The organism is Pseudomonas sp. MF09150 (genome assembly GCF_059862355.1).
Map to the genome: position 1 here is coordinate 115,344 of NZ_JCBCUS010000009.1, position 57,671 is coordinate 173,014.

General features: G+C 64.9%; 32 protein-coding genes (2 of these 32 cut by a window edge). 16 read left to right on the plus strand and 16 right to left on the minus strand.

Going from position 1 to position 57,671, the window contains the following annotated elements:
- Positions 1-6,979, plus strand: partial view of an amino acid adenylation domain-containing protein gene (locus tag AC19YX_RS28470; protein ID WP_500607591.1) — the 3' portion only. The gene continues 1,682 nt to the left of window position 1, outside the view; 6,979 of the gene's 8,661 nt are visible here — the last part of the coding sequence; the start codon falls outside the window, past its left edge; the stop codon is at positions 6,977-6,979.
- Between the two features lie 68 nt (positions 6,980-7,047).
- Entirely contained in the window at positions 7,048-8,010 is a 963-nt protein-coding gene (locus AC19YX_RS28475) for an alpha/beta hydrolase (RefSeq protein ID WP_500603715.1), read from the plus strand.
- Between the two features lie 105 nt (positions 8,011-8,115).
- Here AC19YX_RS28475 and AC19YX_RS28480 read toward each other — a convergent pair whose 3' ends face one another.
- The 4 genes from AC19YX_RS28480 to AC19YX_RS28495 form a co-directional block, all read right to left on the minus strand.
- Entirely contained in the window at positions 8,116-10,683 is a 2,568-nt protein-coding gene (locus tag AC19YX_RS28480; RefSeq protein ID WP_500607592.1) for a TonB-dependent siderophore receptor, read from the minus strand.
- 320 nt (positions 10,684-11,003) lie between these two features.
- Entirely contained in the window at positions 11,004-14,252 is a 3,249-nt protein-coding gene (locus AC19YX_RS28485) for a non-ribosomal peptide synthetase (RefSeq protein WP_500607593.1), read from the minus strand.
- A complete protein-coding gene (locus AC19YX_RS28490; protein ID WP_500607594.1) occupies positions 14,249-24,589 on the minus strand; it encodes an amino acid adenylation domain-containing protein in 10,341 nt (3,446 codons plus the stop codon). The genes AC19YX_RS28485 and AC19YX_RS28490 overlap by 4 nt, the downstream gene beginning before the upstream one ends.
- A 14-nt stretch (positions 24,590-24,603) precedes the next feature.
- Positions 24,604-34,446: an amino acid adenylation domain-containing protein gene (locus AC19YX_RS28495; RefSeq protein ID WP_500607595.1), complete on the minus strand. Its 9,843-nt coding sequence runs from the start codon at positions 34,444-34,446 to the stop codon at positions 24,604-24,606.
- Between the two features lie 175 nt (positions 34,447-34,621).
- On the opposite strand from AC19YX_RS28495, the gene AC19YX_RS28500 reads away from it, so the two are divergent.
- Both AC19YX_RS28500 and AC19YX_RS28505 read left to right on the plus strand, forming a co-directional pair.
- Entirely contained in the window at positions 34,622-35,596 is a 975-nt protein-coding gene (locus AC19YX_RS28500; RefSeq protein ID WP_500607596.1) for a siderophore-interacting protein, read from the plus strand.
- 148 nt (positions 35,597-35,744) lie between these two features.
- Complete coding sequence (locus AC19YX_RS28505; protein WP_500607597.1) at positions 35,745-36,875, plus strand: cupin-like domain-containing protein; 1,131 nt, start codon at positions 35,745-35,747, stop codon at positions 36,873-36,875.
- A gap of 78 nt (positions 36,876-36,953) precedes the next feature.
- Here AC19YX_RS28505 and AC19YX_RS28510 read toward each other — a convergent pair whose 3' ends face one another.
- Both AC19YX_RS28510 and AC19YX_RS28515 read right to left on the minus strand, forming a co-directional pair.
- Entirely contained in the window at positions 36,954-37,694 is a 741-nt protein-coding gene (locus AC19YX_RS28510; protein WP_421549516.1) for a thioesterase II family protein, read from the minus strand.
- Positions 37,695-37,748: 54 nt separating this feature from the next.
- The gene (locus AC19YX_RS28515) at positions 37,749-38,942 is read right to left on the minus strand and encodes an MFS transporter (RefSeq protein WP_078473841.1); all 1,194 of its coding nucleotides are present in this window, start codon (positions 38,940-38,942) and stop codon (positions 37,749-37,751) included.
- Between the two features lie 137 nt (positions 38,943-39,079).
- Here AC19YX_RS28515 and AC19YX_RS28520 point away from each other — a divergent pair, with 137 nt between their 5' ends.
- The 8 genes from AC19YX_RS28520 to AC19YX_RS28555 all read left to right on the plus strand — a co-directional run bounded on the left by AC19YX_RS28520 (position 39,080) and on the right by AC19YX_RS28555 (position 45,478).
- Positions 39,080-39,697: a TetR/AcrR family transcriptional regulator gene (locus tag AC19YX_RS28520; RefSeq protein WP_201131818.1), complete on the plus strand. Its 618-nt coding sequence runs from the start codon at positions 39,080-39,082 to the stop codon at positions 39,695-39,697.
- A 109-nt stretch (positions 39,698-39,806) separates the two neighbouring features.
- Entirely contained in the window at positions 39,807-40,619 is an 813-nt protein-coding gene (locus AC19YX_RS28525; RefSeq protein WP_078473843.1) for a glucose 1-dehydrogenase, read from the plus strand.
- The gene (locus AC19YX_RS28530) at positions 40,612-42,453 is read left to right on the plus strand and encodes a glycoside hydrolase family 15 protein (RefSeq protein WP_201131819.1); all 1,842 of its coding nucleotides are present in this window, start codon (positions 40,612-40,614) and stop codon (positions 42,451-42,453) included. Before AC19YX_RS28525 ends, AC19YX_RS28530 begins: the two co-directional genes overlap by 8 nt.
- A 193-nt stretch (positions 42,454-42,646) precedes the next feature.
- Positions 42,647-43,096 (plus strand): hypothetical protein, encoded by a 450-nt coding sequence (locus AC19YX_RS28535; RefSeq protein ID WP_500607598.1) that lies wholly within the window; start codon positions 42,647-42,649, stop codon positions 43,094-43,096.
- A gap of 68 nt (positions 43,097-43,164) precedes the next feature.
- Positions 43,165-43,659 (plus strand): hypothetical protein, encoded by a 495-nt coding sequence (locus tag AC19YX_RS28540; RefSeq protein ID WP_421549611.1) that lies wholly within the window; start codon positions 43,165-43,167, stop codon positions 43,657-43,659.
- 123 nt (positions 43,660-43,782) lie between these two features.
- Positions 43,783-44,547, plus strand: coding sequence for a hypothetical protein (locus AC19YX_RS28545; protein WP_078473846.1), 765 nt, complete (start codon positions 43,783-43,785; stop codon positions 44,545-44,547).
- A 34-nt stretch (positions 44,548-44,581) separates the two neighbouring features.
- Entirely contained in the window at positions 44,582-45,058 is a 477-nt protein-coding gene (locus AC19YX_RS28550) for a cysteine hydrolase family protein (RefSeq protein ID WP_078473847.1), read from the plus strand.
- A gap of 33 nt (positions 45,059-45,091) precedes the next feature.
- On the plus strand, positions 45,092-45,478 hold the full coding sequence (locus tag AC19YX_RS28555; protein WP_500607599.1) for a hypothetical protein: 387 nt from the start codon (positions 45,092-45,094) through the stop codon (positions 45,476-45,478).
- Positions 45,479-45,487: 9 nt separating this feature from the next.
- Here the strand turns inward: AC19YX_RS28555 and AC19YX_RS28560 are convergent, their stop codons facing one another.
- A complete protein-coding gene (locus tag AC19YX_RS28560) occupies positions 45,488-46,075 on the minus strand; it encodes a hypothetical protein (protein ID WP_078473849.1) in 588 nt (195 codons plus the stop codon).
- A 187-nt stretch (positions 46,076-46,262) separates the two neighbouring features.
- Here AC19YX_RS28560 and AC19YX_RS28565 point away from each other — a divergent pair, with 187 nt between their 5' ends.
- Positions 46,263-46,742 carry a hypothetical protein gene (locus tag AC19YX_RS28565; RefSeq protein WP_500607600.1) on the plus strand — a complete coding sequence of 160 codons (480 nt, stop codon included), beginning with the start codon at positions 46,263-46,265 and terminating at the stop codon, positions 46,740-46,742.
- A gap of 10 nt (positions 46,743-46,752) precedes the next feature.
- Positions 46,753-49,191, plus strand: coding sequence for an alpha/beta fold hydrolase (locus AC19YX_RS28570; protein ID WP_500607601.1), 2,439 nt, complete (start codon positions 46,753-46,755; stop codon positions 49,189-49,191).
- Between the two features lie 2 nt (positions 49,192-49,193).
- On the opposite strand, the gene AC19YX_RS28575 is transcribed toward AC19YX_RS28570, so the two are convergent.
- Positions 49,194-49,622 carry a hypothetical protein gene (locus AC19YX_RS28575; RefSeq protein ID WP_201131823.1) on the minus strand — a complete coding sequence of 143 codons (429 nt, stop codon included), beginning with the start codon at positions 49,620-49,622 and terminating at the stop codon, positions 49,194-49,196.
- Positions 49,612-50,616, minus strand: coding sequence for a GlxA family transcriptional regulator (locus AC19YX_RS28580; RefSeq protein WP_500607602.1), 1,005 nt, complete (start codon positions 50,614-50,616; stop codon positions 49,612-49,614). Before AC19YX_RS28580 ends, AC19YX_RS28575 begins: the two co-directional genes overlap by 11 nt.
- A gap of 110 nt (positions 50,617-50,726) precedes the next feature.
- Here AC19YX_RS28580 and inhA point away from each other — a divergent pair, with 110 nt between their 5' ends.
- The gene (gene inhA / locus AC19YX_RS28585) at positions 50,727-51,410 is read left to right on the plus strand and encodes an isonitrile hydratase (RefSeq protein WP_500607603.1); all 684 of its coding nucleotides are present in this window, start codon (positions 50,727-50,729) and stop codon (positions 51,408-51,410) included.
- Positions 51,411-51,420: 10 nt separating this feature from the next.
- Here inhA and AC19YX_RS28590 read toward each other — a convergent pair whose 3' ends face one another.
- The 3 genes from AC19YX_RS28590 to AC19YX_RS28600 form a co-directional block, all read right to left on the minus strand.
- On the minus strand, positions 51,421-51,729 hold the full coding sequence (locus AC19YX_RS28590) for a hypothetical protein (protein WP_078473855.1): 309 nt from the start codon (positions 51,727-51,729) through the stop codon (positions 51,421-51,423).
- Between the two features lie 88 nt (positions 51,730-51,817).
- Positions 51,818-52,183, minus strand: a complete 366-nt coding sequence (locus tag AC19YX_RS28595; RefSeq protein WP_078473856.1) for an antibiotic biosynthesis monooxygenase family protein — start codon at positions 52,181-52,183, stop codon at positions 51,818-51,820.
- Positions 52,184-52,207: 24 nt separating this feature from the next.
- Entirely contained in the window at positions 52,208-52,837 is a 630-nt protein-coding gene (locus tag AC19YX_RS28600) for a LysE family translocator (RefSeq protein ID WP_500607604.1), read from the minus strand.
- 90 nt (positions 52,838-52,927) lie between these two features.
- On the opposite strand from AC19YX_RS28600, the gene AC19YX_RS28605 reads away from it, so the two are divergent.
- Positions 52,928-54,256 carry an aminotransferase-like domain-containing protein gene (locus AC19YX_RS28605; protein WP_421549605.1) on the plus strand — a complete coding sequence of 443 codons (1,329 nt, stop codon included), beginning with the start codon at positions 52,928-52,930 and terminating at the stop codon, positions 54,254-54,256.
- 252 nt (positions 54,257-54,508) lie between these two features.
- Here AC19YX_RS28605 and AC19YX_RS28610 read toward each other — a convergent pair whose 3' ends face one another.
- The 4 genes from AC19YX_RS28610 to AC19YX_RS28625 all read right to left on the minus strand — a co-directional run.
- Positions 54,509-55,312, minus strand: a complete 804-nt coding sequence (locus tag AC19YX_RS28610; protein WP_500607605.1) for an aminoglycoside phosphotransferase family protein — start codon at positions 55,310-55,312, stop codon at positions 54,509-54,511.
- Between the two features lie 10 nt (positions 55,313-55,322).
- A complete protein-coding gene (locus tag AC19YX_RS28615) occupies positions 55,323-55,670 on the minus strand; it encodes an ArsR/SmtB family transcription factor (protein WP_238596246.1) in 348 nt (115 codons plus the stop codon).
- Positions 55,660-56,118 carry an SRPBCC family protein gene (locus AC19YX_RS28620; RefSeq protein ID WP_500607606.1) on the minus strand — a complete coding sequence of 153 codons (459 nt, stop codon included), beginning with the start codon at positions 56,116-56,118 and terminating at the stop codon, positions 55,660-55,662. The genes AC19YX_RS28615 and AC19YX_RS28620 overlap by 11 nt, the downstream gene beginning before the upstream one ends.
- Positions 56,119-56,204: 86 nt before the next feature.
- On the minus strand, positions 56,205-57,671 hold the 3' portion of the coding sequence (locus tag AC19YX_RS28625) for a TonB-dependent siderophore receptor (protein ID WP_500607607.1). 1,023 nt of this gene lie beyond the right edge of the window; 1,467 of the gene's 2,490 nt are visible here — the last part of the coding sequence; the start codon falls outside the window, past its right edge — the gene reads right to left on this strand; its stop codon occupies positions 56,205-56,207.

Here is a 57,671-nt window from a genome sequence, read left to right on the forward strand (position 1 = left end):
CGGACCGGACGTCATGGTCGGGCTGGCGGTCGAGCGCAGCCTGGACATGATCATCGGCCTGCTGGCCATCCTCAAGGCCGGCGGTGCCTACGTGCCGCTGGACCCAGCCTACCCGCAGGAGCGCCTGGCCTACATGATGCAAGACAGCGGCCTGTCGCTGTTGCTGACCCAGGCCGAGGTCCGGGATCGCCTGCCGATCCCACCGCAGGTCAGGACCCTGCTGATCGATGCCCACGAAACGGATGGCTTCAGCAGCGCCAACCCGCAGGTCGCGCTGGACCCGGCCAACCTGGCCTATGTGATCTACACCTCCGGCTCCACCGGCAAACCCAAGGGCGCCCTGCTCGCCCATCACAACGTGCTGCGCCTGTTCAAGGCCACCGAGGGCTGGTTCCAGTTTGGCCCGCAGGACGTCTGGAGCCTGTTTCACTCCTATGCCTTCGACTTTTCGGTCTGGGAAATCTTTGGCGCGCTGCTTTACGGCGGCCGGCTGGCTATGGTGCCGCAGGAGGTCAGCCGCTCACCGGAAGACTTCTTCACGCTGTTGTGCGACGAGGGCGTCACGGTGCTGAACCAGACACCCTCCGCCTTCAAGCAACTGCTGCAAGTGGCCTGCTCCCCCGAGCAGGCCGGGGCCAGCCTCGCCCTGCGCTATGTGGTATTTGGCGGCGAAGCCCTGGAAGTGCAGAGCCTGCGCCCCTGGTTCCAGCGGTTTGGCGACCAGCAGCCGCAGTTGATCAATATGTACGGCATCACCGAAACCACGGTGCATGTGACCTACCGCCCCATCACCCTGGCCGACTTGCAGCAGGAAGCCTCCAGCCCGATCGGCGTACCGATTCCCGACCTGTCCTGGTACCTGCTCGACGCGCATTTGAACCCGGTGCCCAAAGGCTGCATCGGTGAGCTCTATGTCGGCCAGGCCGGCCTGGCCCGCGGCTATCTGAAACGTGCCGACCTGAGCGCCACGCGTTTTATTCCCGATCCGTTCGGCGCCCCGGGTGAACGCCTGTACCGTACCGGCGACCTGGCGCGCTATCGCGCCGACGGCGTGATCGAGTACGCCGGGCGCATCGACCATCAGGTCAAGATCCGCGGTTTCCGCATCGAACTGGGAGAGATCGAAGCCCGTTTGCTGCACCTGCCGCTGATCCGCGAAGCGGTGGTGCTGGCCCAAGCCGGGCCGAATGGCCAGCAACTGGTGGCGTATGTGGTGCCCAGCAGTGCCCCGGACGGGGCCGAGGCCAGCAGCGCACTGCGCGATGAGATCAAGGCCCGGCTCAAGGAAGAGCTGCCGGACTACATGGTTCCGGCGCACCTGCTGTTTATCCCGCAGCTGCCGCTGACGGCCAATGGCAAGCTGGACCGCAAGGCCCTGCCGCAGCCGGACGCCAGCCAACTGCAACGGGCCTATGTGGCGCCGCAAAGCGAGCTGGAACAACGGATCGCCGAACTCTGGCAGAGCGTGCTGAAACTGCCGCAAGTGGGGTTGAACGACAACTTCTTCGAACTCGGCGGCGACTCGATCATCTCCATCCAGCTGGTCAGCCGCGCGCGCCAGGCCGGCATCCGCTTCAGCCCCAAGGACCTGTTTCAGCACCAGACCGTCAGGAGCCTGGCCAACGTCGCCCAGACCACCCAGGACAGCGGGCAAATCGACCAGGGCGCGGTCACGGGCACCACGCCGTTGCTGGCCATCCAGCAGATGTTTTTCGACACCCCGATTCCCCAGCGTCAGCACTGGAACCAGTCGGTCATGCTCAAGCCCGCCAAGCCGTTGGATGGCGAACTGCTGGAGCAGACCCTGCAGCACCTGACCCGCCACCACGATGCCCTGCGCCTGAGTTTCAGCGAGGATCAGGGGCAATGGCGCGCGACGTTCCTGGCGCCCCAGCCGAGCACCCGACTGCTCTGGCAGGCAAGCGTCGCCAACACCGACGAACTGGAACACTGGGCGGAAAAAGCCCAGGCCAGCCTCGACCTGCACGCCGGCCCCTTGCTGCGCGGGCTGCTGGCCACGTTGCAGGACGGCAGTCAGCGCCTGTTGCTGGTGGTGCACCACCTGGCGGTCGACGGGGTGTCGTGGCGGATTCTGTTCGAAGACTTGCAACACGCCTACACCCAGTTGCTGGGCGGCCAGGCCGTGGCCCTGCAAGACAAGACCAGCGCCGTCAAGGACTGGGCCGAACAGTTGCAAGGTCACGCCCGCAGTGAAGCCTTGCAGAAAGAGCTGACCTATTGGCAGGAGCAATTGCAGGAAGTGCCGGCAACGCTGCCCTGCGATCGCCCCGACGGCGGCCTGCAGAACCATCATGGCCGCAGCCTGGAAACGCGCCTGGACCCGCACCTGACCCGACAACTGCTGCAAGACGCCCCCGCGGCCTACCGGACCCAGATCAACGACCTGCTGCTCACCGCCCTGGCACGGGTGCTCCAGCGCTGGACCGGTTATTCCAGCAACCTGATCCAGCTCGAAGGCCATGGCCGCGAAGAGCTGTTCGATCATCTGGACCTGACGCGCACCGTCGGCTGGTTCACCAGTGTCTTCCCGGTCAAGTTGAGCCTGGCCGCCGACCTCGGCGACTCGATCAAGCAGATCAAGGAACAACTGCGGGCAATCCCCAACAAAGGTATCGGCTTCGGTGCCCTGCGCTACCTCGGGGACCCGCAGACCCGGGACACCCTGAGCCGTTTGCCCGAACCGCGGATCACCTTCAACTACCTGGGCCAGTTCGATGGCAGCTTCGATCGCGACCAAGGTGCGCTGTTCGCCCCCGCCGAGGAAAGCACCGGCGCCAATCAAAGCCCGCAGGCGCCCCTGGGCAACTGGCTCAGCCTAAATGGCCAGGTCTACGGTGGCGAGCTGAAGATCGGCTGGGGCTACAGCAGCGACATGTTCGATGATTCGACCATCCAGCACCTGGCGGACGACTTTGCCCGTGAACTGGCGGTGGTCATCGAACACTGCTGCGACCCTCGCCATCAGGGGCTGACCCCGGCGGACTTCCCGGTCGCCCGCATCACCCAGCAGCAACTGGACCGCCTGCCGGTCCCGGCCAATCGGGTGGAAGACCTTTATCCACTGTCACCGATGCAGCAAGGCATGCTGTTCCACAGCCTGGAAGCGTCCGGCGACAGCCTGTACATCAACCAGATGAGCGTCGCGGTCGAAGGCCTGGATCCCGCGCGGTTCATTGCCGCGTGGAACAGCGCCATCGCCCGCCATGAAATCCTGCGCAGCGGGTTCTGGTCGGCCAGCGAACTCGCCGAGCCGCTGCAGGTTGTGTACAAGAGCGCCACCCTGCCGACCCGGATCCTCGACTGGCAGGATCGCCCCTTCGACCCGCAAGCGCTGGAGGCACTGCTCGCCGAGGACTGCGCCGAAGGTTTCGACCTGCTGCGCGCGCCGCTGACCCGGCTGACCCTGGTCAAGCTCGACGGGCAACGCTATCACCTGATCTGGACCAGCCACCACATCCTCATGGATGGCTGGTCCAGCTCGCGCCTGCTGGGTGAGGTCTTTGAGCTGTACAACGGCCGCCCCGCGCCGGCCATTCGCGGTCACTACCGTGACTATATCCAGTGGTTGCAGAATCAGTCCCAGGCCACCCTCGAGCAGTTCTGGAAAGACAAGCTGCAAGGCTTCGGCGGCTCGACCTCGCTGTCCAACAGCCTGAGCCCGCGCCCTGCCGCCGACCTGCAAGGCCATGCCGCGCTGTACCTGAATTGGGATGAAGGCCAGACCCGGCGCCTGCGCGAGCAGGCCCAACGCCTGCGAGTGACCCCCAACACGCTGATCCAGGCCACCTGGCTGCTCTTGCTGCAACGCTACACCGGCCAGGAAAGCGTGTGCTTCGGCGCCACGGTGGCCGGTCGTCCGGCCAGCCTGCCGGGCGCCGAAGATGTGCTCGGGCTGTTCATCAATACCCTGCCGATCATCCAGGCGCCGCAGCCGCAGGCGCTGCTGGGCCAGTGGCTGCAAGATCTGCAGAGCTACAACCTGGAAGTCCGTGATCACGAACATGCCTCCCTGGCCGACGTGCAGCGCTGGTCCGGTCAAGGCGGCCAGGCGCTGTTCGACAGCATCATCGTGTTCGAAAACTACCCGGTGGATGAGCGTCTGCAGGAAGCCGGGCAGAATCAGCTCAGCTTCGGCGAAGTCAGCAACCGCGACGTCACCAACTTTGCCATGGACCTGGCGATCAACCTCGGCACGACGCTGAAGATCGAGTTCCTGTATCTGCGCAACCGCTTTACCGAAGACGCCACCGAGCAGGTCCGACGCAGCTTCGAGACGCTGCTGCTGGCCATGCTCGATCAGCCGGACGCCACCCTGGGCAGCCTCGGCATGCTGGCCGCCGCCGAGCAGCACGCCCTGCTGCAAAGCAACCAACTGCCAGCCCCGGGCACTTCCCAGCCGCTGCTGGCCGAGGTCGTGCGCCACCACGCCAGCACCCGCCCGGATGCCCTGGCAGTGGTCTGTGGCGATAGCCGCCTGACCTATGGCGAGCTGGAAGCCCGCGCCAACCGCCTGGCCCATTACCTGATCAGCCAGGGCGTGGGGCCGGAAGTGTTCGTCGGCATCGCCCTGGAACGCTCGGTAGACGTGATCGTGGCCTTCTACGCAGTGATGAAGACCGGTGGTGCCTATGTGCCACTGGACATCGACTATCCGCCGGAGCGGATCCAGTGGATCGTCGAAGACTCGGCCATGAGCGTGCTGATCACCCAGGGCGCCCTGGCTTCACGTTTCGAGGGCCTCTCGACCGCACGCCTGGAGCTCGACCGGCTGCGACTGGATGCACAGCCGTCGACCTGCCCGGCCACGGCCGTACTGGACGACAACCTCGCGTACCTGATCTACACCTCGGGGTCCACCGGCAAACCCAAGGGCGTGGCGGTGTCCCATGGCCAGATCCGCATGCATTGCCAGGCGATTGCCGAGCGCTATGACATGGATGTGAATACCCGCGAACTGCTGTTTATGTCCTTCGCCTTCGACGGCGCCCAGGAACGCTGGCTGGCGACCCTGCTCAGCGGCGCCCAACTGGTGGTCCGCGGCAACCCGCTGTGGACCCCGGAAGAAACCTGGCACGCACTGCATGCCCATCAGATCAGCATCGCCTGCTTCCCGCCGGCCTACCTGCAGCAACTGGCCGAGTACGCCGAAAGCCAGGATCAGGCGCCACCGCCGGTGCGCATCTATTGCTTCGGCGGCGATGCGGTGGCCGAAGCCAACTTCGAGCTCGTCAAGCGCGCCCTCAAGCCCGCCTACCTGACCAATGGCTACGGCCCGACGGAGACGGTCGTGACCCCGCTGCTGTGGAAGGTCAAAGCTGACCAGAACTGCGGCGCGGTCTACGCGCCAATCGGCACACGCATCGGGGAACGCACCCTGTACGTGCTCGATGAGCAGCTCAACCCGCTGCCCAATGGGGTCGCGGGCGAGCTGTATATCGGCGGCGAAGGCGTGGCCCGGGGTTATCACCAGCGCCCCGGTCTGAGTGCAGAGCGGTTTGTTGTCGACCCGTTCAGCGCCAATGGCAGCCGCCTGTATCGCACCGGCGACCTGGTGCGCCAGCGCGTCGACGGTGTGATCGACTACCTCGGGCGCCTGGACAACCAGGTCAAGATCCGTGGCTTTCGCATCGAACTGGGGGAAATCGAGGCCCGCCTGCGCGATCAAGCCCTGGTGCAGGACGCCGTGGTGGTCGCCCGGGAAACCGGCGCCGGCAAACAACTGATCGGTTATGTGGTCGCCGCCCCGGACCCGAGCCTGGGTGAGCAACTGCGCAACGCCTTGAGTCGGGAACTGCCCGACTACATGGTGCCTTCGCAGATCCTGGTCCTGGCGGCCTTGCCATTGAACCCCAACGGCAAGCTGGATCGCCTGGCCCTGCCGGACCCGGATTTCAAGGGACGGGAGTTCGTCGCGCCGCGCAATGCCCTGGAACAGGCTCTGGCCAGCATCTGGCAAGAGGTCCTGGAGCTTGAGCAGGTCGGCGTCACCGATAACTTCTTCGAGCTGGGCGGCGACTCCCTGCGGATTCTCAAGGTCCTGTCCAAGGTCCGTGGACGCAGCGACCTGGGCATCGAGCTGAAGCTGCGGGACATGATCGGCAAGCCGACCATTGCCGAGCTGTCGGGCTATGACCCCGAGGCGCACAACAGCCTCGATCCGTTGCTGCTGCTCAACAGCCGGGTGGCGGCACGCCGTCCGTTGTTCTGCCTGCACGCCGGCTTCGGCACGGTGTTCGACTACGAGCCCCTGGCCCGGCGCCTGGAAGGCCAGCGCAGTGTCTACGGACTGCAATGCCGGATGCTGCTGGACCGTCACTGGGAGGACGAATCCCTGGGCGCCATGGCCATCGACTATGCCCAGTACATTCGCCAGAAACAGGCTGACGGCCCGTACCACCTGCTGGGCTGGTCCCTGGGTGGCACCCTGGCGCTGCTGGTGGCCCAGGAGCTGGAGAGCCAGGGGCAACAGGTGGAGTTCCTGGGCCTGGTGGACAGCTTTGTGCCGAGCCTGACGCCCGAAGTCGACAATGACGACTGGAGCGATGATCTGCGCAGCTTCCTCGCGGTGATCTTCGGCTTGCCGGCGCACCAGCTGCCGCCGTTCAGCCTTCGCGCCCACAGCGACCTGGCGACCCTGGAGCCGCTGATCGCCGGGGTGCAGCAGGCCCTGGCGAGCGCCTCGGCTTACGCCGGGATCAGCAGCGATGAGCTGGCCCATACCTTCAGCGTGGCCATGAAACTCAAGGCCCTGTCGCTGCAACTGGACGCCCTGCCCGAGACCCGCAGCCGCCCGTATTGCTGGTGGGCCAAGGCTAACGCCAGCGACCCGAACCAGCGCCTCGAGGCGGCACAGGCCAACGAGCAACTGCTGGCCGGGCACTTCGACATCCTCAAGCAAGCGGCCTTCCTCAAGGACGCACTGCAACAGCTGGAGCAACCGGAAACGGTGGCCCCGTAAGCCCTTTGCCGCTGCGGATGGTCCGCAGCGGCAGCCTGAACCGACACTGTTTTCACAAGGAACCCGCAATGCCCCTGGACCCCGATCTCGAAGGCTTTCTGGAGCTGGCACACATGGGCCGCCTGAGCGGCAAGAGCCAGCCCATGCATGCGTTGAGCGTGCAACAGGCCCGCGCCGAATTCGAGCAGACCTCCGCCGTGCTCGACCCCTGCCCGCCGGCCTCGGTCAGCGTCACCACCCTGAGCGTGCCGACCCGGGACGGCCAGGCCATGCCGGCACGGCTGTACCGCGCCGCAGGCACCGGCAGCGAACTGCAAGCCACGATTCTGTACCTGCATGGTGGCGGCTATGTGGTCGGTAGCCTGGACTCCCACGATTCGATCTGTCGGCGCCTGGCCGCCAGCGGCCGGCATGCGGTCCTGGCGCCGGCCTATCGCCTGGCCCCGGAATCACCGTTCCCAACCGCGGTGCACGACGCCCTGGATGCGGCCAACTGGCTGGCGGAAAATGCCGCCTCGCTGCACCTGGACCACCAGCGCACCCATGTCGCCGGCGACAGCGTCGGCGCCACCCTGGCCACCGTGCTGGCCATTTCGGCGGTCATGCAGCCCCGGCAGATCCAGCTCAAGCCCAGGAGCCAATTGCTGTTTTACCCGGTGACCGACACCTCGACCCTGCGTCCGTCCCACAGCCGTTATGCCGAAGACCACCTGCTGGAAACCGCGACCCTGGAGTGGTTTTACCAGCACTACTGCCCGACGCCGGAGCAGCGTCTGGACTGGCGGGTCTCGCCCCTGCTGACCCAGGACCTGCCGGCCCTGGCACCGGCCTACATCAGCCTCGCGGAATACGACCCGCTGTATGACGAAGGCCTGGCCTACGCCGAGCTCCTGCAGGCACGCGGCACCGCGGTGACCCTTGAGGTGCAGAAGGGCCTGACCCATGACTTCCTGCGCATGAATGGCATCGTCGCGGGGGTCGAGGGGATCTACCAGAAGCTTGAGCAGTGGCTGGCCGATCAACCCGCTTGATACCTTGCGCCCAATAAAAAGCCCGATGCAGTGCATCGGGCTTTTTATTGGGCGCCACTTGCCATTGGGGGCCTGCTGGACGACAGGCGTCGCCTTCGGTGTGACCTACCAGAATGTCCCGCGCAGGGTCAGCATCTGATTGCGCGGCTCGCCATACCAGTTCTGCCGGTTGGAAGGGCCGACTGTCGAGTAGTAGACCTTGTCGAAAATATTGTTGAGGTTGTAGGCCAGGGTCCAGTGCTCGTCCACCCGGTATTCCGCCATGGCATTCCAGACCGCGTAGCCACTCTGGTTATAGTCGAAAGGGTGAGTCAATGGCCGGCCGTTAGAGCCGAGCACCGGCTTGAGGTCGCTATCCAGCACGGTGGCCACGCCGCTGACGTAGTCCTTGCTCTGCAGCGTTACCCCGCCCCCGACCTTCAGGTCATTGAGCACGCCCGGCAGGCGATAGGTGGACCACAGCTTGGCACTGTGCCTCGGCGTGATGCTGCTGAAGGTGGAATTGGTCGTGCGGTCCTTGTTGTGGTTGTAGGTGTAACCCGCCATGAGGTTCCAGTCAGGCATGACTTCGCCGCTGATCTCGGCATCGAAGCCTTTGCTGACCACCTTGCCCTGGGCCAGGTAGCAACAACTGCCGGCGAACAGGACGTCAGTCTCGGGGTAGTTTGGATCGAGTACGGCCTGGTTTTCACGCTCGGTGTAGTACAGCGCAAACGAGGTATTGACGGCCCCACCCCACAACTCGCCCTTGATTCCGGTTTCATAGGTCTTGCCGGTCATGGCCTCCAGCGAGCTACCGGGCAACGGCCCCTTGGATTGCAGCTGCTGCGGCTTGTAGATCTCTGAATAGCTGACATAGGTCGACCACTGGTCATTCAGGTCAAAGACCAGGCCACCGTAGGGGACCACCTTGGTCGGTTCGCGACGGTGGACGTCGGACAGTGTGGTCCAGGCATCCGGGTTGGCTGGGTCGATCGGGTCCACGTCCCGCTCGCGATAGGTCTGGTCAAACTTGTAGCGCTGCACCCGGGCACCGACGATCAGGTGCAGCGGATCGGCCAGTTGCAGGCGCAAGGTCGAGTACAGGCCGTACTGGGCTTGTGAGTTGGGGCTGTAGTCCCGGGTGTAGCGCCGGTCGTTGGGCTGGTTGGGCCAGGGCGTGGAATCCGGGTCGAATACATCCACATCACCGCCATTGGGCAAACCATCGGTCCCGCGCCAGCGGCTGGTGATCTTCTGATAGTCCGCGCCCAGGAGCAGTTCGTGCTCCCGATCAAAGGCCGTGAATTTGCCGGCAAGGTTCATATCTAAGAGCCGCTGCTCACTGCGATAGGAGTTGATCGAGCCGTACCAGAAAGGCCCGGTCTTATCGACCAGATCCACCCCGCCCAGGACCGCGGAGCTCTTGATCAGACCCGACTCCAGGGTTTGGGTGTAGCTGAGGTTGCCCTTCCAGTTGTCATTGAATTCATGGTCGACCTTGGCAAACAGTTCGTCCGAGCGACCATCCTGATAAGCCCAATTGGTGGTCAGGCTGGTGCGCCGAGACAAGCCCAGGTCACCACCGTCGAGGTAGCGCGGCACACCGGTGCCGATGCCGTTGTCGTGCAGGCGTTCGGAACGACCGCCCAGGGTCAGGCGCGTGGCATCGGTGACATCCGCTTCGAGCACGCCATAGATAATGGGTTTTTCAGTGCTGCGATTGTCCAGGAAGTACTGGCGGTCGGTGTAGGCCGCCACCAGGCGCCCACGCAGCTTGCCATCAAAGGCCAAGGGGCCGGTGACATCGAGCTGCGTACGGTAGTTGTCCCAGGTCCCTGCGGAAGTCTCGACCTTCAACTGGTAGGCATCCAGGGGGCGTTTGCGCACCAGGTTGATCATGCCGCCCGGATCGCCGGTGCCGCCGAATAAACCGGAGGACCCGCGCAGCACTTCAACGTGGTCGAATTCCACCAGGTCATAGTTCTTATACGAATAGAAACTACCGGCCGTGGTCCCTAGCGCCATGGGGGCCGCCCCATCGATCTGGATATTCTCGATGACGAAGCCGCGCGAGTAGTAGCTGGACAGGTTGGAGTTGGCGGTTTTCACCGTGATCCCGGGGGTCTCCTTCATCGCATCGGTCAGACTGCTCATGCGCCGTTCCTGGATCACCTGGTCGGTGATCACCGACACCGATTGCGGGGTCTGGCGCAAGCTGGTCGGGGTCTTCGAACCGATACTGGTCAGCCCGGTGGTGTAGGAGCCCGAGTTCTCGGTCATCTCCCCCATGCCCTGGCCTTTGATACTGGTGGTGCCCAACTCCAGCGCCGTGGAGCCTCCGGCGTCATTGGTCAGGAACACCGTGTTGTTCTCGATCCGATACCTCAGGCCCGCGCCTTGCAGCAGGGTGTTCAGGGCCTCCCCAGGCTCCATTTCACCGATCACCGGCGAGGACTTTTTGCCACGCACCAGTTCCGGCCCGTAGAGAATCTGCAGCCCGGTCTGGTTCCCCAGCTCAGTCAGCGCCTTGTCCAGCGGCTGGGCCGGGATATTGACGTGGGCGCTTTGTGCCTGGACGCCGCTGGAGACACCAAGGGCCAGCCCCAAGACTACGATGGAAGCCGACGTGCGCCAGAGGGCCAATGGCTGTTTCAGCACATTCCGTGCGCGCCTTGCCTGTTCAGGTTTCATAGCGTTGGATCACCCCAGATATCGTCATTCAAGTTGGAAGATCGCCACCTCTTGGGATGGCTGACCGGTCATTTGGCGGTCCACTGCCACAATCGTCCCGGCATCATGACGGGGCGATTTCCTTCAAATTCGGTGTAGAGCCATTAGAAGACGAGCAAAAATAAAATAAATTAGAAAGATTCACATTCAGAACACAAAAAAATACAAAGTACCGCCGGCGCGGCGGGCCATGCGTCGGTTTTTCATGACAGGGGACTGATAAAAAAGCCCCTGCCAGAACCGTTGGCCGGCTCGGACAGGGGCAGCAAGGCTGGGGGGAATCAGCCTTCGAGTTGCTCTTTGGCCTGTTGCAACTGACGCGCCTTTTCCAGCAACAGGGCTTTTTCTTCGGGGCTCATGGCGTCCAGGCGCAGGCGCGCCTGGGCCTGTTTCTCCAACTGCCCCGGGGCTGCTTCCTGCAAGCGCAAAGCCTGGGCCAGTGCCGCCACTGTCGGGTTGTCGAAGACCACCCCGGGATGGGTTTCGCATTGCAGCAGCTTGCGTATCCCGGCCACCAGCTTGATCACCAGCAGCGAGTGCCCACCGGCGGCAAAGAAGTCCTGCTCGATGCTCAGGCGCTCCAGCCCCAACAGCTGCGCCATGCGCGCCGCGAGCAACTGTTCCAGGGCATCCCGTGGCGCCACATACTCGGCTTGCACCAAGCTCAGGTCCCGCTGCTGCAAGGCCTGGCGATCGACCTTGCCGTTGCCCAGGCGCGGCATGGATTCCACGAGCTGGATATGCCGCGGCACCATGGCCGCCGGCAACTGCTCGGCCAGTTGTGCGGCCAGGGCCGCTGGCAAATCCCCTGCTCCGGTGTGCGCGGCCACCACAAAGGCGATCGGCTCGCCTGGCCCCTCCTCGCTCTTGCCCAGCACCACCACCGCTTCATTGACCCCCGGCAGGCGCAGCAACTGGGCCTCGATCTCGGCCAGTTCGATGCGGAACCCGCGCACCTTGACCTGCTGGTCGCCGCGCCCGAACAGCTGCACCCCGCCTTCCGGGCGGTAGCGGGCCAGGTCGCCGCTGCGGTACAGGCGCTGGCCGTCCAGGGGGCTGCTGATAAACGCCTGGGCTTCCTGCTCGGGAGCGTGGAGGTAACCCCGGGCCAGTTGCTGCCCACCGATATACAGCTCACCCAGTTCACCGGTGGCCATCAGTTGCAGACGCTCGCCGAGCACCAGCACCTGGTTGTTGGCCAGCACCCGGGTCAGGGGCATGCTCACCTGCTGCGCATCCGCAGGTGATAGCGGATGGACCAGCACCCCGACCGTGGTCTCGGTCGGGCCGTAGTGGTTGAACACCCGGCAGTCCGCCTTGATCTGATAGATCCGCTGCACCAGGCGTCCTGGGATCGCTTCACCGCCCAGGATCAGCGTGGCAGGCAGGGCCGGCGGTTCGGCCTCGAGCAAGGCCGCCAAATGGGAGGGCACGATTTTCAGGCAGTCGATGCCCTGCTCCCGGATAAAACCGGCAAAGGCATGGGGATCCTGCATCACCGGGTCGTCGGCAATGTGCAGGGCCGCGCCGTTGTAGAGCGCGCCGAACAAGGCGGTGTTGCCGAGGTCGGCGGCCACCGTCGAGCCCAGGGCAAAGTGCCGGCAGGCTGCCAGCTCCAGGGCATCACTGACCCCGGCGGTGTAGTTGAGCAGTTGCCGATGTTCGATCACCACGCCCTTCGGTGTACCGGTGGTGCCCGAGGTGAAGAGCACATAGGCGACATCAGTGGCCTGCGGAGCATGCCGGGCGAGCAGCGATCCGTCCTGGCCCGCCGTCGATTCCCCGGCGATATCCAGGGCCTCGACGCCGCGCGCCTGCCAGGCCGGCAACTGTTCCGCAGCCGCTACCACCCAGGGGGTCTGCGCCTGCTCGACGATGTGCGCCTGACGGGCCAGGGGCCATTGCGGATCCAGCGGCAAGTAGCCGGCACCGACGCGCCAACTGGCCAGAATCGCCACAATCAGCTCGGCGGATCGGGGCAGCGCCAGCGCCACCAGGGCGCCGGCCGCGACCCCTTGCGCCGCGAGCCGCAACGCCAGGTCATGGGCACGGCTGTCGAGCTGGGCATAGGTCAGGGTCTGCCCGGCGCTGACCAGGGCCACGGCATCCGGGGTGATCTGCGCCCACTCGGCAATGCGCTCGGGCAACAGCACGCGCTCATCCAGCGCTTCTGGCGCCGGGTTCAGGCCCAGCAGCGCGGCGGTCTCGGCCTCTCCCAGCAGATTGAGCCGGGACAGAGGCTGGTGCACGTCCTCGACAATGCTCTGCAGCAAGGTCAGGTATTGCGCCTGCAGGCCTTGCAGGGCCGCCAGCGAATAGCGTGCCTGCAGTGCCTCGATGCTCAGTGCCACGGGAACCCCCTGGGCACTCAACCCCAGTTGCAGGGACAGTTCGAACAGCGGCGCCGACGCGGCGAGGTGCGACGCGGACCATTGGCCCCCGGCCACCGCCTGCGGACCGAAGGCCTGGCGAGTGGCGAACCCGTAAAGCGGGTTGGCCAACACCGGCGCCAGGTCGGCCGCCCAGTACTCCTGCCAGGTGCCATGGTGTTCAAGCTGCTGCGCCAGGGCGTCAAGCACCGTGGAGAAGCCCAGTGTCTGGGGCAAATCCAGGTGCAAGGGCAGGGTTTTCTCGAACAGCCCGAGGGTCTCGGCGAAGAACTCGTAGTCCTGGCGCCCGTCATGCCGCCAGCCGGCGAGGAAACGCTCACGGCCGCTGATGCGCCCGAGCAGGACCCACCAGGCCGCCTGCAACAGCACCTCGACCGGCTTGGCGCAGGCAGTGGCCACCTCTTGCAGGGCGCTGGCCAGTCCGGCGTCCAGCGCTTGTGTCAGTTGCAGCACCGCAGCGCCGTCGTGCGCCAGGGCATCGGCGCGACGATAAGGCAGGTACGGCGCGCTCAAGCCCTCTTCGGCAGGCGCCAGGGCCTGCCAGTAAGCCTTGGCGGTATCGGCATCCTCGTCGAACAGCACTTCACTGCGCCATTCCAGGTACTGGGAAAACTGCCCCAGCTCTTCGTCGACCTCCAGACCGCCCTGCTCATAGCCACTGATCAGCGCCCGCAGCAGCACCGCAAGGCTGCCGGCGTCCGCCACCAGGCGCGCCACACTCAGCAGCAGCTGCCATTGGCGGTCGGCGGTGCGCAGCAACAGCGCCTGGGCAAAGGGTCCGCCATGCGGGGTCGATTGTTCCTGCCAAGCCTCCCGCCGCGACGCCGCCTGGCTGGCGGAAACCACGTCGGCCTGTACTTGAAGAGCAAATGACGGCCCCCCGGCAGCGGCCAGGAACTGCCGCAGGCCATGGTAGCCAGGCACCGATTCCAGGCGTGTGGTCAGTACGTCGTGACGCTGCAACAGACCATCCAGTACCCGCTGCAATCGCGCCGGATCCAACTCGCCATGAATCTCCACCGCCAGCAAGTGCGCCGTCGCCCCATGGCGTGCACCGGCTTCCAGGGCCGCCAGATGCTGCTGTTGCTCGGGGAGCAGGGCCAAGCCCGCGTCCAGTGTTTCCAGGTCTGCCGTACTCATGCTTGCGCCTCTTGCGTTTGCCGATCGGCGACTGGCGCCTGTTCCGACAGTGCCTCCAGGGCACTGCGTTCGATCATTTCACCCATGGCCACGACAATTTTGCGCGGGCCCTCGAACGGGTCCCGGGCATGCGCGGCCAACATGTTGTCCAGCAGAATCACATCGCCCTTGCGCCAGTCGAAACGCACCGCGCACTCCTCGTAGAGGTCGCCAACCAATTGCATGACCTCGTCTTCGATCGGCGAGCCATCGCCGTAATACACATGGCGCGGCATGCGCTGCTCACCGAAGAGCCCGAGCAGGTCCTCGCGCACATCCGGATCCAGGCAATAAATGTGGTGCAACTGGACCTGATTGAAGAAGCTTTTCTCACCGGTCACCGGGTGGCTGATGATGGCCGGGCACGGGGTGCGGATCTGCAATTCATCGTTGTCCAGCCAAGTCCACTGGATCCCCGCGGCGCGGCAGCGGGCCTCGACTTCGTCGCGCACCTCGGTCTTGAAGAAGTGCTGCCAGGACACATCGAGCTTGTCGGCGAAGGTGCGCACGTACAACAGGCCCTTGCTCTCGAATTTTTCGCGCAGGGTCAGCGGCAGTTTCTGGTACATCAAGCGGCAGTCCACCACCGGGGTTGCACCGCCGACGGGTGACGGCTGTTCACAGAAGAACAGCTGCTTGCGCGGCCAGCGATCCTGGTGGGAGCTCTCGTTGTGGAACAGGATCATTTTCTTTTCCGGGTACGGCGTGGAGCGGTAGGTGTTCTTGCCGCCCTCTTTCTTCGGCAGGTCGCCGTACTGTCCGTAGAGGCCCGGCTGCACCGCTTCGGCGAACGCCTCGAAGGCATGGATGTCGCTCATGGCGAAGCCACGGAACAGGATCCCGGCATGCCGCGCGAGTTTCTCTTCCACCAGGGCTCGGTTGTTGCGGATCCACTGCACCAGGTCCAGACCCGGGTCCGTCGGCTCCCACAACAAGGGGAATACCTGCCCCGGGACCATCAGGGTTTCCCGAAATGCCGGCGCAGTGGGCCGGGTTGCCGGGCTCTGGGCCTTTTTCAGGAACTTGCCCAGCTTGTCGGCCTTGCTCGAAGCTGCGGGTGCAGTGGTCGTGGCGGCAAGCGCCACGTTGTTGGTAGGCATGTTGATATCCCCTAGTCGTATATCCGGATCACGCACAATCTGTTCGAGAATGGTCATCCAGCTGTTCACGCAGAGCTCTATACGTTCTTGTTTGAATAAGTCGCAGGCGAATTGCCAGGTCCCATGCAGCTGCCCGGCCTCATCGTCGATAAACAACGCCATGTCGAACTTCGAGTAGGCTCCGGCCGACGGCAGGGCCTGGACGCGAATGTCTTCAATGCCGGCGCTGCGAATCGGCAGGTTGTTCATCACGAACAGCACCTGCACCAGCGGGTTGACACCCTTGCGGCGGTTGACTGCAGCGGCCTCGACCAGCATGTCGAATGGCAGGTCCTGATGTTCGAAGGCACTCAGGCTGGTTTCCTGGGCCTGGGCCAGGAAAGCGGCGAATGACTGGTCGGCATCGAAGCGCGAGCGCAGGGGCAGGATATTGACGAAAAAGCCGATCAGGCTTTCCAGCTCGGCTTGCGGCCGCCCGGCGACATCCGCCCCCACCAGCACGTCGTCGCTGCCACTGAGGCGGTGCAACAACACCTGGAAGCTCGCAAGCAGGGTGCTGTAGAGCGTGACCCCGGCCTCGCGCGCCAGGGCACTGAGGGCCTGGTGCAACTCGGGAGCCATCGAGAAGCTGCAATCGCGCCCCTCAAACGACGCCACTTCCGGGCGTGGATGATCGGTGGGCAATTGCAGCAGGCCGCCATGCCCGGCCAGGGCGTCTTTCCAGTACGCCGCCTGGTCGCGGAAAACGCCGGCCTGTTCCAGTTGCTGCTGCCACTGCGCATAGTCGGAGTACTGCAGCGCCAGCGCCGGCAACGGCTGCTCGATACCCGCCTTGAGCCTGGCATAGACCTCGACCATTTCGTTGCTCAGGATCGACATCGACCAACCATCAGAAATGATGTGGTGCATGGCAAACAGCACCACGTGCTCGGTCGGCCCCAGGCGCAGGACCTGGCCGCGCAACAGTGGGGCCTTGAGCAGGCTGATGGGAGTCCGGGCGTTCTGTTCCACCGCCTCGGCCACCCGGGCTTCGCGCTCGACCGGGTCCAGGGCCGCGAGGTCGAGCAACGGCAGGTCCACTGCAACCTCGGCACTGATCAGCGCCAGCGGATCGCCCTCCTCGTCCGCCACATAAGCAGTACGGAGCACCTCATGGCGCTGCACCAGTTGCCGCAGGCTGGCCACCAGCAGCGGCACCGATAATTCACCTTCAAGACGCAGCGCCAACGGCATGCCATAGGCGCCGCTGGCCGAGGCAAACTGCTCCACGACCCACAACCGGCGCTGCGCCAGGGACAGGCACGCCTGCGCCTTGCCCGCCGTCGCCACCAGCTCGGGCAAGCGCGCACGGGCGATACCGACCCGCGGTGCCAGGGCCGCGGAGAAGGCGCCCAGGGTCGGGGTGCCGAACAGGTCGCGCAACCCTATCTCGCACACCAGCACCTGCTTCAGCCGCGCCACGACCTGGGTCGCCAGCAGGGAATGCCCGCCCAGTTCGAAGAAGTTGTCGTTGAGCCCGATGCGCTCGAGCTCCAACACCTCTTGCCAGACCGCTGCCACCTGCTGCTCCAGCTCGCTCTGCGGCGCCAGGTACTGTTGCTGCAACAGGCTCGCATCGGGGGCCGGCAGGGCCCGGCGGTCGAGCTTGCCGTTGGCCGTCAAGGGCCAGCGTTCGAGGAACAGCAGGTGAGCCGGGACCATATAGTCCGGCAGCACGTTCTTGAGCCGGCCCTTGATGACGTCGCGCAGGGCTGCGGCGGCGTCGACCTCGGTCACGTCGCGGCGGGCGATCAGGTACCCCACCAACTGCTGGCCACTGGGGCCATCCACCGCCAGAACCAGCGCTTCACGCACTTCGTCCTGTTGCTGCAAGTGGGCTTCGATCTCCCCCAACTCGATGCGGAAACCCCGGATCTTCACCTGATGGTCGATGCGCCCGACATACTCGACCACCCCGTCGGTGCGATAGCGCGCCAGGTCGCCGGTGCGATACAGGCGCTCACCCGACGCCGAGAACGGGTCGGGGATAAACCGTGTCGCGCTCAGGTCCGGCCGTTTCAGGTAACCCCGAGCCAGGCCGGCCTGGCCGACATACAGCTCACCGACGCAGCCTTTGGGCACCGGGTTGAGGTCGGCATCGAGCAGGTACCAGGACAGGTCGACAATCGGCTCGCCAATCGGGCTCGCGGCGTCCTGTTGCAGGTCGGCCAGGCTGATCGGCCGGTAGGTGACGTGGACCGTGGTTTCGGTGATGCCGTACATATTGATCAATTGCGCGGCCTGATCGCCGAACCGCTCGAACCAGGGGCGCAGGCTCTGCACGTCCAGGGCTTCGCCGCCAAAGACCACGTAGCGCAGGGCCAGGCGGGCCTGGGCCTGCTCGGGGGAGCAGGCCACCTGCAGCAACTGCTTGAAGGCTGACGGCGTCTGGTTGAGCACGGTGACGCCCTGCTCCCTCAGCAGGCTGAAAAACTCCTCCGGGGAACGACTGACGTCCTGAGGCACCAGCACCAGGCGGCCGCCATACAACAGCGCGCCAAAGATCTCCCAGACCGAGAAGTCGAAGGCATAGGAATGGAACAGGCTCCAGACATCCTGCGGACCGAACCCGAACCAGCCATCGGTGGCCTGGAACAGGCGCAGCACGTTGTGGTGACTCAGCAGCGCGCCCTTGGGCTTGCCGGTGGAACCGGAGGTGTAAATGACATACGCCAGGTTAGCCGGGTCCACCGTGAGCCCGGGGTTGCTCTCGCGGTAGCCGGCCAGGCCCTGCTCATCGAGCAGCAAGGTGGGCAATTGCGCCGCCAGCGGCAAGCGCGACAGCAGGTGCGCTTGAGTCAGCAGCAACTGCAAGCCGCTGTCTTCGATCATGTAGGCCAGGCGATCCTCGGGGTACGCCGGGTCCAGGGGCACATAGGCGCCACCGGCCTTGAGGATCGCCAGCAGGCCCACCAGCATGTCCAAGCTGCGCTCGACCGCCAGCCCCACCAGCACATCGGGACCGACACCCTGCTCGATCAGCCGGTGCGCCAGTTGGTTAGCCCGGCTGTTGAGCTGACGATAGGTCATTTGCTGTGCGCCCAGGGTCAGCGCGATCGCCTCCGGTGCGCGCTCGACCTGGGCCTCGATCAAGGCATGCAGGGGCTGCTCGCTCACCAGACGGGCCGGACGCGGATTCCACTCGGCGAGGGTTTGGCTGCGCTCGCGCTGATTCAGCAGGCGCCACTCGCTGAGCGGACGTTCGGCCAACTCGGGCATTTGCTGCAACAGGTGCATCAGATGCGCCGCAAGCTGCTCGATCATCGCCGACGAGAAATGCCCGCGGTCGAAACTAAAGTGCAGCCCCAGCTCCTCGCCCAGGCCCACAGCCAGGGTCAAGGGGTAGTTGGTCTGCTCGTGACTGTCGATTGCGCCGAAGCGCAAGCCTTCGGGGGCACCCTGCTCCAGGGCCTCGGACACCGGGTAGTTTTCGAACACCAGGATATTGTCGAACAGGGCCTCGCCGCTGCGGGCCGCCCAACGCTGGATCTCGAACAAGGGTGTGTGTTCGTGCTCGCGCAGCCCCAGGTTCTGCGCCTGGACCTTCTGCAGCCAGCTGGCGAGGGTCTGTTCCGGTTGCGGCGTGGCGACCACCGGCAGGGTGTTGATAAACAGCCCGATCTGCTGCTCGACGCCCTTGAGTTCCGCCGGACGCCCGGCCACGGTCGCGCCGAATGCCACGGTGGCCTGCCCGGTATAGCGTTGCAGCAACAGCAGCCAGGCCGCTTGCAGCAGGGTATTGGCGGTGACTTTCTGCGCCCTGGCAAAGTCGTTGAGGCGCAGGGTCCGGGCCGCGTCGAGCTGGACATGGCAATCGCCATAGCCGGTCTCCCGGCTCAGGGGCGCCATCGCCAGGGCCAGGCGCGTCGGCTCTTCCAGGTCCCGCAGTTGCTCCTTCCAGAACCCTTCGCTGAGGGCCTGGTCCTGCCTTTGCAGCCAGGCGATGTAGTCGTGATAGCGGCTGCCCTGGGCAGCAACAGCCTGGCCGCTGTAACGCTGCAGCACCTCGCCCAGCAGCTGCGAGTTGCTCCAGCCATCCATCAGAATGTGGTGGCTGGTGTAGATCAATTGATGGCGCTCATCGCCGATGCGCACCAGGTGCAGGCGCAGCAAAGGTGCCTGGCTCAACTCGAAGCCCTGGCGCCGTTCGGCCTCGGCCAGAGCGTCGAGCGCCGCTGCCAGGTCGGCACGGCCGCGCCAGTCCTGCTGGCTGAACGGCACCTCGACCTGCTTGAGCACCACCTGCATCGGCTGGGCGAACTCGCCCTGGTAGACAAAGCCTGTGCGCAGGATGTCGTGGGCATCCACCGCCCCTTGCCAGGCCTGGCGGAAGCGCTCGGGGTCGAGGCCGCTGACCTCGAGGCTCATCTGGATGATGTAGTCCCCGGAACCCTGCTCGTACAGGGTATGGAACAGCATGCCCTGCTGCATCGGCGCCAAGGGGTAGATGTCCTTGATCGCCGCCGGCGTGAGCGGCAGGCGATCCAGTTGCGCCTGGTCGAGCCGCGCCAGGGGGAAGTCGGACGGGGTCACCCCGCCGCTGCCGTAGCGGGTGCAATGGGCGATCAGTTGTTCCAGCTCCAGGGCATAGGCGTCGGCCAGCTCCTGGACCTGGGCCTGGCTGAACATCTCGTGGCTGAAGGTCCAGCTCAGGTCCAGCTCACCGTTGTAGACCTGGCCATTGATACTCAGCCAATTGCCCAGGGGCGCCTCTGCGCTCTGCTCGCTGCCGGCGTTCTCAGCACTGGGCACAAACAGCGCGTCGTCATCGTCGAAGCTGGCGTCGAACTGGCCGAGGTAGTTGAAGGTAATACGCGGCACCGGCAGGTCGGCCAACCGCTGCTGCGCCTGGGGATCACCCAGGTAGCGCAAGGCGCCGAAGCCGATGCCCTTGTGTGGAATGGCGCGCAATTGCTCCTTGATGCCCTTGATCGAATCGCCAAGGCTGAGTGCCGGCGTCAACTTGACCGGGTATAGGCTGGTGAACCAGCCAACGGTCCGGGTCAGGTCGATACCGTCGAACAGCTCCTCGCGGCCGTGGCCTTCCATCTGCAACAGCACCGAAGGGGACTCGGTCCAGCGGGCGATCACCCGCGCCAGGGCGGTCAGCAGCAGATCGTTGACCTGGGTGCGGTAGGCCGCCGGGGCCTCTTGCAGCAGTTGGCGGGTGTGCTCCTGGTCCAGCCGCGTACGCACACTCACCCCCAGGTGGCTGTGCAGGCCGCCCGCCGGGTTGGCGCACGGCAGATCCGCGGCAACGCCCTTCAATTGCGCTTGCCAGTACGGCAGTTCGTCCTGCAACGCCGGGCTGCGGGCATAGGCTTGCAACTGTTCGGCCCAGGCCTTGACCGAGCTGCTCTTGAGCGGCAGGCGCACCGCCTGGCCGGCCGCCAGCTGGTTGTAGGCCAGTTGCAGGTCCTCGAACAGAATGCGCCAGGACACCCCATCCACCGCCAGGTGATGGATGGCCAGCAGCAAGCGCTGCCCGTCGTCCGGCAGCTTGACCAGCACCGCCCGCAGCAGCGGGCCCTGTTGCAAGTCGAGGCTGCGCTGGGCTTCTTCGCCCAGTTGCGCCAGCTCGGCGATATCCGCCAGTTCGCTGCACCACAACACCGACTGCGAGGACGGCGGCGCAAAGCGGGCGACCCAGGCTTGGTCTTGCTCGGTGAAGGTCAGGCGCAAGGCATCGTGGTGAGCGATCAAGGCCTGCAGCGCGGCATCCAGCAACGGGGCATCCAGCGCCATGGCCGGCTTGAGCAGCACCGACTGGTTCCAGTGATGGCGCTCGGGAATCGACTCTTCGAAAAACACCTGATGGATCGGCAACAAGGCCATGCTGCCGGTGACCGGCGCCTGGTCGATCACCTCATCGGTGTCCCCGGTCTGCGCCACACTCGCCAGCCCCTGCACCGTCTGGTGCTGGAACAGCTCTTTGGGGGTAAAGCGAATACCCGCCTGACGAGCGCGGCTGACCACCTGGATCGAGATGATCGAGTCGCCGCCCAGCTCGAAGAAGTTGTCGGTGAGGCCGACCTGCTCCAGCTTCAGCACGTCCTGCCAGATCACCGCGATCTGCTGTTCCAACTCGCTTTGCGGCGCCACATAGGCCTGTTGCAACAGGCTGGCATCCGGCTGGGGCAGAGCCTTGCGGTCCAGCTTGCCGTTGCCGGTCAATGGCAGGGTGTCGAGGAACAACAGGTGCGCCGGGACCATATAGTCCGGCAGTTCCGTGCGCAGTTGAGCCTTGATTGCTTCCCGCAGCTCGGCGTCAGCCGCCTGCCCCGGTTGGGCCACGATATAGCCCACCAGCTGTTGGCCGCTGGCACCGTCCATGGCCAGGACCACGGCTTCGCGCACCGCCGGCAGTTGCAGCAAGCGCGCTTCGATCTCACCCAGTTCTATGCGGAAACCGCGGATCTTCACCTGATGGTCGATACGCCCGATGTACTCGATGACCCCATCGGCGCGGTAACGCGCCAGGTCCCCGGTGCGGTACAGGCGCTCGCCCGACGTCGAGAATGGGTCGGCAATAAAACGCGTGGCCGTCAGGTCGCCGCGATTGAGGTAGCCACGGGCCAAACCGGCCTGGCCAACATACAGCTCACCAATGCAGCCCTTGGCCACCGGGTTGAGGCTGCTGTCGAGCAAGTACCAAGAGAGATCCGGGATCACCTCACCAATCGGGCTGCTGGCGTCTGCCTGCAGATCGGCCTGGGTGATCGGGCGGTAGGTGACGTGCACCGTGGTTTCAGTGATGCCGTACATATTGATCAGTTGCGGCTGCTGGTCGCCAAAACGCTGGAACCAGGGCTGCAGGGCCTTCACTTCCAGGGCCTCGCCGCCAAATACCACATAACGCAGGGCATGAATCTCGGAGCTGGAGCAGGCTACCGGCATCAATTGCTTGAAGGCCGACGGGGTCTGGTTCAGCACCGTGACCCCTTCGCGACAGAGCAAGGCATAAAACTCTTCCGGTGAGCGGCTGACGTCATGGGGCACCACCACCAGCTTGCCGCCGTACAGCAGTGCGCCAAAGATCTCCCACACCGAGAAGTCGAAGGCGTAGGAGTGGAACAGGCTCCAGACATCCTGCGGGCCAAAGCTGAACCAGCGGTCGGTGGCCTGGAACAGGCGCAGCACATTGTGGTGCGGGAGCAAGGTGCCCTTGGGTTTGCCGGTGGAACCGGAGGTGTAAATCACATAGGCCAGGTTGGCCGGGTCGATCGCCACCTGTGGGTTGTCCAGGCTGTAGCCAGCCAATTCGGGGGTGTCGAGTAGCAGCGTGCGCACCCCGTCCGGGATCGGCAGCGTTTTAAGCAAAGACGGCTGGGTCAGCAGCAGGCGAATGCCGCTGTCCTCAATCATGTAGGCCAGCCGCTCCTGTGGATAAGCCGGGTCCAGAGGCACATAGGCACCGCCGGCCTTGAGGATCGCCAGCAGCCCGACCACCATCTCCAGGCTGCGCTCCACCGCCAGGCCGACCAGCACATCAGGACCGACGCCGTTTTCAATCAGTTGATGGGCCAACCGGTTGGCCCGCTGATTGAGCTGGCGATAGCTCAGGGACTGCTGCTCGAAGACCACCGCCACGGCCTCGGGCGTGCGCTCGACCTGCTGTTCGATCAGCTGATGAATGCCCTGGGTCGCCGGGAATTCAACCCGGGCCGGGTTCCAGGCCGCGATGCTCGCCTGGTGCTCGCGGGTGTCCAGCAACGCCAGGTCGCCAATGCGCTGGTTGGCATCGGCCACCATCGCGTGCAGCAGGTTTTGCCAGTGCTGCGCCATGCGCTCGGCGGTGGCCGGGTCGAACAGGTCGGTGGCGTAGGTCAGGGCGGCCGACACGCCCTGCTCGGTATCGAAGGTGTCGAGGGTCAGGTCGAACTGCGCGGTGGGGTTGTCCCAGTGCAATCCTTCCAGACGCAGCGTGGGCAACTGGATGCCCACGGCTCCTCGTCGATCCTCGCTCTGGTGGTTGTACATCACCTGGAACAGCGCGTTATGGCTCAGGCTGCGTTCGGGTTGCAGCGCGTCGACCAATTGCTCGAAGGGCAAATCCTGATGGCCCTGGGCCGCCAACACCGTCTGCTTGACCTGCTGCAACAGCGTGTTGAAGCGCACCTGATCATCGAACCGGGCCTTGAGGATCTGGGTGTTGACGAAGAAGCCGATCAGACCTTCGGTTTCAACCCGGTTGCGGTTGGCAATCGGCACGCCCACGCGGATATCCGCCTGGCCGCTGTAGCGGTGGAGCAAGGTCTGGAATGAGGCCAGCAACAGCATGAACAGGGTGACGTTCTGTTGCTGGGCCAGGCGCTTGAGCCCCGCGCCAAGTGCTGGCGGCAACTCGATGGGCAACTGCGCCCCGCGAAAACTCTGCTCGGCCGGACGCGGACGATCCAGCGGCAGTTCCAGCAGCGGCTGCTCGCCCGCCAGTTGTTCGACCCAGTACGCCAACTGCCGCTCACGCTCGCCAGCGTCCATCCACTGCCGCTGCCACAAGGCGTAGTCCGGGTATTGCACCGGCAGTGGCGGCAAGCTTGCGCTGCGCCCTTCGCTGTCGGCGGCATACAACTGCATCAGCTCATCGACCATCAGTTGCATCGACCAGCCATCGGAGATGATGTGATGCTGGGTAATGGTCAACACGTGATGCTCGTCGGCCACCCACAGCAACTTGACCCGCAGCAGCGGGCCCTGCTGCAAGTCGAACAACTGCCGGGTTTCATCCTCGACAAAGGCCTTGATCGCAGCACTGCGCTGCGCCTCGTCCAGGCCTTCGGCCAACTGCGCCCGACCCATGACCAGAGGCTGTTCGGCGGCAATGACTTGCAGGGTCTGTTCCGCGTCCTGGACAAAGGTGGTGCGCAGCGCCTCGTGGCGAGCCATCAGGGCATTGAAGCTGCGCTCCAGCGCGGCGATGTCCAGCTCCCCCCGCAGTTGCAGGGCGCTGGACAGGTGGTAGGCGGCACTGGCCGGATCGAGCTGCCAGAGGAACCACTGGCGCTCCTGGGCGTAGGACAGGAGTAGCGCTTCTTCAGGCTTCCTTCTGAACACCGGAGCAATGCCGAAAAGGTTGATCCCTTTCTGTTTAAGCAGGATTGCCAAGGCTTTCCGCTCTTTCGGTGAAAGCTCGCCCACCGCCCCGATCAGTTCTTGCACGCCACCACTCCTCGCTATGAAATTAGCTTCTCAAGCTCTTCTCCTGATAAACGTTTGAGGGCAGCCAAAGATTTAGCTAATTCGTCTTGAAGTGGCTGACTATCGGATTTCAGGGCGGCGATACCCTCGGCGAACGCTTGCAGGTTGCTGGCAATGAACAAATCCTTGAGCGGCACTTCGACGCCAAGCTGCTCACGCACCCGGACAATCACCTGGGTCGCCAGCAGCGAGTGCCCACCCAACTCAAAGAAGCTGTCAGTCAAACCCACCTGTTCCAGCTTCAGCACCTCCTGCCAGATTGCCGCCACCTGCTGCTCCAGCTCGCTGCGTGGCGCCACGTACAACTGCTGCATCTGGCTCGCGTCGGCCTTCGGCAGCGCCTTGCGGTCAAGCTTGCCGTTGGGGCTCAGGGGCAGTTTTTCGAGGAACAGCAGGTACGCCGGGACCATGTAGTCCGGCAGGTGCTCGCGCAATCGACCCTTGATCGCCTCGCGCAGGCTGGCCTGGACTTCCGGCTCGGTACCGACCTGACGCACATCCTCGGGCACCACGTAGCCCACCAGTTGCAAACCATTGGCACTGGCCTGGGCCAGGACGATGGCTTCGCGGATTCCCTCTTGCTCCAGCAGCCGCGCTTCGATTTCACCCAGCTCGATACGGAAACCGCGGATCTTCACCTGATGGTCGATACGCCCCACGTACTCGATGATGCCGTCGGCATTAAAGCGCGCGAGGTCACCGGTGCGGTACAGGCGACCGCCGAGTTGTTCGGCAAACGGGTCCGGCATAAAACGTTCGGCGCTGAGGTCCGGACGATTGAAATAACCACGGGCCAACAACTCGCCGCCAATCACCAGCTCACCCACCACGCCAATGGGCGCCGGGCTGCCGGTGTCGTCGAGGACATAGATGCTGCGCCCCGGCAGGACATTGCCGATGGGCATGGTCAGCGGTGTTGGCCGCGCACCACTGACGTAGTCGGTGCAATCCAGGGCAGTCACCGTGACCGTGGCTTCGGTGGGACCGTAAGTGTTGAGCAGCACCACCTGTTCCAGGCCCGCCTGCTTCCAGGCCGCCAGACCTTCCGGCGGCATGGCTTCGCCACCGGCATGCACCTGTTTGAGCACCCCGTAATCCCGTGGGCCGATGGCCGCGAAATCCTTGGCCAGCAAGTTCCAGTAAGCGGTGGTCAGGTCGAGCACGCTGATGCGCTTGCTGATCAGCTCACAGTAGAAGCGCTCGCTGTCCCAGATCTCGGTACCGCGCAATACCACCGACGCACCGCAAATCAGCGCCGGGTACAGCTGCTCGACAAAGCCGTCGAAGTTGAAGGTGGAGAACTGCAGAATCCGGTCGCTGCCATTGAGATTGAAGAATCCAAGAGACACATAGGCGTGCCGGGTCAGGGCCGACTGACTGATGCCAACCCCCTTCGGCCGTCCGGTGGAACCGGAGGTGAACATCACGTAGGCCAGGTTATCCGCCAGGGCGCGGTTGACCAGGTTGCCGTCATCCAGGCCAGCCCAATCGGCGTCCTGATCCAGGCACAGGCTGGCGACCCCGACGGGAATGCTCAGGCGCGACTGCAAGTGGCTCTGGGTCAGCAGCAAGCGGGTGCCGCTGTCTTCGATCATGCACAGCAGGCGATCCTGGGGGTATTCCGGGTCCAGTGGCACGTAGGCGCCGCCAGCCTTGAGCACCGCCAGCAGGCCAATGATCATGTCCAGGCCGCGCTCCACCGCGATGCCCACCAGCACATCCGGGCCGACACCGCGTTCTTGCAGGTGGCGAGCCAGGCGGTTGGCCCGGCTGTTGAGCTGGCGGTAGCTCAGTTGTGCATCCTCGAAAATCAGCGCCACCGCCTCGGGCTGGGCCTCGACCCGCGCTTCGAACAACTGGTGCACCCGCGCCTGGCTCGGGTAGTCCAGGGTCGCCCGGCCCCAGTCACTGATCATGCGCTGCTGCTCGGCAGCATCCAGCAACGGCAGATCGCCGATGCGCTGCTCTGGGTCGGCAACAATCGCCTGCAGCAGGTTCTGCCAGTGCCGGGCCAGACGCTCGATGGTCGAAGCCTCGAACAGGTCGGTGGCGTAGGTCAGGATCGCGGAAAATTCTTCGCCGTGTTCCTGGGTGTCCAGGGACAGGTCGAACTGCGAGGTGGGGTTGTCCCACTCCAGGGCTTCCAGGCGCAGGTGCGGCAATTGCCGCGCAGTCTGGGCCTGCTGGGCCTGGGCCTGGTGGTTGAACATCACCTGGAACAAGGGGTTGTGGCTCAGGCTGCGCTCCGGATGCAGCTCCTCCACCAGCTGTTCAAACGGCAGATCCTGATGCGCCTGGGCGCCAAGCGCCGCCTGCCGGACCTGTTGCAGCACCGCCCGGAACGGCTGCTGGGCATCCAGTTCGGCTTTCAGTACCTGGGTGTTGACGAAGAAGCCGATCAAGCCTTCCGTTTCAACCCGGTTGCGGTTGGCAATCGGCACCCCGACGCGGATATCCGCCTGACCGCTGTAGCGATGCAGCAAAATCTGGAACGAGGCCAGGAGCAGCATGAACGGCGTCACCCCTTCACGCTGGGCCAGGCTTCGCAAGGCGCCACTGAGCTGCGGCGGCAACGGCACATCCAGATGGGCACCGCGATAGCTCTGTTCAGCCGGGCGCGGGCAATCGGTGGGCAGTTCAAGCACCGGTTGCTCACCTCCCAGTTGCCCGACCCAATAACCCAGCTGCCGCTCACGCTCGCCCGCGTCCATCCACTGCCGCTGCCAGATGCCATAGTCGGCGTATTGAATCGGCAGCTCGGGCAGCTCGACCGTCAGGCCCTGGCTGTAGGCGGCATACAACGCCACCAGCTCATCGACCATCAGGTCCATCGACCAGCCATCGGAGACAATGTGGTGCTGGGTCATCACCAGCACATGGTCATCCGGCGCCAGGCGCAAGAGCTTGACCCGCAACAGCGCGCCTTCGCGCAGGTCGAACAGGCGGCTGGTTTCAGCCTCGACATAGGCGCGGACCTGGCCGGCCTGATCGCCGCCGGCCGGCAATACATCCCATTGCAGATTCAACGGCGCCCCGTGGTCGATGACCTGCAAGGTGCGCTCGCCGTCGTCGACAAAACGGGTACGCAGTGACTCGTGACGAGCGACCAGGGTATTGAAGCTGCGCTCCAGGGCTGGCACATCCAGCGGGCCGTGCAGGCGCAACGCAGCAGGGATATGGTAGGCGGCGCTTTCGGGCTCCAGCTTCCAGAGGAACCACTGCCGCTCCTGGGCGTAGGACAAGGCCAGCGGTCGGTCACGTTCAACTCGCACAAACGGCGGTTCGTGACGGGCCGGCCGATCCCCGAGGGAGGCGACAAAATCCTGCAGGCTGCTGTGCTCGAACAGACTGCGCAGCGGCACCTCCCGATTCAAGGCGTGCCGTACTCGGGACACCACCTGGGTCGCCAGCAGCGAGTGCCCACCCAGTTCAAAGAAGCTGTCAGTCAAACCCACCTGTTCCAGCTTCAGCACCTCCTGCCAGATCGCCGCCACCTGCTGCTCCAGCTCGCTGCGTGGCGCCACGTACAACTGCTGCATCTGGCTCGCGTCGGCCTTCGGCAGCGCCTTGCGGTCAAGCTTGCCGTTGGGGCTCAGGGGCAGTTTTTCGAGCAACAGCAGGTACGCCGGGACCATGTAGTCCGGCAGGTGCTCGCGCAATCGACCCTTGATCGCCTCGCGCAGGCTGGCCTGGACTTCCGGCTCGGTGCCGACCTGGCGCACATCCTCGGGCACCACGTAGCCCACCAGCTGCAAACCGTTGGCACTGGCCTGGGCCAGGACGATGGCTTCGCGGATCCCCTCTTGCTCCAGCAGGCGTGCTTCGATTTCACCCAGCTCGATGCGGAAACCGCGGATCTTCACCTGATGGTCGATACGCCCGACGTACTCGATGATGCCGTCGGCATTGAAACGCGCGAGGTCACCGGTGCGGTACAGGCGACCACCGGGTTGCTCGGCAAACGGGTCCGGCATAAAGCGTTCGGCGCTGAGGTCCGGACGATTGAAATAACCACGGGCCAACAACTCGCCGCCAATCACCAGCTCACCCACCACGCCAATGGGCGCCGGGCTGCCGGTGTCGTCGAGGACATAGATGCTGCGCCCCGGCAGGACATTGCCGATGGGCATGGTCAGCGGTGTCGGTCGCGCACCACTGACGTAGTCGGTGCAATCCAGGGCAGTCACCGTAACCGTGGCTTCGGTGGGACCGTAAGTGTTGAGCAGCACCACCTGTTCCAGGCCCGCCTGCTTCCAGGCCGCCAGACCTTCCGGCGGCATGGCTTCGCCACCGGCATGCACCTGTTTGAGCACCCCGTAATCCCGTGGGCCGATGGCCGCGAAATCCTTGGCCAGCAAGTTCCAGTAAGCGGTGGTCAGGTCGAGCACGCTGATGCGCTTGCTGATCAGCTCACGGTAGAAGCGCTCGCTGTCCCAGATCTCGGTACCGCGCAACACCACCGACGCACCACAGATCAGCGCCGGGTACAGCTGCTCGACAAAGCCGTCGAAGTTGAAAGTGGAGAACTGCAGAATCCGGTCGCTGCCATTGAGATTGAAGAAGCCAAGGGACACATAGGCGTGCCGGGTCAGGGCCGACTGGCTGATCCCAACGCCTTTGGGCCGTCCGGTGGAACCGGAGGTGAACATCACGTAGGCCAGGTTATCCACCAGGGCGCGGTTGACCAGGTTTCCGTCATCCAGGCCGGCCCAATCGGCGTCCTGATCCAGGCACAGGCTGGCGACCCCGACCGGAATGCTCAGGCGAGACTGCAAGTGGCTCTGGGTCAGCAGCAAGCGGGTGCCGCTGTCTTCGATCATGCACAGCAGGCGATCCTGGGGGTACTCCGGGTCCAGTGGCACGTAGGCGCCGCCGGCCTTGAGCACCGCCAGCAGGCCAATGATCATGTCCAGACCCCGCTCCACCGCGATGCCCACCAGCACATCCGGCCCCACCCCGCGCGCTTGCAGGTGGCGAGCCAGGCGGTTGGCCCGGCTGTTGAGCTGGCGGTAGCTCAGTTGTGCATCCTCGAAAATCAGCGCCACCGCCTCGGGCTGGGCCTCGACCCGCGCTTCGAACAACTGGTGCACCCGCGCCTGGCTCGGGTAGTCCAGGGTCGCCCGGCCCCAGTCACTGATCATGCGCTGCTGCTCGGCAGCATCCAGCAACGGCAGATCGCCGATGCGCTGCTCTGGGTCGGCAACAATCGCCTGCAGCAGGTTCTGCCAGTGCCGGGCCAGACGCTCGATGGTCGACGCCTCGAACAGGTCGGTGGCGTAGGTCAGGATCGCGGAAAATTCCTCGCCGTGTTCCTGGGTGTCCAGGGACAGGTCGAATTGCGAGGTGGGGTTGTCCCACTCCAGGGCCTCCAAGCGCAGGTGCGGCAATTGCCGCGCAGTCTGGGCCTGCTGGCCTTCCCCTTGATGGTTGTACATCACCTGGAACAGCGGGCTCTGGCTCAGGCTGCGTTCGGGCTGCAAGGCCTCCACCAACTGTTCGAAGGGCAGGTCCTGATGGCTCTGGGCATCCAGGGCGGTCTGCCGCACGTGCTGCAACAGTTCGCTAAAGGGCACCTGGCCATCCAGTTCGGCCTTGAGCACCAGGGTGTTGACGAAGAAGCCTATCAGGCGCTCGGTCTCGACCCGATTACGGTTGGCTATCGGCACGCCCACGCGGATATCCGTCTGCCCGCTGTAGCGATGCAGCAAGGCCTGGAACGAGGCCAGGAGCAGCATGAACGGGGTGACGCCTTGCTGCTGGGCCAAGTGGCGCAGCGCCTTGCTCAGTTCGGCGCCAAGGGCCAGGTCGACTTTCGCGCCACGAAAACTCTGTTCCGCCGGGCGCCCATGATCGGCCGGCAGCTCCAGCACCGTCTGCTCACCACCCAGTTGCCCGACCCAGTACGCCAACTGCCGCTCGCGCTCGCCAGCATCCATCCATTGCCGCTGCCAGACGCCATAGTCGGCGTACTGAATCGGCAACTCGGGCAGCTCGACCTTCAGGCCCTGGCTGTGGCCGGCATACAGCGCCACCAGTTCATCGACCATGACCTGCATCGACCAGCCATCGGACACGATATGGTGCTGAGTCAGGATCAGCACATGGTCATCCGGCGCCAGGCGCAGCAGCTTGACCCGCAGCAACGGTCCTTGCTGCAAGTCGAACAGGCGCGCGGTTTCCACCTCGACCCTGGCCTTGATTTGCGCCGCGCGGTCCTCGACCGGCGGCAAGACTTCAAGGTCGATTGGCAGCGCCATCTGCCCGGCAATTCGTTGCAGGGTGCGCTCGCTCGTCTCGACAAAGGTGGTGCGCAAAGACTCATGGCGCTCGATCAGGGTGTCGAGGCTGCGCTGCAAGGTCTGGACATCCAGGTCCCCATGCAAGCGCAAGGCAGTTGGCAGGTGATAGGCGGCACTCTCGGGGTCCAGTTGCCAGAGAAACCACTGCCGCTCCTGGGCATAGGACAGGGCCAGGGGCTGCTCGCGATCAACCCGCACAAATGGCGGCTCCTGGCCCTGGGTCACCGGCCCCAGGGACGCGGCAAACTCCGCCAACCGGCTGTGCTCGAACAAGGTCCGCAGCGCCACTTCCAGGCCCAGGCTCTGGCGCACCCGCGACACCACCTGGGTCGCCAGCAGGGAATGCCCGCCGAGTTCGAAGAAATCGTCAGTGAGGCCGACCTGTTCCAGTTTCAGCACGTCCTGCCAGATCGCCGCGATCTGCTGTTCCAACTCGCTTTGCGGCGCCACATAGGCCTGTTGCAACAGGCTGGCGTCGGGCTGGGGCAAGGCCTTGCGGTCCAGCTTGCCGTTGCCGGTCAATGGCAGGGTGTCGAGGAACAGCAGGTGCGCCGGGACCATATAGTCCGGCAGCTCCGTGCGCAGTTGAGCCTTGATTGTCTCCCGCAGCTCGGCGTCAGCCGCCTGCCCCGGTTGGGCCACGATGTAGCCCACCAGTTGTTGGCCGTTGACACCGTCCATGGCCAGGACCACGGCTTCGCGCACGGCCGGCAGTTGCAGCAAACGCGCTTCGATCTCCCCCAGTTCGATGCGGAAACCGCGGATCTTCACCTGATGATCGATACGCCCGATGTACTCGATGACCCCATCGGCGCGGTAACGCGCCAGGTCACCGGTGCGATACAGCCGCTCGCCATGATTGGAAAACGGGTCAGCAATAAAACGCGTGGCCGTCAGGTCGCCGCGATTGAGGTAACCACGGGCCAAACCGGCCTGGCCAACATACAGCTCACCAATGCAGCCCTTGGCCACTGGGTTGAGGCTGCTGTCGAGCAAGTACCAGGAGAGATCCGGGATCACCTCACCAATCGGGCTGCTGGCGTCTGCCTGCAGATCGGCCTGGGTGATCGGACGGTACGTCACGTGCACCGTGGTTTCGGTGATGCCGTACATATTGATCAGTTGCGGCTGCTGGTCGCCAAAACGCTGGAACCAGGGCTGCAGGGCTTTCACTTCCAGGGCCTCGCCGCCAAATACCACATAGCGCAGAGCGTTGCCGGATTCATTGGCGCAGGCCACTGGCATCAACTGCTTGAAGGCCGACGGGGTCTGGTTCAGCACCGTGACACCCTCGTCGCACAACAGCTTGAAGAAGTCTTCTGGCGAGCGGCTGACGTCATGGGGCACCACCACCAGCTTGCCGCCGTACAGCAGTGCGCCAAAGATCTCCCACACCGAGAAGTCGAAGGCGTAGGAATGGAACAGGCTCCAGACATCCTGCGGGCCAAAGTTGAACCAGCGGTCGGTGGCCTGGAACAGGCGCAGCACATTGTGGTGCGGGAGCAAGGTGCCCTTGGGTTTGCCAGTGGAACCGGAGGTGTAAATCACATAGGCCAGGTTGGCCGGGTCGATCGCCACCTGTGGGTTGTCCAGGCTGTAGCCAGCCAATTCGGAGGTGTCGAGTAGCAGCGTGCGCACCCCGTCCGGGATCGGCAGCGTTTTAAGCAAAGACGGCTGGGTCAGCAGCAGACGAATGCCGCTGTCCTCGATCATGTAGGCCAGCCGCTCCTGTGGATAAGCCGGGTCCAGAGGCACATAGGCACCGCCGGCCTTGAGGATCGCCAACAGCCCGACCACCATCTCCAGGCTGCGCTCCACCGCCAGGCCGACCAGCACATCAGGGCCGACGCCGTTTTCAATCAGTTGATGGGCCAACCGGTTGGCCCGCTGATTGAGCTGGCGATAGCTCAGGGACTGCTGCTCGAATACCACCGCCACGGCCTCGGGCGTGCGCTCGACCTGCTGTTCGATCAGCTGATGAATGCCCTGGGTGGCCGGGAATTCAATCCGGGCCGGGTTCCAGGCCTCGATGCTCGCCTGGTGCTCGGCAGTATCCAGCAACGCCAGGTCGCCAATGCGCTGGTTGGCATCGGCCACCATCGCGTGCAGCAGGTTTTGCCAATGCTGCGCCATGCGCTCGGCGGTGGCCGGGTCGAACAGGTCGGTGGCGTAGGTCAGGGCGGCATGCAGCTTGCCGTTTTTTTCGTAGGTATCCAGGGTCAGGTCAAACTGGGTGGTGCGGCTCTGCCAGTCGATCAACCCCAGCTCCAGGCCGGACTCCAGCTGCAAAGTGGTGACGTCGGCGACCTGAGGCTGGTGGTTGTACATCACCTGGAACAGCGGCGTATGGCTCATGCTGCGCTCAAGGCGCAAGGCCTCCACCAACTGCTCGAATGGCAGGTCCTGATGGGCCTGGGCTCCCAGGGCAGTGTCCCTGATCGCCAGCAACAGCTCAGCCACCGTGGCCTGTGGGTCGATCCGGGTGCGCAGCACCTGGGTGTTGACGAAGAAACCGATCAAGCCTTCCAGTTCGCTGCGGTTACGGTTAGCGATCGGCACCCCGACGCGGATATCGGTCTGCCCGCTGTAGCGCTGCAAAAGAAGAGTGAAAGCCCCCAGCAGCAGCATGAACAGGGTGACGTTCTGCTGCCGTGCCAGGTTGCGCAATTGCTGCGCCAGGCCATCGTCCATGGCGAATTCATGACGGGTCCCGCGATGGCTCGGCAGCGCCGGGCGCGGGCGGTCCGTGGGCAGTTCCAGCACCGGGTGTTCGTCACCCAGTTGCTCGCGCCAGTAATCGAGCTGGCGCTCCTGCTCGCCGGCTTCGAGCCAGCGTCGCTGCCACAGGCCGTAGTCGCTGTACTGGATCGGCAGCGGCGCCAGCAGCGCCTCGGCGCCGGTGACATGGGCGCTGTAGAAACGGCTGAACTCGTCGATCAGCAGGTTCATCGACCAACCGTCGGAAACAATGTGATGCAAGGTCAGCAGCAGCACATGTTCGGCGTGATCGAGCTTGAGCAGGCGCACTCGCAGCAGCGGCCCCTGCTCCAGATCGAAGGGTTCCAGAGACTGCCGCTCAGCCTCCTGGCGCACCCGGGCCTCGCGCTGATCCACCGACAGCTCGGTCAGGTCCAGGTGTTCGACCCGCAGCGGCTGTTGCAGGGGCACCTGCTCCAGGCGCTGGTCGGCCATTGGTCGGAACACCGTGCGCAAGGTCTCATGACGCGCCACCAGGCTGGCGAATGCCTGCTCCAGCGCCAGCTCATGCAAGGGCCCAGTCAGGCGCACGGCCCCCGGCAGGTTATAGGCACCGCTCTGCGGGTCCAGCTGCCACAGGAACCACATGCGCTGCTGGGCATAGGAAAGGGCCTGACGGTCCTCGACCAGCACCCCGGCCGGAATCGGGAACAGCGAAAAGTCGATCTTTTCCGCGCGCAGGCCTTCAAGGAACAGCCGGCGCTTTTCCAGCGGCAATTCGATGAAGCGGCGGGCAAGTTTCAGGGACTTTTCAGCATTCATCTGGGGCCTTCCGTACATGTTGGGTATCGAGCTTTGGCTCGGCTATCCCTACGGAACGGATAACCCGCACAGAAAATTAGCGCCCTGCGCCCTGACGCAAGCCCCCTGCGGCACGGGTAAATCCCCCTCGGTACAACTCGTCCAATCAGTAACCCCTTCGCAAAAAGGCATTTCCATGTCCTCAGCAGCATCCCTCGGCCGCGCCCTGAGTAACGGCTTGCGCAGACTGGTCGGCACCCCGGCCGGGCAGCCCACTGCCTACCGCATGATCGATGCCCAGCTCAAGCGCCGGATTGTGCTCAGCCCGTCGCTGACACGCCTGGTGTTTGCCAGCCCCGACATTGCCCTGGCCCGCACCCTGGCCCCGGACCAACGGATCAAGCTGTTCTTTCCCGGCGCCGACGGTACGCCGTCGAACCTGCCCCGGCAGGGCGACTGGCAAGCTGTCAGGCGCCAGATGAGCAAGGGCCAATGCCCGCCCATGCGCACCTACACCATCCGCGACCTGCGTCGCGAGCCGTGCGAGCTGGACGTCGACTTCGTGCTGCATGGGGTCAACGGCCCGGCCTCGGCCTGGGCCACCGAGGCCCAGGTCGGCGACAGCGTGCAGATGCTCGTGCCCAACCTGGAGTTTGCCGACGACCCGGGCGGCTATGAATGGCAACCGCCCGCGGACGCCCGGCAGATTCTGCTGATTGGCGATGAAACCGCCCTGCCGGCACTGGCCGGCATTCTCGAAGAGTTGGCCGATCACCCCGAAGCGATGGCGGTGCAGGCCTTTATTGAAGTGCCCGGCGAAGCCGACTGCCTGTCGCTGCGCACCGGCCCGAACACCCGCCTGAACTGGCTGCCCCGCGACCTGCTGCAATGCGCCCATGGCGAAGCCATGCTGCATGCCGCCCGCGAACTGGCGGACCTGGGGCCCAGGGCCAGTGGCACCCAGCGCGCCGCGAAGCTGCCGGAGGTCGACATCGAGCAACAGATCCTCTGGGAACGCGCAAGCCCCTCCCACAGCCACTTCTATGCCTGGGTTGCCGGCGAATCCGCTGCGGTGATGAGCATCCGCCGCCATCTGATCACCGAGCGCGGCCTGGATCGCCGCGAACTGACGCTGATGGGCTACTGGCGCCAAGGGCGAAGCCTGAACTGAGGACTTGTTCACGATCTGCTGCGCCTGGCTCATGGGGTGTCAAATCTGAGGCCTGTCGATACCCGGCGCGGGAGCCAGCGCCCTGGATAAATTTTCCAGCCCAGGCTTCGTTCCCTCTTCAGGCCCACATACACCCAGAGGGAATGCCGTGGATTTGCAGAACGTTCTGTCAAAGCTGTTCGCCAATGCCGGCTCCGTCGGCATCGAAGGCGTATTTCAATTCGTCTTCGCCCCCAACCTGATGTTCTGGTCCGAAATCAGGGAGCGCACCACCACCCAGAGCGGCCTGCACGCCCGCCCGGATGTCACCATCAACGTCGCGGAAAAAGACTTTCTCGGCATCATGGGCGGCGTTGCCGATGTCGAAGAACTGTTTGCCAGCGGCCGCCTGAAAATCGACGGCAACATGGGCCTGGCCACCCTGCTGCCGCAAATCATCGAAAGCGCACGCCATGGCGGCCAGGCGGAAAAGGTCGACATGAACAAGCGCTACCCGACGCCGCCCAGGTTCAGCGAGCGGGTTTCCGCGGCGCAGCCGGTACAGCGAGAGGTAGCGCGGATCGCCCGCCACGCGTTGTCGATCGGCGACTTCCGCGCCCACTACCTGCCCGAAGGCATTCCCCTGGTGATCAGCAATGCCCTGAATGACTGGCCATTGTTCAACATGGGCCGCGAAGAATCCCTGGTGCACTTCGCCGAGTTGCAGGGCATTACCCGCCACGGCGACTACGTGAAAAAGACCTTTTCCACCGACCGCGACTTCCGCTCCACCTCCATGGCCGACTTCATCGCGTCCCTCGATGCCCCAGCCCAAAAGGGGCCCAACGGCGAACCGCCGGCCTATATGGGCAACAACATTTTGCCGGCGCAATTGATGGAGCAGATCAGCTACCCGCCCTATTTCGACCGCACGCTGTTCATTGCGCCACGGATCTGGATCGGCCCCAAAGGCACCCTGACGCCCCTGCACCGTGACGACACCGACAACCTGTTCGCCCAGGTCTGGGGGCAGAAGTCGTTTATTCTCGCTGCGCCCCACCATCGTCCCGCCCTGGGCACCTGGTCCACGGCGCCCAAAGGCGGGCTCGACGGCTGTGACTTCAATCCGGATGCGCCGGACTACCAACGCTTCCCCCAGGCCCGTGACGTGACGTTCCTGCGGGTGACCCTGGAGGCCGGCGACCTGCTGTTTCTGCCGGAAGGCTGGTTCCACCAGGTGGAGTCGGTCTCCACCTCGCTCTCGGTGAATTTCTGGGTCAATTCGGGACGCGGCTGGTAACCGGTGCCGGCACTGGCCCCTGGGTCAGTGCCGGAGGCGCGTGAGTGCAGGAGCAACCCGCAGGGGAAAAGCGTCCGCTCAGACGCTCAATGCAACCTTTTGCCCATGCCGCCGATGATGCACCTCCAGGTAATCCTTGATTGCCCGCAGCACCTTGGCTTCGTGTTCATGGATAAAGAAGTGCCCGCCGGCCAGCATGTCCACCGAGAAGCTGCCGTGGGTTTCCTTGCTCCAGCCGATCAGTTGCTCGGTGGTGGCGCGGTCGGCCTTGCCGCCCAGTACATGCACCGGGCAACTGAGCAGCGGGCGATTGGCCGGCTGGAAACGCCCGCAGAGCAGAAAGTCGGCCCGCAGGATGGGCAACGTCAGGCTCATCAGCTCTTCATTGCCCAGCACTTCTTCACTGGTGCCCTGCAGGGAGCGCAACTGCTCGATCAGTTGCGCGTCGGTCTTGGGCTCGGAGAACCCGCGGTCGTACTCCGAGCGCATGCTCGGGGCCGCGGTGCCGGAGGCGAACAGGGCCACCGGTTCCGGCCCGCCCAGGGCACGCAGGGCGTGGGCCATTTCACAGGCGAGCAAGGCGCCCAGGCTGTGGCCGAACAGAGCATAGGGCGCTTTCAGGCTGGGCAGCAGTTCGCTGGCCAGTTGCCGGGCCAGTGCGCGCATGTCGGTCTGCAACGGCTCGCCGAAACGCGCACCGCGCCCCGGCAATTCCACCGGCTGCAGTTTCAGCCACTGCGGCAGCTTGCGCCGCCAGCGGCTGTAGACCATGGCGCTGGCGCCGGAATAGGGCAGGCACAGCAGTGTCAGTTGGGTCACTGCACTTACCTCAATCAGTTATGTGTAAAGAGAACGGATTGAGGTCGCTGCAAATTAGTCCGGCTGTGGTGCCCCGCGGCTCAGGCGGCGACAGCTCTGCACCGCCGTCCACAACACCACCGCCCCGGCGCCTAGGGCCACCCAGAACCCGCTGCGCGCGCCATAGTGGTCGGCGAGCCAGCCGGAGCTGGCGGCCCCGATGGCCACGCCGATGCTCAGGCCGGTGACCAGCCAGGTCAGGCCCTCGGTGAGTTTGGCCGGGGGCACGATGTTCTCCACCAGGGCCATGGCCACGATCAGGGTCGGAGCGAAGAACAGACCGGCGACAAATACCGCCAGGGACAGCCCGGGAATATTGCTCACGATCAGCAGCGGCAAGGTGGTGACGGCGGTGGCGATGCCGCCGTACATAAACAGGCGGGGCAAGGGCAAGGTCGGCTTCCAGGCGCCGAAGGCAATGCCGGCCAGGCATGAACCGATGGCGTACACCGAAAGCACGATGCTCGCTGCCGCCGGCTGGCCCTGCTGCTGGGCAAAGGCCACGCTGACCACGTCCACCACCCCGGCAGTGGTGCCCATGGCGACCATCAACAGCACCAGCAGGCGCAGTTCCACCGAGCGAATGATCGAACCTTGCTGCGGACCGGTATGGGGGTGCACCGCCGGTTCCGTGGCGCGTTGCAACACCAGCGCGGTGACGCCGACGGCCAGGGCCAGCAGCGCCACCAGCGGCCCGGCCTCGGGGAACACCGCCACGCACAGTCCTACCGACAACGGCGGGCCGACGATAAAGCACAGTTCATCGAGCACCGATTCCAGGGCATAGGCGGTCTGCAACAGCGGCTGGCCACGGTACAGCTCGGTCCAGCGCGCCCGGACCATGGCCGACATGCTCGGCATGCAGCCGGCCAGGGCGGCAAACAGGAACAGGGTCCAGGTCGGCGCCTGCAAGCGGGTGCACAGCAACAGGGCCAGCAACGCCCCGCCACCGACGCCGGCGGCGATCGGCAGGATCCGGCCCTGGCCAAAGCGGTCGACCATGCGTGACACCTGGGGCGCACAAAACGCCGTGGCCAGGGCGAAGGTAGCGGCCACCGCGCCGGCCAGGCCGTAACCGCCCTTGAGCTGGGAGAGCATGGTGATGATGCCGATACCGGTCATGGAGATCGGCATGCGGGCGATCATCCCGGCGATGACAAAGGCGCGAGAGCCCGGGGCGTGGAACAGCTCGCGGTAAGGATTAACCATGGACTTTCAACCTCGGCAGGGGCGTGCAACTTGCCATAAACAGCAGCTGCAGTAAAAATACATACGGTGCGTATGTGAGAAATAATGCGAACATACGCGGCGTATGTCAAACCCCATTGCCCAGATGAGTAGCCGCCATGAGCCCCCGCCCCCGCGCTGAAATGATCGAAGCCACCCGTGCCAAGCTGCTGGCCAGCGCGCGCCAGGCCTTTGGCCGCCTGGGTTACGCCCAGACCTCGATGGACGACCTGACCGCCGAAGCCGGCCTGACCCGGGGTGCCCTGTACCACCATTTCGGCGATAAAAAAGGCTTGCTGGCGGCGGTGGTGGCGCAGATCGACGCCGAGATGGACCAGCGCCTGGAGGCGATTTCCAGCACGGTGGCCGACCCCTGGCAGGCGTTCTGCGAGCGCTGTCATGCCTACCTGCACATGGCCCTGGAGCCTGAAATCCAGCGCATCCTGTTGCAGGATGCCCGGGCGGTGCTGGCCGACAGCGCCCAGGCCGGCGAAGAACAGTGCATCGAGTCCCTCGGCGCCCTGCTCCAGCAATTGATAGACGCCCGCGTGGTGGAGCCCGTCGCGCCCCTGGCCCTGGCGCGCCTGATCAACGGCAGCCTGGTGGAAGCTGCGCTGTGGATCGCCAATGCCGCGCACCCGGCACAAAAGCTCGAGCAAAGCCTGGGTGGCCTGAACCTGTTGCTGCGCGGGTTGCGGCGCAGCGATGCAGCGGCAGCAACCGCTGCCGGAGCCTGAACCTGAAACCCGTGAGCGCCTGAACACGCCACGGATTTATCGCGCCCGCTGAACTCCCGGCCACCTTCACCAGTCAGCTAATCACGCTCCCTGAGTTAAGGATTGCCCCATGCAGCTCTCCCTCGATGGACAAGTGGCCCTGGTCACCGGCGCCAGTTCCGGTATCGGCGCAGCGGCCGCCACAGCGCTGGCGGCCGCCGGAGCCAGCGTCGTGCTGAACTACAACAGCCAGCCCGAGCCCGCGCAAAAGCTCGCCGCCGATATCAACGCCTGCGGTGGCCGGGCCGTGGCCATTGGCGCCGATGTGTCAAAGGAGGACGAGGTCGAGCACCTGTTCGCCAAGACCCTCGAAGCCTTTGGCTTTCTCGATATCCTGGTGGCCAATTCCGGCCTGCAACGGGACGCGCTGGTGACCGAAATGACCCTCGACGACTGGAACCAGGTGATCGGGGTCAACCTCACCGGGCAGTTTCTGTGTGCCCGCGAGGCGCTGCGGATTTTCCAGCGCCAGGGCATACGTGCCGGGGTCTCCAGGGCGGCGGGCAAGATTATCCACATGAGCTCGGTGCACCAGGTGATTCCCTGGGCCGGCCATGTGAATTACGCCGCCTCCAAGGGCGGGGTGGAGATGCTGATGCGCAGCCTGGCCCAGGAGGTCAGCGAACAGCGGATCCGGGTCAACGGCATTGCCCCCGGAGCGATCCGCACCGCCATCAACCGCACGGCCACCGAGGGCGAGGCCGGGCAGGAACTGCTGAAGCTGATCCCCTACGGGCGCATCGGCGAGGCCCAGGATGTGGCGAATGCGGTGGTGTGGCTGGCGTCCGATGCTTCCGACTATGTCGTGGGCAGCACCCTGTTTATCGATGGCGGCATGAGCCTCTATCCCGGCTTTTATGAAGAAGGGCGTGGCAATGGCTGAGTCTCATACAGAACGGCAGCATCCAGAACGCCAAAGCCCGATCGACGCCCACGGCATCATCGGCGATATGCGCAGCGCGGCCCTGGTCAACGACAAGGGCAGCGTGGATTTCTTCTGCTGGCCGGAGTTCGACAGCCCGTCGATCTTCTGCTCGCTGCTCGACTCCCCCGCTGCCGGAATCTTCCAGTTGGCCCCGGACCTGGCCGACGCCCGGCGCGAGCAGATCTACCTGCCGGACACCAACATTCTGCAAACCCGCTGGCTGAGCGAGCGGGCGGTGGTGGAAGTCACCGACCTGCTGCCGGTGGGCGACAGCGAAGATGATCTGCCGTTGCTGATTCGCCGGGTGCGGGTGGTCAGCGGCCAGGCCACCGTGCGCATGCGCTGTGCGGTGCGCCACGACTACGCCCGGGCCAAGACCCGGGCCCGGGTCGACGCCGACGCGGTGTGTTTCGAGGCCGACGGCCAACCCGGCCTGCGCCTGGTCGCCAGCCAGGCACTGCGCCTGGAGGGCGACAGCGCGGTGGCCGAATGGGTACTGGAGCAGGACCAGAGCGCCGAGTTCATCCTCGGTGGCATCGACGACCCACGGGTCGCAGTGGGCACCAGTGATCTGTGCCTGCAACGCACCCAGAAATTCTGGCGCGACTGGATCGGCCAATCCAACTACCGCGGGCGCTGGCGCGAGATGGTCCACCGCTCGGCCCTGGCGCTCAAGCTGCTGACCTCGCGCAAGCACGGGGCGATCCTTGCGGCCGCCACCTTCGGCCTGCCGGAAACCCCCGGCGGCGAGCGTAACTGGGATTATCGCTACACCTGGATCCGCGATGCCTCGTTCACCGTCTACGCCTTTATCCGCCTGGGTTTCGTCGCCGAGGCCAATGCTTATATGGGCTGGTTGCGCGGGCGGGTCAGCGACTGCCATGGCCAGCCGATGAAGCTCAATATCCTGTACGGCATCGACGGCCAGCAGGAGTTGCCCGAGACCGAGCTCAAGCACCTGGCCGGCCACGGCAATGCGCAGCCGGTGCGCATCGGCAACCAGGCTTACGAACAGATCCAGCTGGATATCTTCGGCGAGCTGATGGACGCGGTGTACCTGGTCAACAAGTACGGCGAAGCCATTTCCCACCAGGGCTGGAAGCACGCGGTCCAGGTGGTGGATCAGGTCTGCGACACCTGGCAGGGCCAGGATGTGGGGATCTGGGAAATGCGCGGCGAGCAGCATCACTTCCTGCATTCGCGTCTGATGTGCTGGGTTGCCCTGGACCGCGCCATCCGCCTGGCTTCCAAGCGTTCCCTGCCGGCGCCCTTTGCCCGCTGGGACCAGACGCGGCAGGCGATCTACGACGATATCTGGAGCAACTTCTGGAACGAGGAACGTGGGCATTTCGTCCAGCACATCGGCAGCACCGCCCTGGACGGCTCGATGCTGCTGATGCCCCTGGTGCGGTTTGTCAGCGCCAAGGACCCGCGCTGGCTGTCGACCCTGGAAGCCATCGAGAAGTCCCTGGTGCGTGACGGCATGGTCTACCGCTACCGCAACGACGACAGCCAGATCGACGGCCTGGCCGGCAGCGAGGGCGCGTTTGCCGCCTGCTCGTTCTGGTACGTCGAATGCCTGGCCCGCGCCGGCCAGCTCGACAAGGCGCACCTGGAGTTCGAGCAACTGCTGCGCTACGCCAACCCGCTGGGGCTGTACGCCGAAGAGTTCGACAGCCATGGCCGGCACCTGGGCAATACGCCCCAGGCCCTGACTCACCTGGCGCTGATCAGTGCCGCAAGTTTTCTTGATCGCAAGCTGGGGGGTGAAAAGAGCGTGTGGCAGCCTTGATCGTCGCGGGCTGATCTGGCGAGCGCAGCTCCGCGCGCCACGGGCTGAGCGCCAGGTCGACGGTGGGCACACCTGTGCCCCTTCCGAACACTGTCGCCTACCGCAAAGGCCATCATATTGATATTATGCGTGGCTTTTTTACGGCCTTGTCCACAAGGCCTGCGGTCGGTCCCTCCCTGGAAATGGAATCCCTATGTATTTTGCCCGCTCCCTGGCCCTGGCAGCCCTTGTGCTGTCCACCTCCGCCTGCACGGTCTTCGTTCGCTCAGCCCCGGTCTCCCACAGCAAGGCCGACCCTGTCCCTCAGGACCGGCTGCTCGCCTACCAAGCGCCTGCCGCCGGCCTGGTCAAGGTCGTGGTCACCCGCGACGAAGGCATGAACAGCCTGGGGTGCTACGTGGGTGTGCAGGCCAACAGCACACTCATCGGCCGCTTCGCCGCCGAAGAAACCGCCACCTTCTACCTGCCGACAGGCGTGGTGGACATGACCGTGATCCAGGACCCGCAGGGCAGTGGCCTGTGCGGCAAGGGCTTTGCGCCAGGGGTGACGACCTCCCATCTGCTGCGCGCCGACAAGCCGTATTACATGCGCATCAGTACCGGCAACTATCGCCGGCCACGGGTGCTGGAAACCACTGACTGAGTCGGTGCCGTGCTGTTGTCACACGCAGTAGCCCAACCCGATGGACGAGTGAATTCAAGGATCGAACAATGTCAGTCCACACGACCCTGATCGTCGAATGGCGAGGGCCTTTGACGCTGGAAGAAATCGAAAGCAACCCTGAGTGGAGTAATGGCCTATACATGGCTACCGGCAGGCTCAAATACGAGCGCAGCGCTTCGATTCAATATTGCGGCATCACCGAAGGCAGTTTTTTCTCAAGGCTCAGGTACCACCACAAGGTCGACCAGATTTTCCGCGAGCAACGGTTCTGGCTGGGGTCGGTGAAGTACCCCAGCGAGGTCTCTCGCCACTACTTGGAGCTGGTGGAGTCGATGATCATCTACTTCTGGAAGCCGGCCCTGAACGAGCGAAAAAAACTCTCTTCCCCCAAGTCGATCACCCTGATCAATCGCTGGTTCAAGAAAGACAATACCCCGCGTTATCGGCAACACACCTTGTGCAAGGACATCGAAGACGTGATCTCCTGGGACGGCAATCTGTGGCGTCTGGGCAACCTGCAGGTCTACGACGAAATCGTCTGAACAACTGCCTGGCGCGACTCTGCCCGCCTTCCCGCTTGCAGATTCGCGCCGCTTGTTTAACCTGCTGCACACCGACAGGGGCGCCCCCAGGCGTTCTGCAACCTTGCAGCAAGGACCGTGGTTTTGGATGTAAAGATCGATATCAACCTGTACTTTTCGGCCAGTCGAAAAATGCTGTTTCTGGCGGCCCATACCGAAGGCACCGCCGAGTGCCTGGGGATTCACGAACAGGCCGACCTGGTGTTCAAGCGCTGCGCCGAGTTCCAGCTCGAACTGCTGCAGACCCTGGAACATGTGTTGAAGCTGGGGCTGATCCGCCCCGCCATGGCCACCCTGCGCACGGCCCTCGACCTGGCCACGCGTTTTGCCTGGCTGGCGGATGACTTCGAGAACCGCCTCGAGCGTTTTTCCAAGGGCCAATGCCCGGGCGTGCAGAAGATGATGTCCGCCGCCAACCTGGGCTGGACCGGTGAATATGAGAAGTCCTACGCGCCGCTGTCGGATTTCGTGCACGGCAGCTTTACCCTGTCCGACTTCAACAAGGTGGAAAAGGACTGCACCGATGAGGTGCCGTATTCGCCCTTGGGCGACTATTTCATCGTGCACACCGATCAAGGCATGCACGCGCGGCTGGTTGAAAACCTCACGCCCAGGGAACTCATCGATCTGCACGGTGGCTATATCACGCTGAAGGCGTTCGACATTGCCCTGGCCATGCTGATGCGCGCCTCCGGCCCCTACTGCGACGCGTTCAACTGGTGGCCGGGGCGCGAAGCGATGGAGGCCTACGACGGCTTGGTGCGACAGTACGACGAGCATTCGAACTTTCTCTGGCTGACTGAAAAACAGCGCCTGACCATATACCGGGTCGAAGGCCGATACCGCTAGGCCGGCCCCCGTTTCCACACCACCCGAGGTGCCCATGGATCAGGTGTTATTGATCGTCGATGTACAGCCCTCTTTCAACCCGCCGCAGTGGCTGGTCAGCGGTATCGAACAGTTGCTGGGGCGCATGCCCTCGGTGGCCACGGTCGAACGCCACGATGAAAGCCGCACGCCCTTTGCCCGGCAACTGGGCTGGCAGCCGGCGCCCGATGACGAAAGCCTGGTGGCCGCCGACAAGGTGTTTATCAAGCACGGCTATGCGCCGACCGCCGAGACCCTGCACTACCTGCACAGCCTGGCGCCGCAGCGGGTGCTGGTGTGCGGGATCCAGACCGATACCTGCGTATTGGCCGCCGGCTTCGCGCTGTTCGATGCCGGCCTGCAACCGACCCTGATCACTGACCTGACCCTGGGCTCGTCCCTGGACCGCAGCGGGCAACTGGGGATACGGCTCTGGCAGCACCACTTCAAGCACCTGATCACCCGCGCCGAGCTGCTGCAACCGCACGCCTAGGCCGGCACCGTCGTCGTCAACCCCGGAGGCCTAATGGCACTCGACCTGCACCTTGAAGCCGACAGTCGCTTGAACCACGCCCTGCTGCGGCGAATCCTCGAAGGCTTCGCGGGGGCCGAGGTGCAGCCACAAGCGGATGGGCTGTGGGCGGCCCTGCCATCCGGGATGCACATTGAAAGCAGCGCGGCCGGCACCGATCAGCAGCTGTACGCCGAGGACCGCAGAGGCTGCGAGTTTGCCGTGGCCTTGCGCGCCTATTTGCGCATCCAGGGTCCGGAGCATCCCGAGCACTCGGCGATGGATGAATTGCGGCGCCTGGCCTGGCACATCAGCGAACAGTGCGACAGTTGCTTCATCCTGTCCTTTCAGTACGAGTCGACGCTGTACTGGCGCGACGCCGACGGTTTGCATGAAGCCTGAAGGCCTTGCTCAGCGCGGGTTCCAGCAGGCCTTGTAGCGCGAGCAGACGTCGTATTGCACGTCCATCTGGGCCATGCGTTTGAGGTGCCTCTGTACGGCAACCACGGTTTCGACCCTGACCATGTCGAAGTACAGCAAGGTAATGTCCATGTCGCTGCCCAGGACTTTCTTGAACACCGGGGTGGCTTCCATGTCCGGCGCGGTGGCCAGGGTCTCAAGCTGGCTGTCGCTGGCCTTGACCAGCTGCGTGCGGTACAGGCGTTTGTACTCGGTGAGCGACTTGACCTTGACCTCGGCCATCTCCAGTTTGAACTGCTCCAGGTTGTCGCGGTACAGCGCCCAGTAGGCGTCCGGCAGCAGGAAGCCCATCAGTTGCTTGCGCTCGGCAATCAGCTCGTCGACGCTGGGCAGGGGCTTGGCCGGGGGGGCCTGTTTAAGGGAATCGAGGGTGCGGACCATGCCCGACTTGGCGACGATCTGCCCGATCAATTGCGTGCGGTGCGGGGTGTCCGGCAGCGGCTGGGGCTGGCCGGCGCATCCGGCGAGCAGCACCAGCAGCAGGACGGTGAAAGGTTGCAACAGTGACGCACGTGACATCGATCTTCCCTGGTTGTGGCGCCACGCCGGGCCGGCGCGGCAACGTCGGCGATTCTAACCGTCCGCCGAGGACAATGGCAGCTTGGCGGGACGGCCCCTGCCCAGTGGCCAGGAGCCCATCGACGCCACGCAGGCCCGCTAAAAATCGTTACACTCCCCGCCTCGACGCCTCCCGACAGGACATGGAATGTTGCCCCCCTCTTCTTCGCCGCAGCCCGGCCTGCGTCGCGCCCTGGTGCTCTGGTTGTATGCCGCGGCGCTGGTCCACCTGATGGCCGGCGTGCTGCTGACCTGGGCCGGCAACAGCGGACTCTTTACCGATTACCTGCAAAGCATCGAACAGCTGTTCTGGGGCCAGGCCGCACCGCCTGCCGCGCGGGCGCAGCAGGTCTGGTGGCTGGCGCTGTTTGGCGCCACTCTGCAAAGCTACGCGCTGTACCTGCTGGCCCTGGTGCGCCTGGGTGACCGCCTGCACCACGCCAATGCCTGGGCCTGGTTGATGGCCGGGATCCTGCTCTGGGCGCCCCAGGACATCTGGGTCTCGGTCCAGGTGCAGATGGGGTCGCACCTGGCCTTCGACAGCGTGGCCCTGCTGACGTTATTGCCGCCGCTGCTGTGGTTGTTTGTCCATGACCGCCGCCACCCTGGGGCCGCCCCGCGTGCCTGAAGGAACCCTGATGGAAAAGCCCCTGCTGTACCTGCTGGCCGGCAATGGCAGCGCCGCCGATTGGTGGGACGACGCCGTGCCGCACTTTGCCCGCTACCGGGTGCACGCCCTGGAGCTGCCAGGTTTTGGCGACAACCCGCAACCGCCCTGCACCGACCTGTCAGCCTACGCCGAGGCGCTGCTGGCGCTGACTGAGCCTGGGCAGGCGATCATGGCGGTCGGGGTCAATGCGCTGATTGTGCTGCACGCCCTGGCGCGCCGTCCGGGGCACTTCGCGCGCAGTGTGCTGCTGGCGCCGGTGGGGGCGTTTCTCTGGCAACGGCGGCTGCCGGCGCTGATGGCGCCCCTGCCGATTCGCAGCCTGATCCATCAGGCCCTGAGCCGCAGGCCCGCGTGGTTCGCCCACAAGTTTTCAGCCCAACCCTGGAGCCCGGCGCAGTACCGCCGCATGGGCCAGGGCTACGCCCGCTGCCGGGCCTTTGTGCCGTTGTGGGAGCAACTGCGGGCCGACACCGCGCTGCCGTTGCTGGAGTGGATCAAGGACCCGGTGGAGTTGGTGTGGGGCGATCAGGACCGGATGCTGGGCATTGCCCAGGCCGCGGCCTGGTCGGCGATCCTGGCCCGGGCCGACTTGCGTATCAGCCTCAAGCCGGGCTGGGGCCATTACCCGTGGATCGATGCCCCGGCCGAGTTCGCCGCCTGGCTGGAAGGCGCCGAGCCGGGGTTTGTCGCCCACACCAAGGGCGGCCGCCTGCGCCTGGCCGAGCTGGCCGGACAAGCGGTGCCCAGCGCCCTGTCCCTGGACAGCAGCGACGACCCGCGCCTGCCCGCGCTGCTCGCCAGCCAGCCCGACGCCACGTGGGCGGTGCGCTCCTCAAGCTATGGCGAAGACCAGGCCGACGCCGCCAATGCCGGCCTCAGCACCACCTACCTGCGTGAGCCGGCCAGCACAGTGCCGGCGCGCATCGATGCGCTGCGGGCGGCCGGTGTCGAGGAAGTGGTGGTGCAGCGTTTTATCACCCCGACCCTGTCGGGCATCGCCTTTGTCAGGCACCTGGGGATGGAGCTGGAGTGGGTTGAAGGCCATCTGGAGGCCTTGGCTGACGGCCAGTCCAGCCCTGAACGGGCGGTCCTGTCACGGCTTGGAGCCGCCTGGGCCAGCGGTCAGTTCCCGACCGCCCATGGCTTGAGCAGCGAAATGCTCTGGGACTTTTTGCAGGGCGTGCTGAAAACCTTCCACTACGTGCCCGGCGATGTCGAATGGGCCTGGGACGGCGCGCAACTGTGGCTCCTGCAATACCGGCCGATCAGTGATTACGGCTGGCGCCGGCACCTGACCGCCGCCAATATCGCCGAGATCCTGCCGCCCCAGCCCAGCCGCTTTGTGGAGTACGGGCAACGGCGGGCGGCGGCGAGCATTCCGGCAGTCATGGCGCGCTGGGACTCGCGGATCCTCGAAGACAATGAGCCGTTCACCGCCGTGTTTGGCGGCGCGTCCTACATCAACAATGATCTGTTCCTCGCACGCCTGGCCGACTGGGGCGTGTCCTCGGCCAGCTATGCCGGCGAGGTCGGCGGCGCCACCCCGCACCTGCCGTGGCGCCCGGCGCGCTTGCTGCGTTCGCTGCCGCTGTTCTGGCGCATGCAACGCATCGCCCGGGGCCAGCTGCTGCACCTGGAAAGCGGCCTGCGGCGCTTCGACCAGGAACTGCACGAACTGCACGCGGCCGGCGCCGATGGCCAGCAACTGGCGGATTGGTTCAGCCGTTTTTATGTGTTTGTGGTCCAGGGCAACCTCTGCATCGCCACGGCCCTGGCCAGCAGCGGCGGCGATCTGCTGGGGCGCCCGCCCACCGCCTACGGCAACCTCGAGCACAGCCCGCACCGCCTGCCCTGGGAAACCGACCCCGGCACCCCGCGCCCTGCCTGCAGCGACCTGCCGTTGCAGGCGCTGCCGGCCTGGCCAAGGGCAGTCGGGATGGCCCATCGCCTGGGGCTGCCGGGGATGCGCGGGTACTACCTGCAAGTACGCGAGTGGTACCGCGACAACCTGATGCGGATCTTTTTCCGCCTGCACCACGCCATGCCCGAGGCCGAGCGTGACCACTGGTTTGCGCCCCACGCCGAGGTCCGCAACCGCGACGGCAGCTTCTGGCAGGACGGCCGCGAAGGCAGCGAACAGGCCAGCGGCTTCATGATTTACCCGGGCCAGGTGCAAGGGGTGCTGGGCGTCGACATCCTGCTCGAAGACACCCTGGACCCCGGCCGCCATGCGCAGTATCAAGCGGCACGCGCGGTGATCGCGCGCATGGGCGGACGCCTGTCCCACGGCTCGACCTTGCTGCGCGAACTGCGCAAACCCTCGGCGGTGCTCCCTCAGGTCGACCCGGCCTGGGTCGGCCGTGAAGTGCTGTACCGCGACGGCGAGTTGAGCCTGGTGCAGGGCTGAACTCAGCCGTTGCAGGGTGACAAGCGGTCTACATCGGTGCCGCTTTCGGGACGCCGATCCAGCTCGCCGTTGGCATCGATATAGAGATGGGTCTCTGGCCACTTGGGGTTGATCTCCACACAGTCTCGGCTGTCCTTGGACCACCAGTCGAACTGCATGAAGAAGTCGGCATCGGGGAAGATATGCCCACTGTCCCCCGTGCTTTCTCCGGGCTCGATCCGGCCACGGTAGATGCTGTGCTGGACGTTCAGCACGTAGCTCAGGGTGCGCGTGCCCTGTGCCGAGTAATGCACCGTGACATCGGGCTTGGCCACGTACCAGAACAGGATCGACAGTTGAATCGCCAGCATCACCAGGGTCCAGGTCAGATTTAGCGGCGGCTCGCTGGCAGGGCCTGGCGGGGCGGTTGCAGCGTGATCATCAAACGACATCAGAGGTTTGTTCCTTGAGTTCATGGGCGCTGAAACGCTCCCGGTAAGCCTGCGGCGTCACGCCCATGGCCCGCAGAAAGCCGCGGCGCAGGGTTTCTTCACTGCCAAACCCGCACTGCGATGCAATGCGCTTGATCGCCAGGGTGGTATCGGCCAACAGCCGGCGGGCGGTCTCGATCCGGATCAGCTCCACGGCCCGGGCCGGGGTCTGCCCGGTGTCCGCACGGTAGTGGCGGACAAAGCTGCGCTCGCTCATGCCGGCCTGCAAGGCCAGGGTCGGGATACCCAGGTCCATGGCCAGGTTCTCGGCGATCCAGGCATGCAGGTCGTCGAAACGATTGCCGTCCTGCTGCAGGGCCAGGGTCACGCTGAACTGCGACTGGCCACCGGGGCGCTTGAGAAACACCACCAGGTGCCGCGCCACTTCCAGGGCCACCCCACGGCCCAGGTCCTGCTCGACCAGAGCCAGGGCCAGGTCGATGCCGGCGGTGACCCCGGCCGAGGTCCAGACCGCGCCGTCATTGATGAAAATCGGGTTGGCCTCGACCTGCAGTTGCGGATATTCCCGTGCCAGTTGCTCGCAGCGGGTCCAGTGGGTCACCACTCGCCGGCCATCGAGCCAACCACTGGCCGCCAGCAGAAACGCCCCGGTGCAGACCGACGCCACCCGCCGCGAACGCCCGGCCTGCTGCGCCACCCATTGCACCAGGTGCGGCTCCCGGGCAGCGGCGTAGACGCCCCAGCCACCGGAAATGATCAGGGTGTCGGACGGCGCGTCCGGCGCCGGCAAGGGCTCGGCCAGCAGCGCCAGCCCGGCCGAAGTCGGCACCGGCCCGCCCGGATCGGCGATCACCGTGGCCACATAGGGCGCAGGCAGACCCTGCTGGCGCAGCAGGTCATTGGCCGAGGCGAACACTTGCAGCGGCCCGGTCACATCGAGCACCTGGGCGTTGGCGAAGGCCAGCACATACACGGTTTTGGCAGCAGTAGGCATGATTGGCGTAAATCGTGGGCATCTTGGCGGATGCGCCAAAGCCTAGGGGAATAGAGTGAGGCCGTCCACCCGTTTCGGGTGACCCCGAAGATTGCCCCAGGAGAGACGCGATGACGCTGCAGATCGGTTTTCTATTGTTTCCCAAGGTTCAGCAACTGGACCTCACCGGCCCCTACGATGTGCTGGCGTCGCTGCCGGACGTGAAGGTGCACCTGATCTGGAAGGACCTGGAACCGGTCACCGCCAGCACCGGCCTGGTGCTGCTGCCCACCACCACGTTCGACGACTGCCCGGCCCTGGATGTGATCTGCATTCCCGGTGGCGCCGGGGTCGGCCCGCTGATGGAGGACGAACAGACCCTGGACTTTATCCGCCGCCAGGCCGCAGGTGCGCGCTACATCACCTCGGTCTGCACCGGCTCGCTGGTGCTGGGGGCCGCCGGCCTGTTGCAGGGCAAACGCGCCACCACCCACTGGGCCTACCACGAACTGCTGGCGCCGCTGGGGGCGACTGCGGTGCAGGACCGGGTGGTACGCGACGGCAACCTGCTGACCGGTGGCGGCATCACCGCCGGCATCGATTTCGCCCTGGCCCTGGCCGCTGAACTCTACGGCGAGGCCCGCGCGCAACTGGTGCAACTGCAACTGGAATACGCTCCGGCCCCGCCCTTCAACGCCGGCAGCCCCAGCACTGCGCCCGCCGCCGTGCTGGCCGAGGCCCGGCAATTGGTGGCCGAGTCATTCCAGGTGCGCAGCGCCGTGACCCAGCGTGCGGCGCAAAGGCTGCGGCGCTAGACCCTGCGACTCAATCAGCCGGCGAGTCAGGTGCGGCGGGATCGGCCGGCTTGCTGGCCCGGGGGTGACGCCGGCGCCGCCACAGGCCCAGCAGGTCGCGGCCGATCAGCCACAGCGCACCGGCCACGTTCAGCGCCACAAAGGCCTTGACCATAAACAGCAGCCCATCGCCCAGGGTCGGGCATTTGGGCCCGGTGCAGTGGGCGCTAACGCCCAGAGCCAGGGCGGCGGGTGACGCCAGGCACAGCGCAACGCCCAGCCACGCCAGGCGCCAAACACGTGACAGGCTCGGCCTGCGGCTGACTGCGGATGTATCCACTCCATTGGAAACCCTTGGTTCAAGCGGCGTCATGCTGATCCCTGGCTGAAAAAAAGCCGCCTATTTCACCACACCCAGCGCAGCGATTTCAGGCTTTTACCGACTGCGGTGCAGCCCGAACTACCGGCCCCTGCCGGTTATTGGCCACCAACTGGGTGATCTGCCCGTCACCGTAGGCACGTTCCACCTTGCAGATCAGCACCTGATAGCCGGCGTACCACTGGCGGTACTGGCGCTTGGCTTCAAGGTGCGTCGGGTGCCGGGCAAAGGCCTGGATCGACGCCTCGTCTTCCCAGTAATAACTGGCATTGACCAACTGCCCGTCAGCCGAAGTCCACGACTGGGCGCCGACGAACCCCGGCAGGCTGTTGGCGATCTCGTCGATGATGGCACTCAGGCGTTGGAACTCCTGATCCTGCTGCCCGGGTTTATAGATAAAAGCGGCGATATACATGCTGAACTCCATTGGCAAAGTGCATCAGAGGGGACTTGTCATCAGCGCCAGGCGCGCTGCCAGCAGCAACAGCACCGCCGCCAGCAGCCAGGGCTGGATCCGGGCCAGCCCCGGCCTAGCGCCAAGCCCATGGCTCAGGGCACTGCCGAACACCCCGAGCAGGGTGTGAAACACCACGCTGACCAGGGTCAGCACCAGGCCCAGGACCAGTAGCTGCAAGGCGATCGGACCGCTCCCGGGCCGCACGAACTGCGGCAGGAACACCATGAAAAACAGCAGCGCCTTGGGGTTCAGCAGGCTGTTGAGCAGCGCCCGAACCCACACCGTGGGCAACGGCACCCGTGCCACTTGTCGCAGGCGCTTCGGCCCACGGGCCTGCACGGCCTGGTAGGCGAGCCACAGCAGGTAGGCGACGCCGGCGTAGCGGATCAGGTCGAACGCCGGCGGCCAACCCGCCACCAGCGCCGTCACTCCGGTGGCGGTCAACAGGGTCAGCAGCACGTCCGCCGCGCCAATCCCCAGCCCGCAGGCCACGCCGCCGCGCCAGCCGTAGGCCAGACCGTGACTGAGCACAAAGGCCATGTTCGGCCCAGGCGACAGCAGCAACAGCAGCACCGTGCCGACGAAGATCGAAAGGGTCGCCAGGTCCATCATCAGCGCAGCACTCCTGTGGAAAAGGCGCTAGATTAGAGCGCCGATCTGATACAAACAAAAAATTGATCTAGATACACGGGACCACCCTGCATGAGCCGAATCCGCTACAAACGCATCGTCGACCACCTGGCCACTCGCATCCGCAGTGGCGAGCTGGCCCCCGGCACCCAGCTGCCGACCCTGCGTGCGCTGATGGCCCAGGAGCAGGTGGCGCTGGCCACTGCGCTGCGGGTCTACAACGAGCTGGAGGCCATCGGCCTGGTGGTGGGCGAGCCCGGACGCGGCACTTTTGTGCGCGACAGCAGCCTGCCCCGGGGCATGGGCCTGGAGCAGCACCCGCCGCGCAGCAGCGCGGTGGACCTGACCTTCAACTACCCCGCCCTGCCCGGCCAGGCGCACCTGTTGCGTGACGGCCTGCGGGCCATCGCCGCGTCGGGCGACCTCGACGCCCTGCTGCATTCGCCACCCCAGGGCGGACGGCCCCATGAACGGCAAACCGCTGCCCGCCACCTGCGCAACCGCGCCATCCGCGTGCCCGGCGAGCAGGTGCTGATCGTCAACGGTGCCCAGCAGGGGCTGGCGGTGAGCGTGATGGCGCTGCTACAACCGGGGGATGTCCTGGCACTCGACGCCCTGACCTACCCCGGCCTGAAAACCCTGGCCCAGTTCCACCGCCTGGACCTGGAGGCACTGCCGCAACGGGACGGCCAGATGGACCTGGATGCGCTCGAAGCGCTGTGCCAGCGGCGCCCGGTGCGGGCCCTGTATTGCATGCCGACCATGCACAACCCACTGGGCACGGTGATGCCCCAGGCCGACCGGCTGCGCCTGGCGCAACTGGCCCGCCAGCATGACCTGCTGATTATCGAAGACGGCGCCTATGCCTTTCTCGCGGAACCGGCGCCCAAGCCCCTGCAAACCCTGGCCCCGGAGCGCACGCTGTACATCTCCGGGCTGTCGAAAAGCGTCGCTTCGGGCCTGCGCCTGGGGTTTATCGTGGCGCCGCTGGAGATGATCCCGGCCCTGGAACAGGCGATTCGACTCTCGACCTGGAGCACCCCGGCGCTGACCGTGGCCCTGGGTTGTCACTGGATCGAATCGGGGCTGGTGGACAGCCTGGAGGAACAAAAGCGCGCCGACGCTCGTCGCCGGCAACGCCTGGCACGACGGGTGCTCAAGGGCTGCGAGCTGAGTGCCCACCCAGCGTCCTACTACCTCTGGCTGAGGCTCGCCCAGGGCCTGCGCGCCGACAACGTGGTCAGCCAGCTGGAACGCCAGGGCGTACGGGTGACCTCGGCCGAGCCCTTCGCCACCACCGCCCATGTGCCGCAGGCGTTGCGGGTGGCTTTGGGCTCCATCAGCCTGGAGGCACTGGAGCAGGCGCTGCACAAAGTGCGCGATGCGGTAACCGAGCTGTAGCCGGTCGGTGCGTTAAGCACCGTGGCCTGAGTTTTCCCCGGGCATAAAAAAACCCGCCGAAGCGGGTTTTCCCAAGACCATGTCGACTCCCTGTCGGTAGCGTCCTTGCAAATGGTCGATCATCCTTGATCCTGAGCGCTTCCTGCGCTGCAGTTGATGGAGTGAAGATTAAACACAAACCTCAAGGGGCAATAGACGACATCACGGGCAGCGCGTGTAAGCCATTCGCCATAGGGCGGCTTCCGTAAACCCTTAGGACTGCGCCAGTGCCTCAGCCGCCAGGCGCGCCACCTGACGCTGGTGCCCGGCGCCCGCCTGATTCCGGTCCTCCAGAAACCAGGCCGCCGACAGGCCGCTGTAAGCCAGCACCCACTGCAACAGGCGCTGGCGCGGCAGGTCGGCGGCCTCGGCAATCACCGCGACCTGCCGGGTAAAGCGCGCCGGATCGGTGGCCGTCGGCAGTTGCGGGTTGCAGATCAGGTTGGCGAAATCAAACCCGCGCTCGCCCCGCACCCGTTTCGGGTCGATGGCCAGCCAGCCGTGTTCGCCAAAGTCGAGAATATTCTCGTGGTGGGCATCGCCGTGCAGCACCACCTCGTCACGCGGGTCGGCCAGCAATGCATCGGCGGCGGCAAGGCTTTCCAGCAGCACCCCGCCTTCGCGCGCGGCCGCCGGGCGCAGCGCCTGGAACCAGCGCGCCAGGGACAACAACGAGGGCGACGGCCCGGGCCTGGGCGCATGCAGACGCGCAAGGCAGGCGCAGGCCAGACGGCTCGCCTGGTCGTCCTCGCCGTGCCGGGCCAGGTCCAGCAACGAACGCCCGCCCTCGGCCCGCGCCATCAGCAGCGCCGCGCCCTCCTGGGCCAGGACCGGGGCCGCGCCCGCGCCGGCCCACCAGGCCATCAGTTGGTTGCCGATGGCTTCATCGTCATCGAGGGCAATTTTCAACATCGCCGGCACTGCGCCACGGCGTACCGGCAGCAGGCGGCTGCCATGGGTCATGATCGGTTCGCCGTCCGGCAGCAACTGCCAGCGACTCAGGTAAGGCTCGAACATCGGGTTCCCGTCAGCGCTCGGTAAAGGACGCCAGATTACCCAAAGCCGAATCCCATTGCCGGCTGATCAGTTCCAGGGAGTGCCGGGCCGCGGCCAACTGGGTCAGCTCCAGCGCCCACAGGCGCTCGCGCCCCAGCTTGGCATCGCGCACCAGGCCGGCCTGGGCCAGCACCTGCAAGTGTTTGGTCACAGCCTGGCGGGTGATGGCGGTGCCGAGGGTCAATTGGGTAATGGATTGGGGCTCGCCGGCGCACAGAATGACGACGAGCCGCAAACGGGTCTCGTCGCCCAGTGCGGCGAAGATCAGCGCCGAGCGGTCCAGGGCCGCAACGCCGGTGAGGGTGGGTTCAGGCTGCACCAAGGTAAGTCTCGATGTTGCTCATTTGCACATCCCACCCCCGGCTGTTCATGCGAAACGCCTTGAGCCGGCGCTGCGCCGGGATTCCGTCGAAGCCCGACTCCGCCACCCGCAGCAAGGTGCCGCCGTCCATGTCTTCGAGTTCGAAGCGCACCAGGGTGGTGGGCTCGCCGGAATAGTCGAGGTGGGTGTCCACCGCATAGGGGTGCCAGCTGAAGGCAAACACCTCTTCGGGCAGCAGTTGCTCGATCAGTACATCCCAGACCAGGTACTCGTAGCCGGGGTAGGTGATCTGCCCCGTGGCGCGCTGGCCGGTGACAAAACGCTGGCCTTGCAGGGCCACGCCGAACCAGTTGCCAAAGGCCTGGGCATCGGTCAACGCAGTCCAGACCTTGGCCCGGGGCGCCTTGAGCAGGATTTTTCGTTCAATGCGATCAGATGAATTCATGAGTCACCTCCAGCACTGAACACTAGTCGGCCTTGGGCCAAACGCAACCAATGAGTTGCGTTAGCCCCACCACTCATCGCAAAGGATCAGAAGCTCCACTTGGCGTTGACCATCGCATTGCGCGGTTCGCCATAGGAGCCCGAGTTGAAGGTGCCCAGGCCGTCGTAATACTTCTGGTCGAACAGGTTGTTCAGGTTCAGGCCCAGCGAAAGATGCTCGTCGACCTGGTACCGGGCCAGCAAACCGACCACTGCATAGGGGTCTTGATAGGCCTTGTAGGTGGTTCCTGAAATCTCCCGGGTGGCAAAGGACTCGCTTTGCCAGGTCAGGTTGCCGCCCACGGTCAAGCGGCTCAGGTTACCCGGCAGACGGTAGGTGGTGCCTAGCTTGAACAGGTTGATCGGCTGGTTGGCCTGCACCCGCTCGCCGTTCTTGTCATGGGATTCGCGGTAGGTATAGCCGCCGAACAGATTCCAGCCACTCGCCACTTCGCCGGAAACCTCGGCCTCCAGCCCCCGGGTCGACGTGCCGCTGATGGCCCGGTAGATCGGCTTGTTGGTTTGCAGGTTGTCACCGACGTACTCGGGGCTGTTTTTCTGCTCGACGTCAAACAGCGCCACACTGGCATTGAGCCCACCATCGAAGAACTCGCCCTTGATGCCGATTTCGTAGTTATCGCCCTGCAGCGGATCGAGGGAGGTGTTGGCCGCCGTCTTGTAGTAGGTCTGCGGCAAAAAGATGTTGGTGTAGCTGGCGTACACCGAGTAACGGTCGTTGAGGTCATAGACGATACCGGCGTACGGGGTCAGCACCGCACTTTTCTTGGTGTTGTCGACGGTTTCCACCCCCGACGCCTCGTTGCGCGTCATGTCTTCCTGGTGCCACCAACTGACGCGCGTGCCGAGGGTGATCGACAGCGGGTCGAAGGGCTTCAAATGCAGCGCGGTATAGAGGCCGGTCTGTTTCAGGCGGGTAACGCCCTCGGCATTCTTGATGAACTTGGGACGACTGAACTCGCGTCCATCGAGCTCGAAAATATTGTCCACCGGGCGGTAGTCGCCGTCGGGTCCGACGCTGGTGTAATCGGGAAAATTCAAGTGCGTGCGCGAAGTGCTACCGCCCACCACCAGCTCATGCTCGCGACCGCCCAGGGTGAACGGGCCGGAAGCATAGAGGTCCAGCGTGTCCTGGGTCTGGTAGCTGTCCAGGCGACTGATAAAGGCAAAGGCACCGGCGCCAGTCAGCGGGTCCGGGTTGGAGGCGCTGGCCGACGAACCCTCGCCTTTGCGGTAAGCGTACTGATGGCTGTACGAGGCCTTCAGATTCCAGTCGTTGCCGAGTTTGTGATCGAGCATGCTGGTGAAGTTGTAGCTGGTGTTGTCGAGAAAGCTCCAGCGGCCGGCCGGGTTGAACGAGCGGGAGAAATTGGTTTGCTGGCCGGTGCTGTAGAACAACGGGATATGCCCATAACTGGTGCCATCGGCGTTGTTGTTCTGGTAGTCCAGGCTGGTGCGCAGCACCGTGTCTTCGTTCAGGTCGATGTCCAGTGCGCC

Excerpts from the sequence above, each read along its gene's own strand:
- AC19YX_RS28485 (WP_500607593.1), bottom strand. The coding sequence starts at position 14,252 with ATGAGTACGGCAGACCTGGAAACACTGGACGCGGGCTTGGCCCTGCTC.
- AC19YX_RS28500 (WP_500607596.1), top strand. The coding sequence starts at position 34,622 with ATGTCCTCAGCAGCATCCCTCGGCCGCGCCCTGAGTAACGGCTTGCGC.
- AC19YX_RS28515 (WP_078473841.1), bottom strand. The coding sequence starts at position 38,942 with ATGGTTAATCCTTACCGCGAGCTGTTCCACGCCCCGGGCTCTCGCGCC.
- AC19YX_RS28540 (WP_421549611.1), top strand. The coding sequence starts at position 43,165 with ATGTCAGTCCACACGACCCTGATCGTCGAATGGCGAGGGCCTTTGACG.
- AC19YX_RS28555 (WP_500607599.1), top strand. The coding sequence starts at position 45,092 with ATGGCACTCGACCTGCACCTTGAAGCCGACAGTCGCTTGAACCACGCC.
- AC19YX_RS28550 (WP_078473847.1), top strand. The coding sequence starts at position 44,582 with ATGGATCAGGTGTTATTGATCGTCGATGTACAGCCCTCTTTCAACCCG.
- AC19YX_RS28595 (WP_078473856.1), bottom strand. The coding sequence starts at position 52,183 with ATGTATATCGCCGCTTTTATCTATAAACCCGGGCAGCAGGATCAGGAG.
- AC19YX_RS28610 (WP_500607605.1), bottom strand. The coding sequence starts at position 55,312 with ATGTTCGAGCCTTACCTGAGTCGCTGGCAGTTGCTGCCGGACGGCGAA.
- AC19YX_RS28570 (WP_500607601.1), top strand. The coding sequence starts at position 46,753 with ATGGAAAAGCCCCTGCTGTACCTGCTGGCCGGCAATGGCAGCGCCGCC.
- AC19YX_RS28525 (WP_078473843.1), top strand. The coding sequence starts at position 39,807 with ATGCAGCTCTCCCTCGATGGACAAGTGGCCCTGGTCACCGGCGCCAGT.
- AC19YX_RS28580 (WP_500607602.1), bottom strand. The coding sequence starts at position 50,616 with ATGCCTACTGCTGCCAAAACCGTGTATGTGCTGGCCTTCGCCAACGCC.
- AC19YX_RS28605 (WP_421549605.1), top strand. The coding sequence starts at position 52,928 with ATGAGCCGAATCCGCTACAAACGCATCGTCGACCACCTGGCCACTCGC.
- AC19YX_RS28535 (WP_500607598.1), top strand. The coding sequence starts at position 42,647 with ATGTATTTTGCCCGCTCCCTGGCCCTGGCAGCCCTTGTGCTGTCCACC.
- AC19YX_RS28560 (WP_078473849.1), bottom strand. The coding sequence starts at position 46,075 with ATGTCACGTGCGTCACTGTTGCAACCTTTCACCGTCCTGCTGCTGGTG.
- AC19YX_RS28480 (WP_500607592.1), bottom strand. The coding sequence starts at position 10,683 with ATGAAACCTGAACAGGCAAGGCGCGCACGGAATGTGCTGAAACAGCCA.
- AC19YX_RS28495 (WP_500607595.1), bottom strand. The coding sequence starts at position 34,446 with ATGAATGCTGAAAAGTCCCTGAAACTTGCCCGCCGCTTCATCGAATTG.
- AC19YX_RS28475 (WP_500603715.1), top strand. The coding sequence starts at position 7,048 with ATGCCCCTGGACCCCGATCTCGAAGGCTTTCTGGAGCTGGCACACATG.
- AC19YX_RS28520 (WP_201131818.1), top strand. The coding sequence starts at position 39,080 with ATGAGCCCCCGCCCCCGCGCTGAAATGATCGAAGCCACCCGTGCCAAG.
- AC19YX_RS28600 (WP_500607604.1), bottom strand. The coding sequence starts at position 52,837 with ATGATGGACCTGGCGACCCTTTCGATCTTCGTCGGCACGGTGCTGCTG.
- AC19YX_RS28575 (WP_201131823.1), bottom strand. The coding sequence starts at position 49,622 with ATGTCGTTTGATGATCACGCTGCAACCGCCCCGCCAGGCCCTGCCAGC.
- AC19YX_RS28620 (WP_500607606.1), bottom strand. The coding sequence starts at position 56,118 with ATGAATTCATCTGATCGCATTGAACGAAAAATCCTGCTCAAGGCGCCC.
- AC19YX_RS28565 (WP_500607600.1), top strand. The coding sequence starts at position 46,263 with ATGTTGCCCCCCTCTTCTTCGCCGCAGCCCGGCCTGCGTCGCGCCCTG.
- AC19YX_RS28530 (WP_201131819.1), top strand. The coding sequence starts at position 40,612 with ATGGCTGAGTCTCATACAGAACGGCAGCATCCAGAACGCCAAAGCCCG.
- inhA (WP_500607603.1), top strand. The coding sequence starts at position 50,727 with ATGACGCTGCAGATCGGTTTTCTATTGTTTCCCAAGGTTCAGCAACTG.